38 protein-coding genes and 1 pseudogene are annotated in these 43,245 nt (G+C 63.5%); 12 read left to right on the top strand and 27 right to left on the bottom strand.

Annotated elements, in window-relative coordinates; genetic code table 11:
• Window positions 1-542 precede the first annotated feature (542 nt).
• The 4 genes from AC3WTE_RS30820 (at window position 543) to AC3WTE_RS30805 (ending at window position 8,662) form a co-directional block, all read left to right on the top strand.
• Window positions 543-1,058 carry a DoxX family protein gene (locus AC3WTE_RS30820; protein WP_492443283.1) on the top strand — a complete coding sequence of 172 codons (516 nt, stop codon included), beginning with the start codon at window positions 543-545 and terminating at the stop codon, window positions 1,056-1,058.
• A gap of 1,258 nt (window positions 1,059-2,316) precedes the next feature.
• Window positions 2,317-4,743, top strand: coding sequence for a carboxymuconolactone decarboxylase family protein (locus AC3WTE_RS30815; protein ID WP_492443281.1), 2,427 nt, complete (start codon window positions 2,317-2,319; stop codon window positions 4,741-4,743).
• Window positions 4,744-5,881: 1,138 nt separating this feature from the next.
• Entirely contained in the window at window positions 5,882-7,348 is a 1,467-nt protein-coding gene (locus tag AC3WTE_RS30810) for an aldehyde dehydrogenase (RefSeq protein ID WP_492443279.1), read from the top strand.
• Window positions 7,349-7,396: 48 nt separating this feature from the next.
• Window positions 7,397-8,662, top strand: coding sequence for an amidohydrolase family protein (locus AC3WTE_RS30805; RefSeq protein ID WP_492443278.1), 1,266 nt, complete (start codon window positions 7,397-7,399; stop codon window positions 8,660-8,662).
• A gap of 178 nt (window positions 8,663-8,840) precedes the next feature.
• Here AC3WTE_RS30805 and AC3WTE_RS30800 read toward each other — a convergent pair whose 3' ends face one another.
• From AC3WTE_RS30800 to AC3WTE_RS30775, 6 genes are all read right to left on the bottom strand, one after another.
• Window positions 8,841-9,407, bottom strand: coding sequence for an NADPH-dependent FMN reductase (locus AC3WTE_RS30800; RefSeq protein ID WP_492443277.1), 567 nt, complete (start codon window positions 9,405-9,407; stop codon window positions 8,841-8,843).
• A complete protein-coding gene (locus AC3WTE_RS30795; protein WP_492443275.1) occupies window positions 9,404-9,889 on the bottom strand; it encodes a cupin domain-containing protein in 486 nt (161 codons plus the stop codon). The genes AC3WTE_RS30800 and AC3WTE_RS30795 overlap by 4 nt, the downstream gene beginning before the upstream one ends.
• 261 nt (window positions 9,890-10,150) lie before the next feature.
• Window positions 10,151-10,930 (bottom strand): enoyl-CoA hydratase-related protein, encoded by a 780-nt coding sequence (locus tag AC3WTE_RS30790; RefSeq protein ID WP_492443273.1) that lies wholly within the window; start codon window positions 10,928-10,930, stop codon window positions 10,151-10,153.
• Window positions 10,931-10,956: 26 nt separating this feature from the next.
• Complete coding sequence (locus AC3WTE_RS30785) at window positions 10,957-12,060, bottom strand: zinc-binding dehydrogenase (RefSeq protein WP_492443271.1); 1,104 nt, start codon at window positions 12,058-12,060, stop codon at window positions 10,957-10,959.
• Entirely contained in the window at window positions 12,060-13,283 is a 1,224-nt protein-coding gene (locus tag AC3WTE_RS30780; protein ID WP_492443269.1) for a cytochrome P450, read from the bottom strand. The genes AC3WTE_RS30785 and AC3WTE_RS30780 overlap by 1 nt, the downstream gene beginning before the upstream one ends.
• 114 nt (window positions 13,284-13,397) lie before the next feature.
• Window positions 13,398-14,582, bottom strand: a complete 1,185-nt coding sequence (locus tag AC3WTE_RS30775) for an amidohydrolase family protein (RefSeq protein ID WP_492443267.1) — start codon at window positions 14,580-14,582, stop codon at window positions 13,398-13,400.
• A gap of 163 nt (window positions 14,583-14,745) precedes the next feature.
• Here AC3WTE_RS30775 and AC3WTE_RS30770 point away from each other — a divergent pair, with 163 nt between their 5' ends.
• Window positions 14,746-16,374, top strand: a complete 1,629-nt coding sequence (locus AC3WTE_RS30770) for a thiamine pyrophosphate-binding protein (RefSeq protein ID WP_492443265.1) — start codon at window positions 14,746-14,748, stop codon at window positions 16,372-16,374.
• 57 nt (window positions 16,375-16,431) lie between these two features.
• Here AC3WTE_RS30770 and AC3WTE_RS30765 read toward each other — a convergent pair whose 3' ends face one another.
• The 7 genes from AC3WTE_RS30765 to AC3WTE_RS30735 are packed head-to-tail and all read right to left on the bottom strand — an operon-like array spanning window position 16,432 to window position 24,225.
• Window positions 16,432-17,625, bottom strand: coding sequence for a lipid-transfer protein (locus AC3WTE_RS30765; protein ID WP_492443263.1), 1,194 nt, complete (start codon window positions 17,623-17,625; stop codon window positions 16,432-16,434).
• Window positions 17,626-17,671: 46 nt separating this feature from the next.
• Window positions 17,672-19,294: an AMP-binding protein gene (locus AC3WTE_RS30760; RefSeq protein WP_492443261.1), complete on the bottom strand. Its 1,623-nt coding sequence runs from the start codon at window positions 19,292-19,294 to the stop codon at window positions 17,672-17,674.
• Complete coding sequence (locus AC3WTE_RS30755; RefSeq protein WP_492443288.1) at window positions 19,287-20,066, bottom strand: enoyl-CoA hydratase/isomerase family protein; 780 nt, start codon at window positions 20,064-20,066, stop codon at window positions 19,287-19,289. The genes AC3WTE_RS30760 and AC3WTE_RS30755 overlap by 8 nt, the downstream gene beginning before the upstream one ends.
• Window positions 20,066-21,220: an acyl-CoA dehydrogenase family protein gene (locus tag AC3WTE_RS30750; RefSeq protein ID WP_492443259.1), complete on the bottom strand. Its 1,155-nt coding sequence runs from the start codon at window positions 21,218-21,220 to the stop codon at window positions 20,066-20,068. The genes AC3WTE_RS30755 and AC3WTE_RS30750 overlap by 1 nt, the downstream gene beginning before the upstream one ends.
• A 13-nt stretch (window positions 21,221-21,233) precedes the next feature.
• Window positions 21,234-22,136, bottom strand: coding sequence for a TIGR03619 family F420-dependent LLM class oxidoreductase (locus tag AC3WTE_RS30745; RefSeq protein WP_492443257.1), 903 nt, complete (start codon window positions 22,134-22,136; stop codon window positions 21,234-21,236).
• The gene (locus tag AC3WTE_RS30740; RefSeq protein ID WP_492443256.1) at window positions 22,133-23,356 is read right to left on the bottom strand and encodes an amidohydrolase family protein; all 1,224 of its coding nucleotides are present in this window, start codon (window positions 23,354-23,356) and stop codon (window positions 22,133-22,135) included. The genes AC3WTE_RS30745 and AC3WTE_RS30740 overlap by 4 nt, the downstream gene beginning before the upstream one ends.
• A 53-nt stretch (window positions 23,357-23,409) precedes the next feature.
• Window positions 23,410-24,225, bottom strand: a complete 816-nt coding sequence (locus tag AC3WTE_RS30735) for an enoyl-CoA hydratase/isomerase family protein (RefSeq protein ID WP_492443254.1) — start codon at window positions 24,223-24,225, stop codon at window positions 23,410-23,412.
• 275 nt (window positions 24,226-24,500) lie between these two features.
• On the opposite strand from AC3WTE_RS30735, the gene AC3WTE_RS30730 reads away from it, so the two are divergent.
• The 3 genes from AC3WTE_RS30730 to AC3WTE_RS30720 all read left to right on the top strand — a co-directional run bounded on the left by AC3WTE_RS30730 (window position 24,501) and on the right by AC3WTE_RS30720 (window position 26,785).
• Window positions 24,501-25,670: a thiolase family protein gene (locus AC3WTE_RS30730; RefSeq protein WP_492443253.1), complete on the top strand. Its 1,170-nt coding sequence runs from the start codon at window positions 24,501-24,503 to the stop codon at window positions 25,668-25,670.
• 40 nt (window positions 25,671-25,710) lie between these two features.
• Window positions 25,711-26,472, top strand: coding sequence for an SDR family NAD(P)-dependent oxidoreductase (locus AC3WTE_RS30725; protein ID WP_492443252.1), 762 nt, complete (start codon window positions 25,711-25,713; stop codon window positions 26,470-26,472).
• Between the two features lie 121 nt (window positions 26,473-26,593).
• Complete coding sequence (locus AC3WTE_RS30720) at window positions 26,594-26,785, top strand: ferredoxin (RefSeq protein ID WP_492443250.1); 192 nt, start codon at window positions 26,594-26,596, stop codon at window positions 26,783-26,785.
• Between the two features lie 18 nt (window positions 26,786-26,803).
• Here AC3WTE_RS30720 and AC3WTE_RS30715 read toward each other — a convergent pair whose 3' ends face one another.
• Window positions 26,804-27,370, bottom strand: a complete 567-nt coding sequence (locus tag AC3WTE_RS30715; RefSeq protein WP_492443249.1) for a TetR/AcrR family transcriptional regulator — start codon at window positions 27,368-27,370, stop codon at window positions 26,804-26,806.
• A 310-nt stretch (window positions 27,371-27,680) separates the two neighbouring features.
• On the opposite strand from AC3WTE_RS30715, the gene AC3WTE_RS30710 reads away from it, so the two are divergent.
• Entirely contained in the window at window positions 27,681-28,613 is a 933-nt protein-coding gene (locus tag AC3WTE_RS30710; RefSeq protein ID WP_492443247.1) for a helix-turn-helix transcriptional regulator, read from the top strand.
• Between the two features lie 3 nt (window positions 28,614-28,616).
• Here AC3WTE_RS30710 and AC3WTE_RS30705 read toward each other — a convergent pair whose 3' ends face one another.
• The 3 genes and pseudogenes from AC3WTE_RS30705 to AC3WTE_RS30695 form a co-directional block, all read right to left on the bottom strand.
• Window positions 28,617-28,853: an OB-fold domain-containing protein gene (locus AC3WTE_RS30705; RefSeq protein WP_492443286.1), complete on the bottom strand. Its 237-nt coding sequence runs from the start codon at window positions 28,851-28,853 to the stop codon at window positions 28,617-28,619.
• 51 nt (window positions 28,854-28,904) lie between these two features.
• Window positions 28,905-29,018 (bottom strand): annotated as a pseudogene (locus AC3WTE_RS30700) (zinc ribbon domain-containing protein); the annotation flags it as partial.
• A gap of 17 nt (window positions 29,019-29,035) precedes the next feature.
• On the bottom strand, window positions 29,036-30,007 hold the full coding sequence (locus AC3WTE_RS30695; RefSeq protein WP_492443245.1) for a thiolase C-terminal domain-containing protein: 972 nt from the start codon (window positions 30,005-30,007) through the stop codon (window positions 29,036-29,038).
• A gap of 268 nt (window positions 30,008-30,275) precedes the next feature.
• Between AC3WTE_RS30695 and AC3WTE_RS30690 the strand changes: the two genes are divergently transcribed.
• Complete coding sequence (locus tag AC3WTE_RS30690; RefSeq protein ID WP_492443243.1) at window positions 30,276-31,598, top strand: CaiB/BaiF CoA transferase family protein; 1,323 nt, start codon at window positions 30,276-30,278, stop codon at window positions 31,596-31,598.
• A complete protein-coding gene (locus AC3WTE_RS30685; protein WP_492443241.1) occupies window positions 31,595-32,758 on the top strand; it encodes a mandelate racemase/muconate lactonizing enzyme family protein in 1,164 nt (387 codons plus the stop codon). Before AC3WTE_RS30690 ends, AC3WTE_RS30685 begins: the two co-directional genes overlap by 4 nt.
• Before the next feature lie 49 nt (window positions 32,759-32,807).
• Here the strand turns inward: AC3WTE_RS30685 and AC3WTE_RS30680 are convergent, their stop codons facing one another.
• The 10 genes from AC3WTE_RS30680 to AC3WTE_RS30635 all read right to left on the bottom strand — a co-directional run bounded on the left by AC3WTE_RS30680 (window position 32,808) and on the right by AC3WTE_RS30635 (window position 42,602).
• Window positions 32,808-33,590: an enoyl-CoA hydratase/isomerase family protein gene (locus AC3WTE_RS30680; protein ID WP_492443239.1), complete on the bottom strand. Its 783-nt coding sequence runs from the start codon at window positions 33,588-33,590 to the stop codon at window positions 32,808-32,810.
• A 2-nt stretch (window positions 33,591-33,592) separates the two neighbouring features.
• Window positions 33,593-34,696, bottom strand: a complete 1,104-nt coding sequence (locus tag AC3WTE_RS30675) for an acyl-CoA dehydrogenase family protein (RefSeq protein ID WP_492443237.1) — start codon at window positions 34,694-34,696, stop codon at window positions 33,593-33,595.
• Window positions 34,693-35,862, bottom strand: coding sequence for an acyl-CoA dehydrogenase family protein (locus AC3WTE_RS30670; protein ID WP_492443236.1), 1,170 nt, complete (start codon window positions 35,860-35,862; stop codon window positions 34,693-34,695). The genes AC3WTE_RS30675 and AC3WTE_RS30670 overlap by 4 nt, the downstream gene beginning before the upstream one ends.
• A 35-nt stretch (window positions 35,863-35,897) precedes the next feature.
• Window positions 35,898-36,803, bottom strand: coding sequence for an SDR family NAD(P)-dependent oxidoreductase (locus tag AC3WTE_RS30665; protein WP_492443234.1), 906 nt, complete (start codon window positions 36,801-36,803; stop codon window positions 35,898-35,900).
• Between the two features lie 17 nt (window positions 36,804-36,820).
• On the bottom strand, window positions 36,821-37,948 hold the full coding sequence (locus AC3WTE_RS30660) for an acetyl-CoA hydrolase/transferase C-terminal domain-containing protein (protein ID WP_492443284.1): 1,128 nt from the start codon (window positions 37,946-37,948) through the stop codon (window positions 36,821-36,823).
• A 47-nt stretch (window positions 37,949-37,995) separates the two neighbouring features.
• The gene (locus tag AC3WTE_RS30655; protein WP_492443232.1) at window positions 37,996-39,126 is read right to left on the bottom strand and encodes an acyl-CoA dehydrogenase family protein; all 1,131 of its coding nucleotides are present in this window, start codon (window positions 39,124-39,126) and stop codon (window positions 37,996-37,998) included.
• A complete protein-coding gene (locus tag AC3WTE_RS30650; protein ID WP_492443231.1) occupies window positions 39,123-40,295 on the bottom strand; it encodes an acyl-CoA dehydrogenase family protein in 1,173 nt (390 codons plus the stop codon). Before AC3WTE_RS30650 ends, AC3WTE_RS30655 begins: the two co-directional genes overlap by 4 nt.
• Window positions 40,296-40,428: 133 nt before the next feature.
• Window positions 40,429-41,199 (bottom strand): IclR family transcriptional regulator, encoded by a 771-nt coding sequence (locus tag AC3WTE_RS30645; RefSeq protein WP_492443229.1) that lies wholly within the window; start codon window positions 41,197-41,199, stop codon window positions 40,429-40,431.
• A gap of 4 nt (window positions 41,200-41,203) precedes the next feature.
• Window positions 41,204-41,479 carry a helix-turn-helix domain-containing protein gene (locus AC3WTE_RS30640; RefSeq protein ID WP_492443227.1) on the bottom strand — a complete coding sequence of 92 codons (276 nt, stop codon included), beginning with the start codon at window positions 41,477-41,479 and terminating at the stop codon, window positions 41,204-41,206.
• A 478-nt stretch (window positions 41,480-41,957) separates the two neighbouring features.
• Complete coding sequence (locus AC3WTE_RS30635) at window positions 41,958-42,602, bottom strand: TetR/AcrR family transcriptional regulator (protein WP_492443225.1); 645 nt, start codon at window positions 42,600-42,602, stop codon at window positions 41,958-41,960.
• A gap of 368 nt (window positions 42,603-42,970) precedes the next feature.
• Here AC3WTE_RS30635 and AC3WTE_RS30630 point away from each other — a divergent pair, with 368 nt between their 5' ends.
• Window positions 42,971-43,174 carry a hypothetical protein gene (locus AC3WTE_RS30630; RefSeq protein ID WP_492443224.1) on the top strand — a complete coding sequence of 68 codons (204 nt, stop codon included), beginning with the start codon at window positions 42,971-42,973 and terminating at the stop codon, window positions 43,172-43,174.
• Window positions 43,175-43,245 lie beyond the last annotated feature (71 nt).

Raw genomic sequence — 43,245 nt, 5'->3', positions numbered from 1 at the left:
CATCGAACTTCCTTGGTGCACCCATATCTGCATTCTCCTGGTGAGATCACAGTCTCCACCAGCCCCAGGGTGGTTCAATCTCGTCGCTTCGCGCCATCGGCGCCATTGCAAGCATCGCGCCGGCCACCATGACGGCACATCCGAAAACGCCAGCTGGATAGCCATTTAACGATGCAATGCGTGACATCATGCCTCCATTGATGCGCTTCACCCTCTCGTCGGCAAAGCAAATGAGTTGTAGCGCAGACCAGTGCATCAGCGCGCGACCTCGCGGTCTCCACAATGGATGACCCGATCCCCGAGCATACTCGTTCAATAGTCGCGTCTCCGATGAAAACCTTTATCTTGCTGAACTTTTCGTAGGTCTTGACATCAATGTCGTGTTGGTTGATGCTTGCACGGATCAGGCGTTGCCACGAGAGGCCAACCAGCACAGTCCGCTGACTCTCATTCATATTGAAATATGTTGCACACCGCGCTATTTGACGTTTACGTATACGGCGCCGAGGTTACCTAGGCCGACGCCATAGATTGGACGGCAGATGACTGCTTACGATTTTTCGATCCTGCTGCTGCGGGTGGTGCTGGGCCTGACCATGGCCGCGCACGGGTACAACAAGTTCTTCGGCGGCGGCCGCATCCCGGGTACCGCCGGCTGGTTCGACAGCATCGGCATGAAGCCGGGCATGCTGCACGCCCGGCTGGCCGCGAGCACCGAACTCCTAGCCGGCCTGGGCCTGGCGGTCGGCCTGCTGACCCCGATCCCCGCCGCGGGCTTCGTGGCGCTGATGGTGGTGGCCGCCTGGACCGTGCACCGCGACAACGGCTTTTTCATCGTCAAGTCGGGCTGGGAGTACAACCTGATACTCGGCGTCGCGGCGGTGGCCATCGCGGGCACCGGCGCGGGCCGCTACAGCCTGGACTGCCTGCTGTTCGGCGGCAGCAGCTTCTACCACCTGCTGCACGGCTGGTGCGGGCTGACCATCGCCGTGGTGCTGGGCCTGGCCGGCAGTATCGGGCAACTGCTGATCTTCTTCCGCCCACCCGCCAAGACTTAACGGCAACCCGCCAGTGCGTCCGGAAGCAATCTGCCCGAAGCGAGGCAGGACGTCGTCGTCAGGCAGCCCCCCTAGGTTGCCGGGGGCCACATTAGGACGAACCGGACGATCAGTCGGTCGAACTGACGAGTCCCCCATGCTGAGTCCGCCTGGTTCTAGAGCTGGGGCTGTGTCGATGGTTGTGCTCGTGCTCGAAGTCGCCGATCACCACGCGGGCCTTCCTATCTGGCTGCTTCAGCACGTCGCCGGGAGCTTCGAGTAGCGCCTCAGGCTCGGCGACCTGAAACAGCAGCAGCTGAAATCCACAGAACTAAGCGACAATTCACTGATCGGCGGCCGCGTGTCGACATCAGTCCCTACAGCGTGACGTCCGCGATTGGACCGACGCGATGTCGATCAAGCTCCGCCTCCTGGGTGACGATTCAACAAGCTGCGAGTCCGCGGCGGCGTCAAGACCTGATGGCGCCGAGCAACATCGCGGGCATCGATCTTCTAATACTTCGGCATCGAAGCAGCTACTTTCCGAGGGCTGGAGCATCAGCGTTACGGCCGCCGGTGACAGGCGCCAGTGCCGGATGACGCTAGTGCCCGCAGTATCACGTTCGTCCAGTCGTCGGCGCCCGACGGTGGCCGTTCACAGCCGACACCCGAACACTGTGGCGTCGGGCCGAAGGACGCCAGCACAGCGTCTTCGCAGCAGTGCGTCACACGAAATCCATACGGGCACAATCCAAACGGGCACAACTAGTACCCTCCTTTGGCTCTGCGCTCCTATTGACCGCCCCCGAGCACCAGACTTATAAATCAGCAAGCCCGTCAGTTACGACCGGTGAAGCACTGCCGATGGCATCAGATATCCACCGAGGAGTTGAGGACCATTGCTGCAACGTCGCAGCACCAACGCCACACACATCGATTCGATATCAGCAAGGTTCAATTGGCCTCGGCCGCAGAGGTACCGAGCACGATATCTCAGCGGCTCCATCACTCCGCAGAGTCCTGCGCGCAGTGGTTCCGCGTAGGAGCGGTAGCGGTGGGACTGGGTGTCGCGATCTCTGCGGGCGCCGGGACCGCAGCAGCCGAAACGCCTGCAGGCGGATCCGAGTCACCGGGCGGTTCGGCGTCAGGAACCTCGACGCCGGGGACAGGGTCCCAAACTTCTAAGCGCACAAAGAATTCCACGGCAACCGCTCGGCAAGAGGCTGGCCACAACGCAGACACAAACGGCAATACTCCGTCAGAGCGGCCAGCATCTGTGGTGTCCGCCCATCAGAACACCGGAACCCGGGCAGAGACTGTCACCGGCACAACCGTCCGTCCTCCCTCACAATCGAAGCGGTCTACAGAGTCGACCACAAAGAAGAAGGACGCCGGGACCACCCCCGAACCACCGGGCTCGGCGGTCTCAGCGCAGCAGAACATCGCGTCCGGCGGCGGCATCAGCCACACAAACGCCGCAGCTGACAGCCACTCTCGCACGGCGGACGACGGACGCGTTCCCGCGGCACCCGTCGGACAGCTGCTCAGTCTGATGTCGGTGGCCGCGCGCGACAACGGCGATCGTGCGGCGAGCAACCGCGCGGCGGGTACCCCGACTGTCGCGCCGTCGCCGTTCGTGCCGATCAACTCGCTGTTCGCATTCGGCGGAAGATGCGGCCTGGTCTGTGACGGTGCCGCGGGAACACAGGAGAAGCCGAACGGCATCAGCGGCGGCTGGCTGATCGGCAACGGTGGCGCCGGTTGGTCGAGCACACAGCTCGGTCAGGTCGGAGGAAACGGCGGCAATGGCGGGCTGCTCTGGGGTAACGGCGGCGCCGGCGGCAATGGTGGCGGATCCGCCGCCGGCGGTAGCGGAGGCAGCGGCGGGCTGCTCTGGGGTAACGGCGGCACCGGCGGTGATGGCGGCACCGGCGCGAACGGCGGTGTGGGTGTGGCGGTCCTTGACGGAGGTCGTGGTAAAGCGGGCACCACCGGGGGTACCGGTGGTGCCGGCGGCAACGCCGCGCTGCTGTTCGGCCGTGCCGGCACCGGCGGGATGGGCGGCGCGGGCGGTGGCGGTGGCGCGGGCGTACACGGCGCCGACGCGATCACCGCGGGCACCGACGGTGCCCCGGGCGGAAGCGGTGGCGCCGGCGGCGACGGGGGTTCCGGCGGTGTCGGTGGCCGAGGGTCAATTCTCCTCGGGAAAGGCGGTGACGGCGGAGTCGGCGGCGATGCGGGCGACGGAGGCCAGGCCGGTTTCGGAGGTACCGGCGGAGCCACTGTCGTAACTATGCCTGACGGCACACTGACCAACAGCGTCGGACTCGGTGGTGCCGGAGGCATCGGCGGCCCGGCCGGGATGATAGGAATCGGCGGCGCCGGCGGCGCTGGAGGAGTTTTCGGACAGTCGGGCAGAGCTGGCGCCAACGGCGCCGCTGGCCAAGGCGGCGGCGGAGGCAGCCGGGGCGGTAGCGGAGGTCTGGACGGGCGGCTGCCTTATCTGGACGTTGAAAACGCCACCCCCGAGCAGAAGAATCTGGCTGCCCTGATCAAGCAGCTGGCGCTTCCCATCCAGACGGCAACCGGGATCCAGCTCGTCGACGCGGACGGCCGGCTCATCGGTCCGCTCAACGCATACCTGTACAACCCGGTGATCGGTAAGGCGCTGTTCAGCGTCGGCGGCACCTTCTCGTCGTCGACGCTGCCCGCGAGAGTCAAAGAGATCGTCATTCTCTCGGTGGGCGGACAATGGGGATCCGGGTACGAGGTGTGGTCGCACGGGTTGGTCGCACGACTTGCCGGCGTCCCAGAGACCGCAATCGCGGCACTGGGGAGCGGGCAAGCACCGGTGGACCTCACCGGCAACGAGCTGATCGCTGCCCGATTCGTCCAGGAATTGGTGTCTACGCACCGGGTCAGCGACGACGTCTTCCAGGCCGCCGTGGGCGCCTTCGGTACGACGGGTGTGGTCGATATGGTCAATCTGGCGTCGACGTACCTCGGTGCATCTGCGTTGCTGAATGCATTTAACGTGGGATCGCCCGTGCCGCAGGAACCCGGTGTACCACCGACTCCGGTGCCGACGCCCCCCGCCCCGCCGGATGGCCCGAACGGCCTGGGCGGCCGGCTGCCCTTGCTCGATCTGAGCACCGCCAGCCCGGCTCAGGCGGCCCTGGAGGCCTACATAAAGGAACGCGCCCTCCCCATCCAGGAGCGCACGGGCATTCAGCTCGTCTCGCCCGACGGTCACCTGATCGGCCCATTGAACGCCTACCTGTATAACCCGGTGATCGGCAAGGCGCTCTTCGATGTCGGAGAAACGTTCGCATCATCGTCACTCGCTCCGACTGTCAAGGAGGTCGCGATCCTTGCGGTGGGCGGAAAGTGGAACTCTGAGTACGAGGTCTGGTCGCACGAGAAGGTGGCCCGTCTCGTCGGCGTACCTGAAGAGGCCATCTCAGCGTTGGCGAGTGGGCGAGCCCCGGTGGGGTTGACCGGGGACGAGCTGGTGGCCGCACGCTTCGTTCAGGAACTTGTCACGACCTACCGTGTGAACAACGAGCTCTACCACGAGGCCGAGGCCGCGTTCGGGCAGCAGGGCTTGATCGACCTGGTGAACCTGGCAGGGACCTATCTGGGGGCATCCGCGTTGCTCAACGCCTTCTCGGTTCCCATTCCGCCTGACGCTCTCGTCGCGATCTAGCCGAATAGTCCACTGCCCCGCACTCTTTAGGGACTGCGGGGCAGTGTCGCGCCTTGGGCCGGGCTTGGTCAGCGGTTGCACCACAACGGACTTCGCTTCCGCAGGGAAAGCGACAGCCCGCGTGTTCGTCCTATTGATGACCTGACGGCGCTCGTCGTGTCTCAGCGCCGCCCAGGCACGCGGAACCCCTCGCACGGTGTTTGGTGGCGTAGGCACGCAACCAGGCCGGCATTTTCGGCGTCTGGATCGTCAGCGGTTTGAGGCAAGGACAGGCGGCGGCGGAGGCGCGGGCCAGCCCAACGGTCTTGCACGCCAACGGTTCCACATACCAAGCGCTCCTTTGAGCATTTCCACGGCGCGACCGTCGGCAGCTGGGCTCAGAAATTTCGCTTCGAGACCTCCTGCAAAGCGCCGGTTTCCAACTCTGCCCCGGCCGGCAGCCACTTGAGGCAGGCGCTCTGCTCGCGCAGCTCCTTGAGCTCCTTCGCGCACACCAGTCGTCGGAGTGACCGTCGTCGTCACTCGCTGTCGATGCCGCGAGCAAGTGTCCATGAAGTCCTCCATCGTCGGCGACGAACGGCGTGCCCGTTGCTTGCACCACCACTTGTCAGGAGCATTTTCCACGCTTGGCAGTCAGCACCACCACTGTTGAAGGTGGCCAAGAGCTCGCCTGCAATCGTGGCCGCCTTTGCGCCAATTATCCCTAGCCATAACGACTTCCGATCTGGTCGGGAGAAGACCGACGTTGCGTACGTTCGGACCATGAATCAGATTTCCGATTGGCGAACCCATGATCGGTTGTATCAGCGCCGATTACCCGCGGCACCAGCGTCTTTCGACACCGAGCCTGCACACAGCCATTGCGGCATCCTCCAGACGCGGCTCAGCATCGGGAAAGAAGGGTACTACCTCCACCACCATTGGTTCTTGCCCTGCGAGGCCGCAGTGATGACCCTGGACTCTACATCGCGCTGCGGCCAATTCCCGAAAGGCTCGATCCCGGCTAGCTCGCCACGACGGCGGGACAGTTCGCCTCAGCCCGCAGGGAGTTGGCGCTGAAGCGGTTCGATGCGTCCGGCAGATGACCGCTCGGCACCAGCCGCGTTGCAAAGCAATCGATCTCGTGAGGTGGTAACGGATGACAACAGGTCGGCCCAAGCGCGGCGATCGTCAGCGGGAAGCGATTTACGTGGGGGGTCAATGGGTGGCGTCGACCGGACCGCAGCGTGACATCGTGTCGCCCGCCACGCTCCAGGTGGTCGGCTGCGCGCCCGACGGCACGGCTGAAGACATGGACCGCGCGGTGGCAGCGGCCCGACGCACATTCGACGACGGCTCATGGTCCGGCCTGCCTATAGCGGAGCGCACCCGCTATCTGGAGCGTGCCGGAGAACTCTTCGCCGAACGTTCTGGTGAACTCGCCGACCTCATCACTGCGGAGATGGGCAGCCCGATCACGTTCTCGCGCAACGGGCAGAGCCCCATCGCCCAACACATCCTCGGTTACTTCACCACGCTGGGAAAGCAATTCGAGGTCGAGCAGAAGCGCACCGGGCTGAGCCTGCCCGCGCTGGTCGTCCATGACCCGTCCGGCGTAGTCGCCGCCATCGCCCCGTGGAACTATCCCCAGGCGCTCCTGCTCATGAAAATCGCACCCGCGCTGGTAGCGGGCTGCACCGTGGTGGCCAAGCCTTCCCCGGAGACCGCCATCGATGGACTGGTGCTGGCGGAGATCTTTGATGAGGCTGGGCTCCCACCCGGCGTGCTCAACGTGGTACCCGGTGATCGCGATGCCGGTGAGCACCTGATCAGCCACCGCGACGTCGACCGAGTGGCGTTCACCGGTTCCACCGAGGCGGGACGGCGAGTAGCGGAGATCTGCGGGCGCGACCTGCGTCGCTGCACCCTCGAGCTCGGCGGCAAGTCGGCTGCGCTGGTGCTCGACGATGCGGACATCAAGACAACCATGGACGGTCTACGCGACGCGGCTTTCCGCAATAGCGGGCAGACCTGCACCAATCAGACGCGCATTCTGGTACCCCGCTCCCGGCTCGAGGAGATCACCGCTGCCTTGTGCGACATGGTGTCGTCTTTGGTCGTCGGGGACCCGACCGACCCTCGTACTGAGATTGGTCCGCTGGTGTCGGAACGTCAGCGCGACCGTGTCGAGGGGTACATCGCCCTCGGCCAGGACGAGGGCGCGAAGCTGGCTCTGGGCGGCGGCCGCCCGAGCGGTCTCGATATCGGTTGGTACTTGGAGCCTGCGGTCTTCACGGGCGTCGACAACGCGATGCGCATTGCCCGTGAAGAGATCTTCGGGCCCGTCGTGACCGTCATTCCGTACGACGGTGACGACCAGGGCGTGGCCATCGCCAATGACTCCGAATACGGCTTGGCGGCCAGTGTCTGGAGCGCCGACCCGGATCGCGCTGTGAGCGTCGCCAAACGTCTGCGAGCCGGACTGTTGCTCGTCAACGGTCAAGGTGGCAGCTTCGACGCACCGTTCGGAGGGTTTGGGCAAAGCGGTATCGGCCGCGAGTGTGGCGTCGAGGGACTGCTGGCGTTCACCGAGCCCAAACAAGTGCCGTTGTTCGAATCAAATTGAAGTTCCACCAAGTCGCCGCCGAGTGCGGTGCAGAGCGAAGGGGTACTCATGCCTAGCGAACTCGAAGACTCATTGTCGGATTCGAGCATCTTCACCGTCGGCCCGGACCACGAACTGTCCTTCCTTCCGGAACCCGAACCGAGATCGGTTTGGTGCCCAGTCATCTCGGTGGACGACCACGCCTTCGAGCCGGCGACGCTGTTTGACACTCTGCCACAGAAGTTCCGTGACGCCGCACCAAAACTCATTGAGGTCGATGGCCGGCCCGCCTGGCAAATCGGCGACAAGCGGCATTTCTTCAGCGGGATGGATGGCGCTGCCAACCGACCGATCAGCGAATGGCGGTCGATCAAGATGCAGCTCAAGGATTATCGGGCGTCGGTGTACGACACCGACGCCCGGGTCAAGGACATGGATCTTGCGGGTATCTGGGCATCCTTGTGTTTTCCCTCGATTACGTGGGGCTTCGCCGGAACGTCCTTTGCTCGTATGCCCGATAAAGATGCAGGGTTCGCGTGCGTGCAGGCCTACAACGACTGGGCAGTCGAACAATGGGCGGGATCGCATCCGGATCGATTCATCCCTTGCCAGTTGACCTACCTGGCCGACGCCGAGCTGGCCGCCAAGGAGATCTACCGAAACGCCGAACGCGGCGTTCACGCTGTCAGTTTCACCGAGAACCCCGCACAACTCGGATTACCGAGCGTCCACTCCGCGCACTGGGAACCGTTCTGGCGGGCCTGCGCGGACACAGATACGGCGATCAACCTGCACATCGGCTCCTCGGGTCGGATTAGCTGCCCATCCCCCGACACCCCGGTACCGGCCCAGGTCGCATTGTTCCCGCTCAATGGAATAGAGACGGTGGTCGACTGGATCTTCTCCGGAGTTGCCCAGCGCTACCCCAATATTCACATCGTGCTGTCCGAAGCCGGCATCTCGTGGGTTCCGATGGTCGTCGAGCGTCTCCACCGAGCCTATCGCCAGAGAGACGCCGAACCCGAAGTCTGGGCGGGGACCGCTGTGCACCCCGTCGACATTCTGCACCGCAACTTCTGGTTCACCTCGATCGAGGACCCCTCGGCGTTCCGCCGCCTCGATGTCATCAGTGAAGACCGAATGATGCTCGAGGTCGACTTCCCTCATACCGACAGCTCCTGGCCCGACAGCCAGGCATTGTTCCGGTCCGAGCTCGAAACGTTGCCCATCGACACCATCAAGAAGATCTGCTGGGGTAATGCGGCAGCGCTCTACCACCACCCAGAGCCGCCTCAGTCCATGCAGGCCGAATCGGAGTTGCTTGCTACCGCCTGATCGCGCACGATAGAAGCCGCGGCCATAAGCGTCTTACGACGCGGCCGCGGCTTCGTCGTCCTGCCGAAGCGGGTGGAACATCTGCGGTCTGCGGTGTCTTGTTCGTGGTCAGAACTGTTTGACTGTCAGAGTCTGCTGGCTACGCGATCCTGAGGACCCAACAACCCGCCTTGCCGTATCAGGCGGCGCGACCAATGCCATTGACGAGTTGAGTGGCCAGCAGGTCGAGCTGCGCGCTGACACTGTGGTCCGTAATAGTTCCGTCGTCATTCCACACGGCGCCAGATGAATTGATGGCCACTCCGAGCGGAGTAGGCCACGCACGCAACGCGTGCCCGATAGTGCGCAATTGCCCGAGCGTGCCGACGGCAGCCTGCCACCCGTACGCGCAACTGATGCAGCCCCACGGCGTACCGTCCAGATACACCCGCGAGTCTGCGCGAAGGTCCTCGACATAGTCGAGTGCATTCTTCACCAAACCAGAGACGGCCCCGTGATATCCGGGTGAAGCGACCACCACCGCATCGGCTGCCCGCAAGGCCTCCACCAGAGCTATCGCCTGCTCGGCACGAAACTCGACGTGCGGATCGTACATCGGTAAATCGAGCTGCTTTCCGCTGAACAGCGCGGTGTCAGCTCCGCGCCGCTGAGCAGCCAGAAGACATTGCCGCAGAGCACGTTCCGACGATGAGTCAGCCCGCATCGTCCCGCCGATTCCCACGACGAGAGGTCGCCGAAGACTCATGCGCTGGGCGACGCGGTCTCGCCCCGCAGCCGTGCCGTGGCCTCCTGAACGCGATCGCTGACCGCCGCGGCACCAGCGTCCTCGGTGTCGCCGATGGGTGGCATACCCTGTGCAGCCGAGAAGATCTCGACGGACAGGCATCCCTCACTGCCGGCGACATGCGGACCGTAGAAAACCCGCGGCTGCGACACCATGATGTCACCGGAACTCAGCACGGTACCGTCCGGAAGCGAAATCGATCCCTGAATGATCACTTCTACTCGGAAGCAATCGTGGGCGTGCCGCGGCAGTGTGTCACCAGGGGCTATCTTCAGCATCGACACCACCGGCGCGGCTGGGTCGGAAACGTCCTCCGACATCACGATGGCGCCCAGGTCCCAGCCAGGCATCACTTCACGGGTGGCCTGCCCCGCCCACCGCAGTTCTGGCGGCGTGATCGCCTCGAAGTAGTCGGGATCGTCGCTCTTGTAGTACGTCGGCACCGAAAGACCTCCTAGATTTGGTGATATGCAGCGTTCGGGTGGCTGGAACGCCGTGCAACGATGCCCAGGGCTGTCCAGACGCCTCGTATGTCGACGCTACGACTCGACCGCACCCGGGCCAAGTGGCTGCTGGTGCTATTGCTCGGGCTAACACCCTCTCAACGCTCGCACTCCGGTCGCCTTCGGGGCGACACATCAGCCACCCCAACGCCCGCCCGATGGCTGCCGCCGGGATTGCGACGTGCCGCTCGGTAGCAGCCCTTAGGTATTGCGCCACAACGGTTTACGCTTTTCAGCGAAGGCGAGAGCGCCTTCTCTCGCGTCGTCCGAGCAGGCGACGGCGTCAGCGAGCTCACCCTGCCGCCGCCAGAACTCCGTGATGCCGGACTGAGGTAGCTCCCTCAGCAGCTCTTTGGCGGCGAGGACACCGAGCGGGGCGCAGTTGGTCACGCGTGCCGCAAGCGACACCGCCTCGGGCAAGGCCTCCCCCGGAGCTGTCAGCCGAGATACCAGACCGACTTGGTAGGCCCGCTCAGCGTTCATCCGGTCGCCGGTGAACGCCATCTCGGAGATGATGGAGCGCGGAACCATGCCCTGCAGGCGCTGCAGCGCACCACCACTCGGGAACAGGCCGACGCGGGCCTCGGGCAGGCCCAGCTGAGTGCCACTGGCCGCCACGATCAGGTCCGCCATCAAGGCGAGTTCGAGCCCACCACCAAGAGCGACCCCCTCGATCGCGGCCAACAGTGGCTTCTTAGTGCCCGTCCGCAGCAGCTCCCGAACGCCCCTGGGCTTGCCGACGCGGGCGAAAGCCTTCAAATCCATTCCGGCGCAGAAGGTACCACCCGCACCGTTCAGTATCCCCACGCGTAGATCGTTGCGGTCATCCAGGGTTCGCAGTGCCTGGTATAGCCCCATCGACATTGCCGAATCGATCGCGTTTTTGACCCGCGGCCGGTTGAGGGTGATAACCATGATCTGGTCGTTGACGACCTCGATGAGCACCGCTTCATCGATCGCAGCCGGGTCTGCGCCGGGCATTTCGGAATAACGAGGGATCGACTCCGTCATCGCCGTCCGAACGTGGTGATGACACTGCGGACGACGTCGCCCGACAGCATCGCTTTCATCGCGACATTGATGTCATCGAGGCTGACCTCCTGCGAAACGAGGTCGGCGGTCCGCAGTCGGCCGTGTTCGATGAGGTCGATGAAGATCTGGAAATCGCGCCGGATCTGCGCCGAGCCAGCGACACAGCCTTTCACCGTCTTCTCGTGAGATTGCAGGTCGAATGCCGGCAGTCGCAGTTCACTGTCCATCGGCCCATAACCCACGAGCACCAGCATTCCGCCTTTGTCGAGCATCCCGTACGTCGAGGCGAACGTCTCAGCGCCGCCGACGACGTCGAAGGCATAGTCCACGCCGCGTCCACGCAGCAACTCACGTACTTGGCCGGTCGCCGGTCCGCCTGCAGGATCCACCACATCGGTGGCGCCGACGCGTAACGCGATCTCACGCTTGGAAGCGACCGGGTCGACGGCGATGATGCGAGCTGCACCGGCAACCACGGCGCCCTGAATGACCGACTGCCCCACTCCTCCGCACCCGAGTACGGCGACCGTGGCTCCGGCGTGTACCTGCGCGGTGAATAGCGCGGCCCCCACCCCCGTGGTCATTCCACAGCCAAGCAACGCCAGATGTGCATCGGGCAGGTCGGATTCGACGCGCACGACCGACGCCTCGTCGCACGTCAGGAATTCGCTGAACGTGCCGATACCACTCATGGCGACCGCGTGAGAACCGTCCGACCGCGATGCCCGGGGGCGCTGCAGGAACGAGCCAAGAGAATCACAGAGGTGGGTGCGCCCGCCGGCGCAGTACACGCAGGCACCGCACGCCGGCCGGAACGAGGTGACAACACGGTCTCCGATAGACAGCCGCGAGACCTGCGCGCCGACATCCACCACGACACCGGCACCCTCATGGCCGCCAATCATCGGACCGGAGAACATCATAGGGAACAGACCATTGCGCATGGACAAGTCGGTGTGGCAGATCCCGCTGGCGCGAACCTCCACCACCACGTCCCGCGGCCCCGGCGGCAGCGGCTCGACCGATTCCACGGACAGATCCGAACCGAGAGTGTGCAACACCGCCGAACGCATCGTCATCACGCCCCCTGGAAACGCAGCGGCAGGTAGTCCACTCCCATCATCTGCCCCATCATCAGATGAGGGTTGTGACGTGGCGTGCCAGCCAATTCCAGCGCCGGACGCTCCATGAGCGCTTCGAGGAGGACATGAATCTCCGCGCGTGCCAGCGTCGCTCCGGCGCAATAGTGCGGACCAATTCCGAACGCCACGTGTTGGCGCGGATTGGTTCGGTTAGGACAGAACGTTTCCGGGTCCTCGAACTGGTCGGGATCACGATTGGCGGCGCCGTAGAGCAGTACTACTCGCTCGCCTTCGGCTAGGTCGCAGCCGTCCAGCGTCGTTGCGATGGTTGTCGTCCTGAACATCGTGTGCACCGGTGGAAGCAGGCGCAGGCCTTCCTCGACGATGCCTTCCAGTTGCAGATCGCCCGAACGCATTTCGGCCTGAAGTTCGGGATGGGTCACCAGATGGTGCACCAGGTTGCCGATCGCGCGAGCCGTGGTCTCGAATCCGGCGAAGACGAACGTGCGGATGATGTTGTTGAGCTCGTCATCGGTCAACGGCCGCCCACCGAAATCCAGCTGCACCAATGCACTCAGGTAGTCAGCGCGGGGTTGTTCACGACGTTCCTGACACGCAGCGATCGCCAGAGCGTCCAGATCGGCCAGCCCCTCGACCATCGCCGGCGTGCCGGCGTTCTCGAGAACCTTGGTGGCGAAGGCTTGCAGCTCCTCATTGGCATCCTCGCCAAAGCCGAGAAGGTTGCCGACAGCGCGAACCGGTATCTGCACCGCGACGTTCTGCACGAAGTCGGTGTCGCCGCCCGCGGCGAACTCATCGAGCACACGATTCGTGAGATCCTCCAGGTAGGGCAGCAGCTTTCGCACCCGCGGCGCACTGAGCACCTCCATGAAGATCTTCCGGTAGGCGATGTGCTCGGCGCCGTCGAACTCGATCGGAATACTCAGTGGCCGCCCCTCGTGGCGGGGATGCAGGACGCCGTTGCGGCCCGATGAATACGTCTTGGTGTCCTTCTCCACCTCGATCACGTCGTCATAGCGCGTGACAAGCGCAAACCCGTCATGCGCAGACGTCTTGGGGACCGGACACCCCGTCTGCAGTCGGCTGTACACCTGCTGCAACACCTCGTGGTTGAGTGCCTCATCAAGATGGTCGAACGTTGTGGTGAGTCGTTCGACATCGGCACTGGCCGGTACGTCGCTATACCGCATCTGGGTCATATCAACCTTTGAATTCTGTTGTTGTGTAGGGGATTTCCCGATTGCGCATCCTGATCTCAGTCGTGTCGTCGGGTCTGCGGGATGTCACGATCCCGGTGTCCGGGCCGTTCGCCGTCAGTCCGGCAACAGCAGCTGCCCGTTGGTGTTGAAGAACTGCTCACTGACGATCGCCGGCTCAGACGCCAGCGCCTGCTCCAGTACTGCCCGTGAGTCCTTCCCACCTTCCACGTGCGGGAAATCTGTTGCATAGCAATACATCGACCACACATTGGCGTGCTGTTGGTAGTACCGCGCCAACGGTTCGAAATAGAACGGGGTGACACGCACATTTCGGGCCAGGTATTCCGAGGGCGCCATGCTCAGCGTGTCCTTCAACCGGGACCGGAACATCGTCGACGCCCAGTTATCGAGCCGATCGGCGAGCGGACCTGCCCATCCGGCCGCGAGTTCGATTGCGCCGAAACGCAACGTGGGATGGCGCTCAAAGACACCGCCGAGCACCATCGTGGACACCATATTCTCGGCGCAGTAGTGAATGTTGGTGGCGCGATATGGTTCGATCGGCAGCTCGATGCTGGACTTGTCCGAGGGGTGGAAGACCTCTACGCCCTTCGACCAATTCGAGGTGGAGACGAAGCCGTTGTCGGTGCCCAGGTGAATTGTTACCGGGATGTTGGCCTCGGCGGCGAGCCGCCAGAACGGATCGAGCTGAGGGTGTGCCGGCGAGGCGCCCGCCGGCGGCACGTTGGCGGGAATCATAAGAGCCCGGATGCCGCGCTCGATCGCGCTGCGCGCTTGCTCGAGGATCGATTCCACCGACGTATCTGTCATGATGATGCCCACTGGCCGCACGCGATCAGACGTCGAGCGCGTGATGTCGGCAGCCCAACTGTTGTGTGCGGCGACGGCGAGTTCACCAATTTCCCGCGCATTGAAGCGCTCGGAATCGAATCCGAACCACGTGTCGACATTCGGGTCGTTCATCAAGATCATGGCGAACAGTCCGAAAGTGGGAAAAACCAACTGCCGCGAGATGCCCATTTCGTCGAGCACCGCCGGTCGCCGCCGCAGATCGATTGCGGAGGGGGCGCTCGCGCCCTTCAGTTGCCAGACCGTTTCATGGTTGATCGGTGTGGTGTCGCCCGTGAGGTCTGGAACCGAGAGCGAGTTCGACCGCGTCCGGGTGAGGATGTCGAATCCGACTTCGTTGATCCGGCGGGCAACTTCGTGTCCGAATACTTCGCCCCATAGCTCCAGCGGAGCCATCTCATGGCTGTCGACGTCGAGAACCGTTGACACGTCTTCCTCCTCATGGAACCGAACTACCGTGAAGGCGATGTTTCGCGGGTTGGCGCGGGCGCACAAGTCGCTGCTGGTGCTGGTATCAGCTCAACCCCCGTAACGGGCTAATCGATGCCGACCGGGGGCCCGAAATGGGACTCCGCATGGTTTCATGACGACGATGTCGAAAGAAGTTTCCGGCCATGCGGCCATCGCCCAAGCGTTCGTCGACCACGGTGTGACAACAGTCTTTGGGGTGCTCGGAGAAGGCAACATTCACGTACTGGCAGAGCTCGGCGAGGTGCACGGAGTGCGCTATGTCAAGGCCGCGCGAGAAGACGGCGCGGTGTTGATGGCGGGCGGCTATGCGGCAGTGACCGGCGATGTCGGGTTCGCCGCGATCACGCACGGTCCCGGCTTGACGAATACCACTACGGCACTGACTCATTTAGCCCGCGCACACGTGCCGGTAGTCGTGTTCGCCGGCGACACCGATGCGTCACTACCCCACGGACGTCAGCACATCGACCAGTCCGCGGTGATCATTCCGACGGGAGCCGGTGTCCAAGAGCTGACTTCCACGCGAGCGATCGCCGATGACGTGAGCCGTGCCGTAGGACGCGCGCGCGCTGAGCGACGGCCGATCGTGCTCAATGCGCCCGTCAACCTACAGGGCCAGACCACTACGTATATGACCTCACGCGTCAATGTCCCTGCGCCCCAAGCGATCGCTCCCGACCTCGATGCACTCGACCAAGCGGCCGGCGCTATCGCCGCGGCGCGCCGGCCGGTGATCGTCGCCGGGCGAGGTGCCGTGTTGGCCAATGCCAGGAAGTCGATCCTGTCGATTGCTGAGCAGATCGGTGCACCGGTAGCCACCACACTGCGGGCGAAGGACTTCTTTCGGGGCGAGCCGTTCGATCTCGGCATCTGCGGCACGCTGTCACACAGTGCCGGGCTCGAGACCATCATGGCCGCCGACTGTCTGATCGCGTTCGGCGCCAGCCTCAATCCGGACACCAGTGCCCATGGGTCACTGCTGGAGGGCAAGCACGTGGTGCAGATCGACCTCGAGCCGTCGCATCTGGGCCGCTACGCCAACGTGTCGGTCGCGGTGCACTCAGACGCTGAGCGCGCCGCCGCAACTCTCACCGAATGGCTGGCGGAGGTCGAGCTGCCTCGCCGCGGCACCCTGCGCACCGAAGAGTTGCGAAAACGATTGGCGGCGTTCGACCCGCGCGACGAATATCAGCCCCATCATACGAATCTCGTAGATGGCCGAGAACTGACGTTGCTGCTCGATGAAGCATTTCCGTCCGAGCGGACGTACGTTTCCGACTCCGGCCTGTTCATGCTTCCGGGATACGCGTGGCTGCACGTCACCGAACCCACGGCGTTCATCGAAACCGTCGACTTCGGGTCGATCGGCCTCGGATTAGCCACTGCGATCGGAGCCTCGTTCGGGCGTCCCGACCGTCCTACCCTTCTGACCACTGGCGACGGCGGATTCACCATGGGACTGCAGGAGCTGATCACGGCAGCTCGATATGGATTGGACCTGGTCGTGGTGGTCTTCAACGACGGTGCCTACGGTGCGGAGATAGCCATCACCGACCGGATCGGCAAAGGACGCGATCTTGCCCTACTCGGCGACGTGAACTTCGCGGCAATCGCCGAGGGAATGGGGGTGGCCAACCTGAGAGTCGAAGGTCCCCAAGGGTTTAACGCTATCCGCGATGCAATCTCGCAACGTAGTGGACCGCTGCTCATCGATGTTCGAACGGACTCCTCCACACCCGCCGCGCATTGAAACGCCCCGATCCCGCAGCGCGGAGACCGGGGCGAAACGCTTTCAGCTACAGCCAGATCAAGGCTGCGATGGCTGACGGTAGAGAGTGACCACGGCTGCTCCTCCGAGGCCGACATTGTGCTGCAAGGCAGCCCTCGCGCCGTCGACCTGCCGCAAGTCGGCGGTACCGCGCAACTGCCAGGTCAGCTCGGCGCACTGCGCCAATCCTGTTGCCCCCAAGGGATGCCCCTTGGAGATCAACCCGCCCGACGGATTGACCACCCACGGTCCGCCGTAGTCGACGGCACCGTCTTCAATGAGTTCACCCGCACCACCAGGGCCGCACAGACCGAGCGCCTCGTAGGTGATGAGTTCATTGGTAGCAAAACAATCATGCAATTCGATGACCTGGACGTCATCGGGCCCGAGCCCGGACTGTTCGTATGCGGCGCGCGCCGCCCGTGCGGACATCTGTGATCCAACAAGATCGGCGTCACCACCGGCGAACGATGATTCATCGTCGGTGGTGAGCGCCTGGCCGGCGATCTCGATCGCTTGGGCGCGCAGCCCGTGCCTAGCGACGAAATCCTCATTGGCCACGACGGCCGCGGCACCACCGTCCGAGGTAGGGCAGCACTGGAGCTTGGTCAGTGGGTCGAAAACGGTCGGTGCCGCGAGGATCTCCTCAACCGAATACTGCTCGCGGAACTGAGAATACGGGTTGTTCACCGAGTGCCGATGATTCTTCTCGGCGATCTTGGCGATGGTCTCCCTCGTGACGGCGTGCTTCTCCATGTATTCGCGGCCGGCATTGCCGAAAATCTGTGCGGCCGGCGGCGCCTGCGTGTAGCCGCGTCGCTGTGTCATCATCTCGATCTGGCGACCGGTCGGGGCCACGCGGTCATCCCAATGCTCCCGCAGGCTGCCGCGCTGCATCTTCTCGAAGCCGAGCGCCAGCGCACACTCGGCGAGGCCGGCCCGGATGAACTGATTCGCAAGGTAAAGCGCGGTCGAACCGGTTGCGCAATTGTTGTTGACGTTGACGATCGGAACACCGGTCAACCCCACGTCATAGAGCGCGCGTTGGCCCGATGTCGAGTCTCCGTAGCAATAACCGACGAAGGCGTGGTCGACCTGCGCATACGGGATCGCCGCATCGTCGAGTGCGGCCCGCGCCGCTGCGCTGCCGAAGTCGGGGTAGTCCCAATCAGCCCGACGGCCGGGCTTCTCGAATGCGGTCATGCCCACGCCGATTACATATGTTTTCTGCATCGTGATTCTCCTGACTGAGCGACTGATGACGATTCGGCCCGGCGCACTAACGCCTGTCCCAGGTCACGCCAGCCGTTTCCCGATCCCAGGTCGTCGGTGTGCAGCCTTGGTCGCGCAGCAGGTACTTGTGTACTCGGCCAACGGCGCTGACCGGCAAGACGTCCCGGAATTCGATGTAGCGCGGGAGGGCGAAGTAGGGCATCCGGTCTTTGAGCCACTCGAATAGCTCGGCCTCCACGAGCTGTCCGCCTTCTTTGAGCACCGCGGTGACCTTGAGGTCATCCTCGGTCACTTCGGACTTCACCGCATGCACCGCAACCTCGGCGACGGCGTCGTGAGCGAGGATGACTTGCTCCACTTCCTGGCTCGAAATGTTCTCGCCCCGACGCCGGAGATAGTCCTTCTTCCGGTCGGCGAAGTAGAAGAAGCCTTCTTCGTCGAAGCGGCCGAGATCGCCGGTGTGGAACCACAGGTTGGCTGTCACGGCGGCATAAGCCTCGGGTCGACGCCAGTATCCGTCGAACATCACGCCGCGCCGCCGGGGCCGACACACGATCTCCCCGACCGCGCCAACGGGCACTTCCCGGTCCGCGTCGTCGAAGATGCGGACGTCGAAGCTGCTGGCGTTGACTTGTCCCGAGCTTCCGGGCGGCGCAGATCTCCCGGCGGGCAGCGTGGTGAGCGGGAAACACTCGGTGAGCCCGTAGGCGTTGCCGCCGACCAGGCTCACCCCGAACCTCGAACGCCAGATTTCCTGGAGCTCTGCCGGGAACGGTGCCCCGTGCACCACCCGGATCTGCCCACGGCAGGCCGCCATCTCCGGTGTATCGTCCATCCGGGCGATCAGCGAAACCATCGACCCGAGCAGATTCACCACCGTGGCGCCCGTGCGTTTCATCTCGGGCCAGAAGCCCGACACCGAGAACCGCGCCGCAATCGACGCCGAACTGCTCAGCATCATCGTCCCGAGAATCGTTCCGCTGACCAGATTGAAGTGGTAAATCGGTAGCGGGCTCCAGTTCAGCTCGCCCTCGGTGCGCCCGCACTGCTCGATGAATCCGCGTGCCGAGCTGAACACATACCCATTGGAGATCACGCAGCCCTTCGAGGGGCCCGTCGTTCCGCCCGTATAGATGATCAGCGCGGTGTCGTGGGTGGCCCGTTCGACGTGCACGGTTTCATCGGGTTCGAGCAGGTAATCTGCCAGTGGTTCTACTGATACGGTCCCGAGTTGGCTGGCCGTATCGAGGCCGCGCACCAGGATACGTTCCAACATAGGCAGATTCGGTAGTTCCACGCGGATCCGATCGAGGAAGTCTGCCTCACACACAACGACGCGTGCACCCGAATCCGAGACAATGTGAGCGAGGAAACTGCCCTTGAGTGCGGTGTTGACCGGCACCCAAATGCCGCCGAGCAGGTTGGCTGCAAACCACAGTGCCGCCGCGTCGACATTGTTGTCGAGCATCGTCACGACCGTCTCATCGGGCAGCAGCCCGGTCTTGGCCAGTCCGGCCGCATATCCGGACGCTCGATCCCAGACTTCGCGGTAGGAGTACGCATCCCCGCCGAAGTCGAGGAATGCACGCTCGCCGAGTTCGTCGGCGCGTTGCCGCAACAATTCGACAACGCTCTGGTCCTCGTCGGGGGTATACCAGACGTCAGCCATTGTTTCCTGGGTCCTCACTTCTCGGGTGTCGCGCCGACCAGACGGGGGCCCGGCGCTCGGCGTATGCAGCGAACCCTTCCCGCGCCTCTTCGGTATTGATCGACGCCGCCACCAGCTGTTCGTCCACGATCGAGATGTGTTCGTGGGCAGCCCTTTTCCACGTCGAGCGGGCGGCCGGAGCGGCCTCCAGCAGGTCCCCGGCTGTGCGCATAGCCGCCTCGTGCAAGTCGTCGTGCGGCACCACCCGCGCGATCAGCCCCATCGTCAGGGCTTCCTCGGCGGAGAATCTCCGTGAGGTCAACGCAAGCTCCTTGGCCCTGGCGAGCCCGATCAGCGAGGGCAATAGCGTTGAGCTCCACGGCGCCGCGACACCGAGCCGCAACTCGGGCAGGCGAAACCGCGCCTGGTCGCTGGCTACGGCGACGTCGGCCAGCGCCGCAAACCACACTCCGCTGGCCTGACAATGCCCGTTGATCGCGGCAACGATCGGGATCCCGGTGTTGTGCATCCGCGTGAACGGCAGATCGTCTTCCCCGAGCGCGGTCTCTTCGTGGGCGTGCGAGGCGGGGTCGCCACCGACGATGAAGACGTCCTCGATGCCGGTGACGACGAGCGCATCGAGAGCGGGGTCCTCCTCGACCGCACGAATGACCCGGCCGAGGCCGGCATACATGGCATCGGACAAGGCGTTTCGCTGTGACGGATTGTCGACTGTGCACCACGCCACGCGGTTGCGGCGCTCGAGCCGTAGATGTGGTGTCCCCAGGTCCATCACACGCCCAGCATTCGCCGGCCGATGATGTCCTTCATGATCTCGTTGGTGCCGCCGTAGATCGACATCACCCTGCCGTCCCGCCACGCACGCCCGACGGCGCACTCCTCCATGTACCCATAGCCGCCATGCAACTGAACACAGGTCTGCAGCACCCGGTTGTTCAACTCCGCACACCACCATTTCGCCTGCGCCGCTTCCTCGCTGGTCAGCTCGCCGTCGAAGTGAGCCGCGAGTTGCGCATCGACAAACGTCTGCGCGATATCGAGTTCGGTACGCATTGTCGCGAGCTGGAACCGCGAGTTCTGAAACGATCCGATGGGCTGGCCGAATGCGTGACGCTCCTTGCAGTAGGTAAGCGTGTCGTCGAAAGCGGCGCGCGCGTGCGCCAATGCCATGACCGCGATAGACAACCGCTCCTGCGGCAGCATCGCCATCAGTTGCAGGAAGGCTCCGCCTTCCTCACCGAGTAGGTGATCAGCAGGCACGGTGACGTTGTCGAAGAACAACTCGGCGGTGTCGGCAGCGTGCTGGCCGAGCTTGTCGAGGTTGCGTCCCTTCGTGAATCCTGGCCGGTCCGATTCGACGACGATCAAGCTCAGACTGCGGCGTGCGGCAGGGTCAGATCCGGAACGACACACGACAATGACGATGTCGCTGTTGATTCCGTTGGAGATGAACACCTTGCTGCCGTTGATCACGTAATGGTCGCCGTCGCGTTTGGCCGATGTCGAAATGGCGGCCAAGTCCGAGCCGGTGTCGGGTTCGGTCATGGCTATGGCGCCGACGAGCTCACCCGAAGCGAGTCCGGGCAACCAGCGCATCTGCTGTTCGGGCGTGCCGTAATGCAAGAAATAGGGGATCACCACGTCGGCGTGATTCTGGATGCCAAGACCTGCGCTCATGATGCGGGCCCGGCACACCTCCTCGAGGAATATCGCGTTGAAGCGAAAGTCCGGGGTACCGCCTCCGCCAAACTGTTCGGGTACCGCGACCCCAAGGATGCCGGCATCGCCCGCCTTGCGGAAGACGCTCTTGTCCATCAGTCCGCTACGTTCCCATTGGTCGAAGTCTTTGGTCAGCTCACGGTCCACGAATGCGCGGACCGAGTCCCGGAAGGACTCGTGGTCTTCGCCGTAAATTGTTCTCTTCACTGTCAATTCGCTCCTACGCGCTAGAAATCATGTCAACCATGTTGGGTAACGCCTCGGCGATAGCGGCAACCGGCAAGTCGCGGATGGACTCCCGCCGCTCCCCGATCTGCCAGGGCGCAAGCATGAACGAGTCGACGCCGGCCTGGCGCAGCGCCGCTATCCGGGCCGGGGTCACAGTGCCACGCAGGCCCGTACGGATCGCGAATGGGCGCTCATCAGTGCCTGCCTCCGACCGCGCTTCGCCGAGCCGCAACACCACGCCTGCGACCTCCTCGACCGAGAGGTTGGCGCCCACCCAACCGTCTGCCAGCAATGCGCAGCGACGGAGCGCGCCCTTTGATGAACCGCCGATGTACAGCGGAATCCGCTGCGGTGGCGTCGGATTGACGGCAACAGCGGGAAACGAGAAATGCTTGCCGCGATGCTCGACCGGTTGCCCCGTCCACAAGCGGTCCAGCAGAGGAAGCATCTCGTCGAGCACCGCACCTCGGACCGCGAATCCGTCATTGCCCAGAGCTTCGAATTCCTCACGCAGCCAACCCACACCGACCCCGAGGTCGAATCTTCCCCCTGACATCGTCGCCACTGTGGCAACCTCTTTGGCCAGCATCACGGGATGGCGCAGGGGCGCGATCAAGACTGCGGTCATGAGGCGCACCGCAGATGTCGATGCCGCCAAGCTGGCTATGGCGACCAAAGGATCAGGCAGGAGAGTTTCGGTCGGCAGCACGGCCGGCTTCGCGCCGCCGTAAGGATACGGCGACGCGAAGTCGGCTGGAACACAGGGATGTTCGGACAGAGCCAGACCGGTGACACCCGCCTTCTCTGCCGCCTGGGCGAGCTCGCGCAAACCCTCGGCCGGCAGAAAGGGCAACGATAGCCAGACGTCCATGCCCCCTGCGCGAACCGCCGTCATTGCCGCGTGATGGGTGGCTCGGGCAGCTCGAAGTTGAAAACCCGGGCAGCGTTGGTCTGCATGACCTTGCGCTTGACCTCGTCGGACAACCCGGCGAGCTCCTTGTGCGCCACCTCGATGCAGTTTGGCCACGTGGAATCGGTGTGCGGGTAGTCGGTCTCGATCATCACGTTGTCGACACCGATCTTCTCGATCGATGCGACTCCGAACGGGTCCTCGATGAAGCAGCCAAAGATGTGCTTACGGAACAACTCTGAGGGCATGGTAGACAGATCGAGCCCACCGATGTTGCTCTCGTCACCGCCCCAACCTTTGAGGTAATCGTCGGCGCTGAACCCGTCCTTGGCTGCCCAGCCACGCTGGACTTCCACCACATGGTCGCAGCGCTCGATGACGTAGGGAATCCAGCCGATGCCGCCCTCGGAAAGGCATAGTTTCAGGTTCTCGTATTTCGGCAACCACGGGCTGAACAACCAGTCGATACAGGCCGCCGCGGTACTGGCTACCGGGGAGAGAGCAATGACGCCCAGCATCGGCATGTCGGGCGACGTCGCGGGCAGCTGCGAGGACGAGCCAAGATGCATGCACATCGGCATCCCGGTGTCGTTGGCGGCGGCGATCACCGGTTCCCAATATCGGCTGCGATCGTGAATGGAGGGCAACCCGAGCTGATAGGTGTTCTCGCTGAAAGCAATCGCCTTGGCGCCCCTCGCGGCCGTGCGTTCGATCTCCTGGGCTGCCAGGGCCGGATCCCAGAGCGGCAGGATCACCATCGGGATCAGCCGGCCTGGCGCAGCCCCACACCACTCCTCGATCATCCAATCGTTGTAGGCCTGCACACACAACAGCCCGAGATCGCGGTCCTCGGCCTCGGCGAACTCCTGTCCGCAGAAGCGCGGAAACGACGGAAACGACAGCGAGGCAAGTACACCCGCGCGGTTCATGTCCTCGATGCGTGCGTTGGGTTCGTAGCATCCGGGTCGCATGTCGTCGTAGGTGACAGGCATCGGACTGAAGTCCTCACGCTTCTTGCCCGCGGCAGCCGACAGCCCGGTCGTGGGCTTGCGCTTGCCTTCGAACACCCACGCTTCACCGGCCGCGTCGCGCACGATGTGTGGTCCGGCCTCTTTGAACTTCGCTGGAAGTCGGTCCTGCCAGACGTGCGGCGGCTCGATGACATGGTCGTCGACGGAGACCAGCCAGTTCAGTGAAGTGTCCATGATTGTCCCTTCGTGATCATCAGCCGTGACTTCGTTGCGTTCGCCGTCGCTTGTCACGAGGTCGCGGCGGGAACGGTTGAGGTGGCGATCTTTCGATCGGCCGTGTACTGCTGCAGCGACGCCGCGAACTGTGGTAGGGCAAAGGTTTCGCTCTCCGCGGAGAACGCGAAGTCCATGACCTTTCCGATGGCGGCATTCATATGCATGTTCAAAGCCCGCTTCGTATCCCAAAGTGCCTGTGCTGGTTGGTCTGCCAGTCGTTCGGCCAATGCGTGTGCCTGCGTCAACAGCTCATCCGCCGGGACCACATGGTTGGCCAGGCCGAGTCTTTCGGCCTCGACGGCTCCGATGCGGTCGCCGGTCATCAGGTATTCCTTGGCCCGCAGCATGCTCATCACCAGCGGCCAGGCCAGTACGCCGCCGTCGGCCGCAACGATTCCCAGCGTCACGTGCGGGTCCGCCATGAACGTCTGATCACTGATGAACACCACATCCGACAACACCGCGAGGCTGCAACCGAGCCCGACCGCTGGGCCGTTGACGGCAGCGATCACGGGCTTGGGAAACGCCAGCATCTCGGACACGATGCGGCGGGCGTCGCCCATTGTGCGATACCTGAAGTCGGGATCGCTGGAAACCTTGACGAGATAATCCATGTCGCCGCCGGCCGAAAATGCCTTGCCCGCACCGGTCAACACCACGGCGCGAACCTCGTCGTCGTCGCGCAGGCGAGCCCACACACCGGCCAGAGCCGAGTGCAGATCCGCATTCACGGCATTCAGGCACTCGGGCCGATTCAGGGTCACCCTGCGCACCGGTCCGCTGCCCTCGACTAGCAGCACATCGGCGCTGCCCATTTTTTCCTTCACCAATTCCTCCGTCCAGTTAGACCGAGTATTGGCATTCCTTCGCACCGCGAACAGATTGAGTCCATGCCAGTAGTGGCACTGCCACCATCGCGGACGGGCGGCTGCGGTCGGGGTAGTCGAGGCACCCTGTTGCGGTGCGTCCGCAACGCTAGAGTCGCCAAATGTACAGCCGGGCGCCAAGACCGCACAGGGCCCACGCCTCTCAGCACCGCCACGGCACCACCTGCCTATCCCGCGAATACGGGCTACTAGGCGCACCCTGACCCGGAGGTCTCATGCCCGAAGCTGTCATCGTGGACGCAGTTCGCACTCCCGTCGGCAAGCGCAACGGATCGCTCGCCGACGTGCATCCGGCGGACTTGTCTGCCCACGTGCTGTGCGCACTGCAACAGCGCACCGGCATCGACCCGCTGCAGATCGATGACGTGATCTGGGGCTGTGTCAACCAAGTCGGCGACCAGGCGGCCCAGATCGGCCGCTACTCCGTGCTGGCAGCCGGCTGGCCGGAGGACATCGCGGGTATCACGCTCAACCGGGCCTGCGGTTCCAGCCAGTCGGCCGTCGACTTCGGTGCCGCTCTGGTGCGGGGCGGGCACTATGACGTCGTCGTCGCCGGCGGCGTAGAGATGATGAGCCGGGTGCCCCTCGGAGCGGGCCGTGAACTCGGCCGCCCGTTCGGACCACTCGTGCGCGAGCGCTACGCGGATGCCCTCATCAACGGGCCTTTCCCCAATGACGACTTCAATCAGGGTGTTGGTGCCGAGATGATCGCCCGCCGTTGGGCTTTCACCCGGGAGCGGCTCGACGCCTACTCAGTGCGCTCGCACGAGCGGGCGGCTGCGGCGATCAGGCAGGGTGCGTTCGACGGCCAGTTGGCGCCCGTCCCAGGTAAGCCCGAGTTCCGATCCGACGAGTGCGTGCGCCCGGACAGCACTGTGGAAACGCTGGCGACGCTGAAGCCCTCGTTCCTCGAGCATGGCGTGATCCACGCGGGCAACGCTTCTCAGATCTCCGATGGCGCCTCGGCAATGCTCATCACCACCCCCGAGAAGGCCAAAGAGCTCGGACTGACACCGATCGCCCGATACCACACCGGCACTGTGGCCGGCTCTGATCCGCTCATGATGCTGACTGGCGTCATCCCCGCCACGCAAAAGCTCCTGAGGAGGTCCGGCGTCGCGCTATCGGACATCGGTGTCTTTGAGGTCAACGAGGCGTTCGCACCGGTCCCGCTGGCCTGGCAGGCCGAATTCGACGTCAGCGACGATCTGCTCAACCCGCTCGGCGGCGCGATCGCGGTCGGTCACCCCCTGGGCGCTTCGGGCACAGTGTTGATGACTCGCATGCTCCATCACATGCGTGACAAAGGAATTCGCTTTGGTTTGCAAACGATGTGCGAGGGTGGTGGCACGGCCAACGCCACGCTTGTCGAACTGATCAGGTGATCGCGCGGTGAGCCTGGCACGCGCCCAGTTCGCGGGGAAGGTGGCGCTGGTCACCGGCGCCGGTCGAGGGGTAGGTCGGCAGGTCGCTTTGGCGTTGGCCGAAAACGGTGCCCGGGCGGTTGTGGTCAACGACTGCGAAGCCACGCGCGCCGAGGAGGTGGCCGCCGAGGTACATGCACTCGGCGCACGGGCGATGGCGGCGCCAGCCGATGTCGGGGACGTCGACGCTGTTGAGCGAATGTTCGCCGCTGCCGCCGATCTCATCGGTCCGGTGAGTATTTTGGTGAACAATGCCGGCATCCGCTCCGCGCCGGCCGAATCGCATGTGCACGCAAACTTCTTGGCGCAGAACCCGGCCGAGTGGGACTTCGTCGTGCGGGTCAACTTCGGCGGCGTTATCCATTGCACGCGAAGTGCACTGGCGCAGATGATTCCTGCCGAGCACGGAAGGATAGTCACAGTTATCTCCGACGCGGCCCGGGTGGGTGAGGCCAACGGCCTGGAGGTCTACTCGGGAGCGAAGGCGGGCGCGGCCGGCTTCACCCGCGCTGTAGCGCGGATGGCCGGCCGCTTCGGCATCACGGCCAACTGTGTGGCGTTGGGTGCCACTATGACTCCGGCAACCGAAGCGGAACTCAACGACGACTCGTTCAGCGCCAAACTGCTTTCGAAGTACATTGTGCGCAGGTTCGGCGAACCGGCCGACGCTGCCGCGGCCATTCTTTTTCTATCGTCCGAATCGGCGGGATGGATCACCGGCCAGACTCTGCCGGTCAACGGCGGCTACTCATTGACACTATAGGCGCGCGAAACCCTCAAGGATTCAACCTTTTTGAAGGCGCAGCCCGTCTCCAGGGTGGTGGCTCTGGTACTACTACCGGTTCGGTCACGACGAAAATGATTTCGGCCCCGATGATGAAGCTATGAAAATCGTCGTGAATTTCGACCTGTGTGAGTCCAATGCGTTGTGCTGCTTTACCGCGCCCGACTTGTTCGAGGTTCGCGAAGACGAACTCCTCTATGTCCTTGATGAGAACCCGCCGGAGAGTAAGCGCGCGGAGATCGCCGATGCGATCAACGCGTGCCCCAAGCGGGCGATCAGTCTCGAGGAGTGACGCAGGAACACCGCGCGGTCAGGTGTAGGCGCGGAGAAAGGCATCCACTCCATCGACCAGAATCTGGTCCACCTCGTCCCAGGCTCCCGTCAAACTCGGGTCAAGGGTGTCCAGCGCCAGGAGGACCGTCAGCGCGATGAAGTGCTCGGCCGCCCGCCGGGGCCGCTCCGCCCGAAGCACACCGTCGGCCGCGAAATCCTCGATCCGTTGCGTGAAGAGCTCTTTCGGGGCGTTCCGCATCGAGCCCGGCACCCGCCGCAGACCGGCACCACGCGTCGTCAATTGGCGGAATTGGACGTACGCCGACGACGGGAAGGTCTCAGTGACGACGCGGCGCGCAAAGGACAACAGACCAGCGCCCAGATCACAGCCCGGCGGCAGCTCTTCTTCGACCGCGGTTCTGACCGTGATGAGCACCTTTTCGGCAGCGCGTTCCACCACGGCGACGTGGATGCGCTCTTTGTCACCGAAGTGGTCGTAAACCGTCCTCTTGGACACTGCTGCACGGGCCGCGATGGCGTCCATGCTGGTCGAGTCATATCCGTCCGCCATGAAGAGGTCATGGGCAGCCTCAAGGATGGCCATTCGCTTCTTCTCCGAACGCCCTCGTCGAGGAGTTTCCCCAGCGACCGTCGTCACGCCAGCTCCCTCCTGAGATCTAAAATTCAAAACTACACTAGTCGGTGTAGTGTAGTCTGCGAGCATGGGCGACGAGGCGCAGGTCACAGATGGTTGGTCAATGATGCTTGTATCACGTCTTTCCTCGCAGGCACTGCTACTTCCGACACTGGGCCGGGCGGTTGGGTTCTCCAGTGGGCCAGCTAAGAATGCGCAATCAGCCACGTTAGCCCGCGACCTTCGATCCGCAGCCCGTTGCGAAATCAGGAGATGAACCATGCAAAGTGGCACAGCCTGGGCCGACCCGTACCGGGTCACCCGCCCCGTGGACAGGAACCTCCATTCGGAGACCTTCGCCGCGCCGGCGCACAATCGCCCTCCGACATCCGAGGATCAGGCGCGACGCCAGGCGCTGGCTGAATTCCTCCGCGCACGTCGCGAATCTCTCCAACCGGAGGATATCGGCATTCCCCGCCGTGGCCGCCGTCGCGTCAAAGGCCTTCGCCGCCACGAAGTTGCGGACACCGCAGCAGTCAGTGTCACCTGGTACACCTGGCTCGAACAAGGCCGCGACATCCACACCACACCCCAGGTCATCGAAGCGCTGGCTCGTGCGCTACGTCTCGATGACAACGGGCATAGTTATCTGCGGCGTCTTGCGGGGGTTACGCCTCGAGCCGTCAATTGCACACGCCCCGAGGTCGGCGACAGCCTGATTGCGCTCGTCGACCACCTGTTACCCAATCCGGCGCACCTGATGCTCCCGGCCACGGATCTGATCACCTGGAACCGCGCCTACGCACATCTCTTCGTCGACCCGTCTTCGCTGGACGCTGAACACCGCAATGGACTGTGGATCCAGGTCATGTGCCCCGAACTCAGAGAACGCCTCGTCGATTGGGAAACGGAAACACAGCTGGCGGCAGGCCGCTTCCGCGCCGAAGCCGCCAAGTATCCCGGCGACCCAAATTTCGCTCGCATAGTCGACGCGCTGACCGAGGAAAGCACAGACTTCCGCCGCATCTGGGAGCGCCACGAAGTTCAGGGCGTTGCGGATCACGTAGAGACCATCGACCATCCCGTAGTTGGGCGGGTGCGAGCGCGACTGGTCCAGCTGCGACCGCTGGACCACCCAAACTTGCTCCTCATGGTCCATATGCTCAATGACGAGATGTCGCGGCAACGGATCGACCAGCTCCTGGCCGGCTGATCACTAGGTCTGGCGTCGTTGCCAGCGAAGCACCACCAGGCGCCACCCGTCATTGCCAACCCCAACCTCATCGAAGCCCGCTACGACGGGCATGCCGATGCTGAGCCCCGCTCCGTCTTTGGGTCCGTCGATGAAACCGGGCACGAAGATGTCGTCCTGATCGTCGAGCTGAACGACTACCACGACGTAGGTGTCAGGCACCAGCGCTCTCGACGCATGCGTCACCGTCCACGATGCCACGGTTCCCGAACCTATTGCTGAACACCAGGTTCCACGCATGGAGCCGCAATCGTTGCACATTGCGCGAGCCGGCCAGCGCAACCGCTGGCAGTCCAGGCAACGCTGGACCAACAGTCTGCGCTCCTGCAGGGCCGCCCACCACGGTTCCGAGTCGGCGTCCGACACGGGATAGTTCAGCGCCGTCACGCGGCGCGCCTGAGAATCGCAGCACCCGTGAGACCGCTATTGATCCCCGGTTGCGCTGTCGTCAGCGCTATCTCGGCGCCGACCACCTGCCGCTCGCCGCACTCGCCACGTAGCTGCGACACCGCCTCGGCCACATGGTTTAGCCCGTGCGCGTAGCCCTCCGACAGATGCCCTCCATGGGTATTGACCGGCAGCCTTCCACCGAGACGGGTAGCACCGTCGGCGATCAATGCCGACGCCTCCCCCGGTCGACAAAACCGATATGCCTCCAGTTGGAGCGGAACCAGTGGAGTGAAAGCATCGTAGAGTTCGGCGACATCTACGTCCTCCGGCCCAATACCAGCGGCCGCATACAGCCGCGGCGCTACCGCGGCGGCGGCGGAATCGGTCAGGTTCCTGTGGTGGTTGCTCACCAATTGATTGCCGCCGCCAAATGCGGTGGCGCTGATCGTGACCGGCACCCGCCGGAGATCTCGGCTGCGCTCGCGTGACGTCACGACCAGCGCGACGGCGGCATCGGATTCCAGACAGCAGTCCAAGAGCCGAAGTGGCTCGGCGATCCAGCGAGACCCGAAATAGTCGTCCATCGACATCGGTACGCGCATCATCGCTCGGGGATTCAGTACGGCGTGGCCGCGTTGAGCAATCGCGACTCGTCCCAAATCCTCTGCGGTTACGCCGAACCGGTGCATATAGGCACGGGCGAACATGGCAAATTGCTGAGGCGCCGACACGTGTCGGTAGGGCAGCCAGTACTGCGCATCACTGGACAATCCCGTCATTGCGGCCGCCGAGGACATCCGTGGTCCCGATCGGGCATTCAACGCGCGCCAGACGACAACGCAGCGCGCTTGGCCGGTCGCGACAGCGGTGGCCGCCGCATCCAGCGGTGCGATACAGGAGCTGCCGCCGCCGAAGACATCGCGAATGAAGCGCAATTCGGACACACCGAGCGCTTGCGCGACCAATGCGGGGTCCGCCGAATCAGCAACCCGATGGCAGGCCACCCCGTCGACGTCTCTGTGGGTCAGGCCTGCGTCATCGAGCGCGGCGAGAACGGCGCGCAGTGCCAGCGTGAGCGTGGTCGCCCCGGATCGTTTCGAGTAGTCGGTGTGGCCGATTCCGACTATTGCCGACGCGTCACGCAACGGGTTGGTCATCTTCATCACGGTAACGGCACACCACACTAACAACGTGGTGTAGCTGCCACTAGCACTGCCCGCTCACGGCCCGAACATGGTGGAAACACAACCATTTTCGTTTCGGCGGCGTCTCGGTAACGTGCCTGTTCAAGGCTTCACAAGAGAACGGTTCCGCCACCGCGGAGACAGCATTTCACGGTCAGCGGCTGGCGGTCATCAGAAAGGGAACCGCATGGCGACGCAGGAACTTCGGCCGCCCAGTCAGGGGCCGCTGGTGGGTGTCCGGGTACTGGACATCGGACAGCTCGTGGCCGGGCCAATGATTGGCACACTCCTCGCCGATTGGGGTGCCGATGTCGTCAAGGTTGAACAACCCCGGATCGGTGACCCGATTCGCAAGCTGGGGTCCCATTCCGGCGCTCCGCTCTGGTGGAAAGTCAATGGCCGCGGAAAGCGTTCCATCGCGTTGGATCTTCACCTGGAGACGGACCGCGCTGTCCTGCGGCGCCTTGTCCGCTCTGCCGACATCTTCATCGAAAACTTCACCCCGGGGACGATGGAGCGATGGGGTCTGGACTACCCAAGCCTGACCGAAAGTAATCCAGGCCTGATCATGTTGCGGGTCAGCGGATTCGGACAGACCGGACCCAACCGAGCCAACCGAGCGTTCGGGCGCATCGCACAATCATTCAGTGGCTTCTCGTCCATCAACGGGTTCCCTGATCTGCCACCGGTGCACCCAGGCATTCCCGTTGGAGATTACTTCGGAGCGCTAACCGGAGTCGGTGCGGTCCTGGCCGCCTACATCGAACGCCAGAGCTCCGGTCGCGGTCAGGAAATCGATCTCGCGCTGTATGAGGCGTGCTTCCGTCTGATGGAACTGATCTCGTCGACGTACGACCAGGAAGGCAAAGTCACCCTCCGCGAGGGAACCTCGAACTCGTACGTTTCCCCGGTTGGCACGTGGCAGACCAAAGACGGCAAGTGGTTTTCATTGACCGCAAGCACCCAACCGGTCGCCGCCCGCTTGCTGACGACAATCGGCGGGCCTGAATTGGCTGACGACCCGCGGTTTGCGAACAACTCCGCGCGTGTCAGCAATCACGACCAACTCGACGAGATCCTCGAAAAGTGGGTCAGCAGTCGTACTACCGCCGAGCTCAAGACCATCTGTGACGATAACGACGTCGCCTACTGTGTCGAGTTTGACATCGCCGACATCTTCAGCGACCCGCACTATCAGGCCCGGGAAGCCATAGTGACTGTGCACGACCCAGAGTACGGCCCGATGCGCATGCCAGCGGTAGTGCCGAAGTTCGGCCGAACGCCGGGCGCGATCCGGTGGACCGGCGAAGAGCTGGATGCCAGCCACGACGAGGTGCTCTCCGATCCAGCCTGGACTCAGCAGTCATTGTGACCATCACTGCCGATTTGCTCAACGAAGAACCTGAGGCACTGAGAACCCACATCATCCTGGTCGAGGTTCGACATATCGCGTTGCCCACGGGAATTCGCAGCTTTCGTCTTCCCGATGGCCGCGACACCCCAACGGACGTCCCCGTCCTGATTCTCAGGCTCACCGACACCGACGGCGTGCACGGCTACGCCCTGCTGTGGGCTCAGCAGGCACAGCAGATTCGACTGCTCGAGGCCAGCCTGGGCCACCTCGCGCCCGACATCACCCAGTATTCGCTGAGTGAAGTTCCTCGGCTGACCCGCGCATTGCATGCGGCGACGAAATTTCTTGGTACGCAGGGAGTATTGGCTTTCGGTGTATCCGGCATCCTGATGGCGATCGAGGACCTCGTTTGCCGACGACGCGAGAAGAGCTTGAGTGCGGTGATCGGCCGGCGGCGCGATCGCGTCCGCGCCTATCAAACCGGTCTGATGCTGCACGCGTCGATCGAGGAACTGATCACCGAGGCGGACCGTATTTACCAGCGCGGGATGCGCGGGGTGAAGATGCTGGTGGGCAAGCCGACGCTCGATGAAGACGTCGACCGAGTGCAGGCCGTTCGGCAGGCATTGCCCGCGGACGCCGTACTCATGGTCGACGCCTTGCAGCGTTGGACCGTTCCTGAGGCGCTCTGCGCCAGTGAGCGCCTCGCCGAGTTTGACCTGACGTGGATCGAGGATCCGATCTCCCAAGGAGACACTGCGGGGTACCGTCGGCTGGCACGGGAATCCCCGCTCCCCATCGCTACCGGCGAAACACTATTTTCTGCAAGGGAATTCGATGAATTGCTGAGTGAGGGGATCCAGTACATCGTAGGTGAGCCCGAACGTGTGGGAGGCCTGTGCGCATGGCTCGACGTGGCCGACACGGTGTATCGAGCCGGAGCAACGATGTTGCCACACCTATATCCCCACGTCTCGGCCCAACTCGGAGCTACATTGCGGCAAGACGAGGCCTGGATCGAATACGTGCCCTGGTTCGAACCGCTTGTCGCCGAGCCACTACTCCCCGACGATGACGGGTTCATCGCTGTGAGCTCCAGTCCTGGTTCAGGTTTCACGCCCGCGCCCGGTGGCATCGACGCGTTGGCCCGCGGATCGTGGCGCCGACTCAACGACTGACGGTGTCGACTCGGGCATCTACGCACACGGCACGCTCGGGTCAGCGTCGTCACCGGCCGTGGTACTGGCCGGGACGTCGCTGCATCACCGCCGCCACCGCCTCGCCCACATCGTCAGTCGTCGCCAAAATGGCGACATGTGAGGACGCCAGATCCAGCGCTGTCCGGAGTTCAATACTGGCCGACTGCTTGGCCAGCCGCTTGATCATCCGCACGCTCGCGGGGGGATTCGCCGCAATCGCTCTCGCGATACGGATCGTCTCCTCCAACACGCGGCCCTCGGGAACCACCCGATTCACCAGACCGATTCGCAAGGCTTCTTCGGCGTCAACGAATTCGCCGGTCAGAAGCAGTTCGAGGGCTTTCGAAATCCCCACTAACCGCGGCAGGTAGTAGGCGCCGCCGTTGCCCGGTGCCAGGCCCAGCGTGACATAACCTTCTGAGACACGGGCGGTCGCCGACATGATCCGCATATCGCACATCAGCGCCATGTCAAGTCCCGCGCCGACAGCCACCCCGTTGATCGCAGCCAGGACCGGCTTGTCCAGCTCGTCCATCGTCACTGCGATCCGCTGAATACAGTCCTTGAGGTCGTTCTTGCGTTCCAGCGGCGTGTGTTGATCGGTCAGCCAAGAGAGGTCCACGCCCGCACAGAACGCACGGTCGCCAGCCCCGGTGACGACCACCGCGCGTACGGCATCGTCGGCCATACACACCCGCAAGATGCCTTCCCATTGCCGAAGCATATTCAGGGTGAATGCATTTCGCGCATCGGGGCGATTGAGCACAATCGTGCACACGCCGTCTTCCACCGATGACAGCACAGTGTCCATGGTCACTCTCCTAGTTCTGGCGAAGCACCGATCAGCCAATCCCAAACATCTGTTGCGGCCGACAGAGAACGGCCGACTCGGTGCGCGTGATGAGCGGCGGTGCCGAACTCGCCGGCCCAGCTTTGTGCTCGTGTGGTAGCAAGCCACAGGGGATGCTCGATACTCACCCCGATAGCACCGTGCAATTGATGAGCTGTGGCGCAGACGGCGTTGACCACCGGCCCGAGCGCGGCCTTCGCCACCGACACCGCATAATCCGTCTGCGGGTCGGCGAAACCATGCCCGGCGGCTGCGGCCACTGCCAGGGTCGCCACCGCACGGCCACGCTCGATCTCACCGGCCATCGCGGCCAGCGACTGTTGCACCGCCTGGAACCGGCTGAGCGGCTGGCCGAACTGAACGCGCTCGCGGCAATGGCTCGCCGACAACTCGGCTGCCATGTCGAGTGCACCGATAATCTGCACGCACCGGGCCCACGCACCGCGGCGCATCAGCTCCCCGTAGAGCTCGGTGCCGACCGGAAGTAGGGAACCAACAGGCACGTCAAAGTGCACCCGTCCGCGAGGCTCACCGGCGAGGTTGAGCCCGTCCTCGATCGTCTGCGCGGAAATGTCGACCGCACCGACCCGGACCTCGTTCGGCGTACGCACCATCAACACCGTTGCCGCAGCTGCGCTGACCCACGGTACGTCGGCAGCTACCCCGGTGATACCGCCATCGTGGACCTCGCCCCTGCCGACGGCGACGGTGAGAGGTCCATTCTCGGGGAGGGCGAGACCCACCTCATTGGCCAGCCAGCCGGCCAGCAGGTCCGTCTCGGCTAGCGCCACCGCGGTGCCGTGACGAGCGAGGCCGTACAGCACCAGCGCTGCCTCCGCAGGGCCGGCGTCTTGACCCCCGCAGCTGGTCAGCCTCGCCAATCCGGTCGTCTCCAGATGCGACCAGAGCGTGCCGTCGTGGCTCTGCGGTCGGCGGCGCGCGGTGGTGGCAGCTTCGAAAGATCGCCGGCCGAGCTCTGATACCAGTTCACGAAGGTCCGCCCACTCATCGTCCTCAACGCGCGGTTGTAGGACACCACCCGCCAGTACAGTTTCCGCGCCGATCATCGCAAACCCATCCCTCGTGCCACCACACCGCGGAGTACTTCATTGGTGCCGCCGCGCAACGTGAACAACGGCCGGTGCAACCTGGCGGTCTGCAGCTGCCACGCCAACTCGTCGGGCACTTCACTGCCGAACGCCGAGTCCAGCAACTCGGCAACCAGGTCGACCGACTCCTGTTCGAACCGCGTACCCAGGTCTTTGACCAACGCGGCTTCACTGGCCGCCGCGCGCCCGGCGAGCAACGCCCGAGCCACCGAAATCGACTGCTGCCGCAGGGAGATCAGCCGTGCGGCCAGATAACCGATCTGCGCCAGGGATGTTGGGTCAGCACTTCCGAGGTCGGCCAGTGCGCGAATCGCTGCGGTGATCAGCGGGACCGTGGTGAGGATCCGCTCTGGGCCGCTGCGTTCAAAGGACAGCTCTGCGGTGACTTGGTGCCATCCATTGCCCACCTCCCCGAGCACGTCTGCGTCCCTGATCACGACGTCCTCAAAGATCACCTCGTTGAAATGGTGCTCCCCGGACATCAACTCGATGGGGCTGATGGTCACCCCCGGTGCGTCACAGGCGACCATGAATTGGCTGAAACCGGCATGCCGACGGCCAGGGTCGACAGGGCTGGTGCGAGCCAGGACAACAATTTGGTGCGCATGGTGGGCACCACTGCTCCACACCTTCGATCCGTTGAGGACCCAGGCTCGGCCGCTTCGGGTCGCCTTGGTGACAGCCGCTGCGAGGTCGGATCCCGCTCCGTGCTCGCTCATTCCGATGGACGAATAAAACTGTCCCGCAGCAATTTTCGGAAGCAGCCGACTGCGTTGATCCTCGGTGCCGAATTCCAGCAGCGCAGGTGCAACCTGACGGTCGGCTATCCAGTGCGCAGCCACAGGCGCACCGTGAGCCAGCAGTTCTTCGGTTACGACGTAGCGGTGCAGGTGACCCTTTCCGCTGCCGCCATAGTGCGGCGGAATGGTCAAGCCCAAAAATCCGGCCGCACCCAGCCGCGCGCTGAATCCCTCATCCCAGCATGACAGCCAAGAATCCACGGCAGGCTGCCAGCCATAGCGGTCGCGGTCCGCGCGTAGGAATTCGCGAATGGCACCGCGTTGATCGGCGAGTTCGGGCTCATTGGCGCAGAGCACCGCGAAATGGTCGGGGCAGGGATCCACTCCATTTCCATTTCCCGAAGCGGAAGTCGACCAGCTCATTTGGCGGGTAGCGGGCCGATGAGTCCCCGCGGTGCCGCATTCCACAGCCAGCTGACCGCCTGCCCGATCTCGGTGACATCGAGGCGCTTGCCGTCTCGCGCCGCGTAGTGCCGCGGCGCTTCGCTGTAACCGTCGATTCGGATGAGCTTGTCGCCGTCGATCCGCAGGATCTGTCCGGTCAGCCACGATGCCTGCGGGGATTGCAGCCAAGCCGTCACCGCCGACGCGCACGCAGAATCGAGCGCGGGATCCGCGGCGCGATCCCCGCCGAAGAATTCAGCACTCATCCGGGTCACCGCCAGCGGCGAGATCCCATTGACGGCCACACCATAGCGACGCATCTCCATTGCGGTGACGACCGTCAGATTAGCGATGGCCGCTTTGGCGGCGCTGTAAGCGCTTTGCCCGATGTTCCCCCACAATCCTGCGCCGGACACCGTGTTGACCACGTGTGCATCGACGTGGTGACCGGCTTTGGCCCGACTCCGCCAGAAATCACAGGCGTGCTTGGTCACCGCGAAGGTGCCTTTGAGGTGGACCGCGATCACGGCATCCCAGGCTGCTTCGGTTGCGCCGGTGATCATTTCGTCCCGCAGGATGCCGGCGTTGTTCACCACGCCCGTGAGGGTGTCGTACGTGGACACCGCGGTGCGGATCATGTCCCGGGCATCGTCCCAGTTGGCTACCGAGCCGGTATGAGCAATCGCCTCACCGCCCGCTGCCTTGATTTCCGAGACGACGTCTGCGGCCGGGCCGCCCGCACCCCCGCTCCCGTCGCGATCGACCCCAGGGTCGTTCACGATCACCGCGGCGCCTTGCGCCGCCAACTCCAGGCAGTGCGCGCGGCCCAGGCCACGCCCACCTCCCGTTACCAATACCACGTGATTGTCGAGTAAGCCCATCAGCGTTATCTCTCTCGTCAGGCGCCGAACAATTCGGCGATGAGTTTGCGGCGTTGAGACCAGTCAGCGGCCCGAAGATCGGCATGGCCGGACTCGGTCACGATCAGATCGATGTCGCTGGCCGGTGTCGATGTCGGTCGGCTGAGCCGCTCGACCAGGGGTGACCGCCCGCCGACTGTGGACGGTGTGGCAATGATCGACAGCCCTCGTCTGTGCATGCGCGCGGCCGCGCAGAAGTCTGGGTGCCCGCCGATCCCGCCGATGATCTTCTCTTGGCGGCCTTCAACGTTCACCTGCCCGTAGGGGTCGATCTCGATGGCGGTATTGATCGCGACGAAAGCCGCACCGTGGGACAGCCTGGTGAGGTCATGGGTGTAGTCGACGCCGCGCAGGATGCTGCGACCTCTGGCCCACTCATAGAGCACGTCAGTGCCGACCAGATAGGTGGCGGAGGCCTCCCCGCACATCAGCCCGCGGCGGTCGAGATCCACTACGGCGTCGGTGAGAAGACCGGTGTCCACCGTCAGTTGTACCGTCGCCTGTCGCAGTAACGCCGTCCCCAATTGTCCTGGGCCATACTGGATTCGGGCAGCCTCCGGAACGAAACGAAGCACCCGGTCGGCGAGCTGTTCGTGGATCGCCTCGGGTTCACGGTGGTAATGAGCCGGTCCGCTGCTGCTGCGACCGATGATCCGAACTTGGTCATCGTTGATAGGCGGCTCCGCGCACGCGAATGGGGTGTTGTCGTCGACTACCGCAAAGACGGGGATGCCTGCGTTGACGATGCTCTGCTGATACGACACTTCGCTGCCGAAATAGAGCCGGCCCGCGTGTTCGACGAGCCGCGTGACGAGAATATCCGGGCGCAGCAAGCCCCCCAGCAAGGCCGGCCACGCCGACAGCCGCGCAGGCACGAACCGTGCTCGGTCACTGCGCATGGCCTCTCGCGCTGCACCACCCGGCATCAGCACGATGACTTCGGCGAACGCATCCGGATCCAGTCCGTCAGCGGGCTGGGGCAGCCACCCGAGCACAAGGCGGATCGCCCCCACCTCCGCGGCAGCCGCACTGAGCGCGGCGCAGACGGCGACCCCGTCTGACAGGCACCCGACAACACCGGCTCCATCGCCCAGAGCTACGGTCATCCCGGGTCGTAGCACCGCAACGAACGTGTCCTGCACCGTAGCGTCGGTCACCGAGGTTCCTTCGGAAGGCCAAGCACTCGCTCCCCCAGGATGTTTCGCTGGATTTCGCTGGTTCCGCCCAAGATCGTCTGCGCACGACCGACCAGCATGTGGGCGACCATTCCATCGTTGGCCGGATCGGCGCACGCATCGATTCCCAGAACGTCGGTCGCCAAGTCTGAGAGGTCACGATCGGTTTCGGAGGCCATCAGCTTGAGTACGGAGAACGCAGGCGACACCGGGTCCCCGGCCTCGACCGCTCGCTGCCAGGTATAACGCAACAACCACATTCGTGCCCACAGACGGGTCATCGATCGTTGCAGAACGGGGTCGAGCAGACCCCGCTCGGCAGCTGCCGCGACCAGCTCGCGATGACGCCGGAACATCGCCACAGCGTGAGTACCCAGCGTCAGGCGCTCCCGCCCCAACATCGCCAGGGCCAGCTCCCATCCCTGTCCGACATCACCGACCAGCGCGCCGGGATCGAGTTCGACGCCGTCGAAAAACACTTCGTTGAACTTGGATTCGCCGTCGATCTGGCGCAGCGGCCGCACCGTGATTCCAGCAGCGTCCATCGGAACGATGAACATCGAGAGCCCTCGGTGTTTATCGGCGCCCGTGCGCGCCAACAAAATGCCGAAATCTGCAGCCGCGGCTCCCGAACTCCACACCTTCTGCCCGTCGATACGCCATCCGGACGGTGTCTCAGCGGCACGCGTACGCAACGACGCGAGGTCTGAACCGGCGTCCGGCTCGGAAAATAGTTGGCACCAAACGTGTTCGCCAGTACGGATCGCCTCAAGATGAGCAGACTTCTGGGCGGCCGATCCATACCTGATCAGAACTGGACCGACCAGATCGGGTCCAAAAATACTGAATTGGCGCGGCACCCCCGCATGGGCGCATTCCTCGGCAAAGGTTGCCTGAAAAAGCACTGTCGCGGCAGCGCCGCCGAACTCGGCCGGCCAGTGCAAGCAGGTGTAGCCATGGTCGGCGAGATACCGATGCCATTGCAGGCCCGGTTCGACGTCGGCGGCCGTCGGTGTCGGCCCGTAATCGCGCAGCCCCGGCGGCTTGGGCGCTTGATCGAGGAATGCGCGAATCGCGGCCCGCTCCTCGCTGAAATCTGTCGTCGTCACATTGCCACCGGACTACAGGTTTTCACGTCGGCCGACGTCGTTTGGCCCGTCTCGAACAGGCCCGCCCGGACCGCCATATCTTTCCAATGCGCACCAGGAAGTCCGAAGAGAACCTCGTCCGTGCGGGCGCGGCGGACGTAGAGGCCGGCCGGGTGCTCCCACGTGAAGCCGATGCCGCCGTGAATCTGCACGTTGGCATGTGAGGCTGCGCGGAGAGCCTCGGAGCACACCGCTTTGGCCATACTCACCTGCCAGCGCGACTCGGCGTCGTCGCCACCGTCGACAGACTCCAGCGCGGCCATCGACGCCGATCGCGCCATCTCCAGGTCGATGAGCATGTCCGCACACCGATGCTTTACCGCTTGGAAGGAACCAATGAACCTGTCGAACTGTTTGCGGGTGCGCGCATACTCCGCGGCCATCTCGACCACGCGTTCACACGTGCCTACCTGTTCAGCAGAAAGCACAGCAGCAGTACGTCGAAGGCTGCGGTCCAGCAGCAGTTGCGCACTGGTATCTGGCATCAGCCGTTGCGCCGACGCGTCATCGAGCGTCACCGTCGCCATGGGCCGGGTGCCATCGAGGATGCCTTCAGCCAACGTCTGAACCCCCGCGTCGTCACTATCGGCAACGAAGATCGCAGGATGCGAATCCACATGCGCGATCACCACAAGGTAATCAGCTGCAGCGCCGTTGAGCACATGCCGGACCGACCCCCGCAGGGCCCAAGCGTCGCCATTACGGCTTGCCTTCACACAAGCAGTATCGCCACCGATAAAGCTAGGGTTGGGCGCCGCGACCACCGCGGCGGTGCGGTTCCCTTCCATTAAGTCGCCCAACAGATCTGGCGGCGCTCCTGCGGCCACCAGGAGGTCGGTAGCCCATACCGCCGAGGCGAGGAATGGGACCGGGGCCAGCACTCGGCCCAACTCGTGGGCCACAACGGCTTGTGCCGAAGCACCATATCCAGCACCGCCAAGGCTTTCGGGAACCGCCATGGCTGCCACGCCAACCTGGCCACACAGCAAGCGCCACAACTCCTGGTCGAAACCACTTTCAGCACTTAGGTTTTCATACGCGACGTGACGTAGCCGGTGCTCAGGCACCAACCGCTCGCACGCGCCTCGCACGGCTTCGGCAAGTGCCGTCCGCACATCAGCGGGAAGCATTGTCATTAAAGGCCTTTCACGCCAGGCTTACGAACGCCAGCTCGGTTCCTGCTCGCCATGGTCGCTTCATTTTTACCGACTGTCCTCGGCGCATCCAGTGTTCATCCAGGTACGAACAGCACCACTACGCCTGCTAGGCCACGATGGGCCGGCTCAAAACACGCACTCCCGGAGCTACATTCGAGATCTGCGTTGCAGCGTCAGTCAGTAGGTCACAGAGTCTTTCGCGGGCGCGCACCGACCGGCTCGACGGATACACGGCGCCGAGCGCCGCCAAATCATCAGAACCGCCCAATGCTGTAGCCATCGACGAGATGCCATACATGTATTCCTGATCGCAGACCACGACAGCGCTCTTGGTCGCTTCGCGGCGCAGCCTGCGGAGAGTGACTCGCGTCTGAGATGTGAACATTTGCATTGGATTCCGCTCCAGATATGCGTCCAGCTCGACCGGCGTCATCCGTAGGAGAATGCTCTTGCCGATCGCTGTTGCGTGGCCCGGAATCGAAGCCCCCGGGCAGCAGTCGATCTGCGGCGTAGACGGATGGTCCACCAGTGCCCGCACGACAATATTTGCAGGCTCGGCTACACCGATGAGAATACTTGCTTTGGTCACCGTCGACAGTTCAGACATCACTTCACGAATCAAGCGGTGACTGCGCGCTCGCCGTTCCAACTGAGTGACCGAAAGCATCTGCCGACCCAAGTCGTATCTGCCGTCAGCGAGACGGCGCACGTATCCTTCATGAACCAGCGTGCGCAGCAGATGATATGCGGTTGGCAACACGATGCCGGTTTGCGCGCTGATCGATTTTGCTGTCAAAGGGCCCTGCGCAGTGACGACTTCGATAACGTGCAGACCTCGCTGGAGACTTTGGATCAGGGTCGGCGTTGGTGCTGTCATCGCGTCAGCACCTGCCCGACGTCGACCAGCGCGTGGGGTTGCTGACTGGCACGCTTCTTTCCACACCCAGCCGCTCCCCGAGCACATAGGACCCATCGTCGAGGCGGATGAGGTAGCCGTCATGCACCAATGTCCTGAGCAAGTGATAGGCAGTAGGTAGTGCCAATCCCAGCGATCGGGCCACCGACTTGGCGTGCAGTGGTCCTTGTGCCGCAACGACATTGATGATCTGCAGCCCCCGCTGCAACGAACGAACTAGCGATGTATCGGGGCCAGCCACGGCTCCTCCTCGAACTCCGAAGGCGCATAGTGAATGTTACTTACATTTGCCAGGACTCTAAGTAACGGCAACGACCGCGTACAAGGGGCAGGTAGTTGCTAGCACTACAGCTACCAGTCAAGATGGTCACGATAATCAGCCACGACCGCCCGGCTTCCCTGGCGGGCGGAATAGCGGCTTCAGTACCGCCATCGTCGCCGACGCGGTGATGATCGCCCCGTGGGCGGCCGCCAGGCGGCCGCTTCGCGCCTCCGATGTCCTATAGCGCCATCGGTGTTGCCTCCGCTGTGTATCCCCGCGGGAGTTGGTTGGCGCGGATGACATCGTCCGCCCCGCCTGGTCCGATCGATTGGTGATGCTGGAAAAGCCGCCGATCGAGTTGTCATCGGTAAATGAGTCAACACTCAGGTCGGAGTGGGGTCAGGGAACAATCCGGGCCACACGGTCGTCGTTGCTACTGTCCGACCAACGTGATCACTCAACCGATAGAGCGCGAGCCCACGCCGAACTCATCAATCCAGCGATGAAGTGGAACCCCAGCCAACATTATCGATGATTCGTTCGGGTCTGGCGGGAAAATCTTCGGGCCCATTACAAGCGCGCGAACCGCATGCCCCGCCCTCTCGGCGGCCACTGAAACGGCGTTGTCAGTTGCCGGGAAGTTTCCGATGCTCAAAAACACACCGTAACCGTGTGCGATTGCCCCCGCGGCGACGATGATATGACGTGCGGCGCTATCGCTTATGCCAGGGATCTGATAGGTAGGCAACACAAATGCTTCCGCCACGGGGCGCGTGGCTTCGCGCATGCGCGGATTGTCTCCCATATGGACTTCTTTGCTGAATACGATTTCGAACAAGGCCGGATGCTCAGCCGCGAAAAGCACGTAGCCATTCACGGCACGGGCCAGTCGGTCGAGGGGATCCGGATACGAGGTGCTTTCGGACGTCACACGTGCGGCGAGTACGCCGATCGCCTTGATCGCAATCTCTACCATCAGATCATTGCGGTCGCTGAAATGCCGATAGGGCGCTCCCGGGCTCACATTCAACCTACGGCACGCCTCCGCAACCGAAAATGCCCCCGCTCCGGACTGATCGATGATTTCGATCGCGACGTCCACAAGGGCACGGCGCAGATCCCCATGATGATAGGCCCGACTCATTGCACCCGACCGAGCAAACGCAACATCGTCCAATTTTAGTGACCGTTTCTCAGTCAATCAACAGCTTTGACGTGATCACAAACTCCACATTTTGCTCACAGCGACCCAAATTCCGACTACGCCAAGGCAGCCGACATATCTAAACGGCAGATTGGATCTCAAACCCGGGCCACGACTATATCGACATTCAGCGCCAACCTCGCCACGATGCCAACAGGGTAGTGACGACACCACGCCCGACACTTCTCAACGCCTGCCATTTCCAAGAGAGTTGTCTCACGTGTGCCGACCTGTCACGCCTCGCCCCCTGGAGAAGGAGCTCCGACATGACTGAGCAAGTAGCCACGCGGCCACCCGCGATCGACTTCGACCACCACAACCAGGAGCTCGCTCCCCGGATCCACGATGTGTACAGGGACCTTCGCGGTGAAAACCCCCTGCAATGGAGCGACCACCACGGCGGCTTCTGGATCGCGACAGGCTACGGGCCCATCCAGGACATTGCGCAGGCACCCTCACGATTCGGCTAAGTCCCCTGGGGTGGTGGGAATTCGGGGACGGGGCTGAGGTGGGCGGAGATGTTCAGGCCGTGTCGGTGCCG

The sequence above is a fragment of the Mycobacterium sp. FW102-FHT13B02 genome, assembly GCF_058790275.1.
This window is presented reverse-complemented; position numbering and strand designations above follow the sequence as displayed.

What these genes read in the sequence shown, in the direction of transcription:
- AC3WTE_RS30810 (WP_492443279.1), top strand. Translation starts at nt 5,882, where the DNA reads ATGACAACAGGTCGGCCCAAGCGCGGCGATCGTCAGCGGGAAGCGATT.
- AC3WTE_RS30770 (WP_492443265.1), top strand. Translation starts at nt 14,746, where the DNA reads ATGTCGAAAGAAGTTTCCGGCCATGCGGCCATCGCCCAAGCGTTCGTC.
- AC3WTE_RS30665 (WP_492443234.1), bottom strand. Translation starts at nt 36,803, where the DNA reads ATGGGCTTACTCGACAATCACGTGGTATTGGTAACGGGAGGTGGGCGT.
- AC3WTE_RS30720 (WP_492443250.1), top strand. Translation starts at nt 26,594, where the DNA reads ATGAAAATCGTCGTGAATTTCGACCTGTGTGAGTCCAATGCGTTGTGC.
- AC3WTE_RS30650 (WP_492443231.1), bottom strand. Translation starts at nt 40,295, where the DNA reads ATGCTTCCCGCTGATGTGCGGACGGCACTTGCCGAAGCCGTGCGAGGC.
- AC3WTE_RS30790 (WP_492443273.1), bottom strand. Translation starts at nt 10,930, where the DNA reads ATGCCCGGCGCAGACCCGGCTGCGATCGATGAAGCGGTGCTCATCGAG.
- AC3WTE_RS30760 (WP_492443261.1), bottom strand. Translation starts at nt 19,294, where the DNA reads ATGGCTGACGTCTGGTATACCCCCGACGAGGACCAGAGCGTTGTCGAA.
- AC3WTE_RS30740 (WP_492443256.1), bottom strand. Translation starts at nt 23,356, where the DNA reads ATGGACACTTCACTGAACTGGCTGGTCTCCGTCGACGACCATGTCATC.
- AC3WTE_RS30805 (WP_492443278.1), top strand. Translation starts at nt 7,397, where the DNA reads ATGCCTAGCGAACTCGAAGACTCATTGTCGGATTCGAGCATCTTCACC.
- AC3WTE_RS30730 (WP_492443253.1), top strand. Translation starts at nt 24,501, where the DNA reads ATGCCCGAAGCTGTCATCGTGGACGCAGTTCGCACTCCCGTCGGCAAG.
- AC3WTE_RS30690 (WP_492443243.1), top strand. Translation starts at nt 30,276, where the DNA reads ATGGTGGAAACACAACCATTTTCGTTTCGGCGGCGTCTCGGTAACGTG.
- AC3WTE_RS30800 (WP_492443277.1), bottom strand. Translation starts at nt 9,407, where the DNA reads ATGAGTCTTCGGCGACCTCTCGTCGTGGGAATCGGCGGGACGATGCGG.
- AC3WTE_RS30675 (WP_492443237.1), bottom strand. Translation starts at nt 34,696, where the DNA reads ATGATCGGCGCGGAAACTGTACTGGCGGGTGGTGTCCTACAACCGCGC.
- AC3WTE_RS30680 (WP_492443239.1), bottom strand. Translation starts at nt 33,590, where the DNA reads ATGGACACTGTGCTGTCATCGGTGGAAGACGGCGTGTGCACGATTGTG.
- AC3WTE_RS30785 (WP_492443271.1), bottom strand. Translation starts at nt 12,060, where the DNA reads ATGACGATGCGTTCGGCGGTGTTGCACACTCTCGGTTCGGATCTGTCC.
- AC3WTE_RS30630 (WP_492443224.1), top strand. Translation starts at nt 42,971, where the DNA reads ATGACTGAGCAAGTAGCCACGCGGCCACCCGCGATCGACTTCGACCAC.
- AC3WTE_RS30660 (WP_492443284.1), bottom strand. Translation starts at nt 37,948, where the DNA reads ATGACCGTAGCTCTGGGCGATGGAGCCGGTGTTGTCGGGTGCCTGTCA.
- AC3WTE_RS30780 (WP_492443269.1), bottom strand. Translation starts at nt 13,283, where the DNA reads ATGACCCAGATGCGGTATAGCGACGTACCGGCCAGTGCCGATGTCGAA.
- AC3WTE_RS30645 (WP_492443229.1), bottom strand. Translation starts at nt 41,199, where the DNA reads ATGACAGCACCAACGCCGACCCTGATCCAAAGTCTCCAGCGAGGTCTG.
- AC3WTE_RS30715 (WP_492443249.1), bottom strand. Translation starts at nt 27,370, where the DNA reads ATGGCCATCCTTGAGGCTGCCCATGACCTCTTCATGGCGGACGGATAT.
- AC3WTE_RS30710 (WP_492443247.1), top strand. Translation starts at nt 27,681, where the DNA reads ATGCAAAGTGGCACAGCCTGGGCCGACCCGTACCGGGTCACCCGCCCC.
- AC3WTE_RS30755 (WP_492443288.1), bottom strand. Translation starts at nt 20,066, where the DNA reads ATGGACCTGGGGACACCACATCTACGGCTCGAGCGCCGCAACCGCGTG.
- AC3WTE_RS30745 (WP_492443257.1), bottom strand. Translation starts at nt 22,136, where the DNA reads ATGACGGCGGTTCGCGCAGGGGGCATGGACGTCTGGCTATCGTTGCCC.
- AC3WTE_RS30765 (WP_492443263.1), bottom strand. Translation starts at nt 17,625, where the DNA reads ATGCAGAAAACATATGTAATCGGCGTGGGCATGACCGCATTCGAGAAG.
- AC3WTE_RS30820 (WP_492443283.1), top strand. Translation starts at nt 543, where the DNA reads ATGACTGCTTACGATTTTTCGATCCTGCTGCTGCGGGTGGTGCTGGGC.